This is a genomic window from Bradyrhizobium retamae (assembly GCF_001440415.1).
Classification (GTDB): domain Bacteria; phylum Pseudomonadota; class Alphaproteobacteria; order Rhizobiales; family Xanthobacteraceae; genus Bradyrhizobium; species Bradyrhizobium retamae.
The window spans coordinates 1-54,745 of sequence record NZ_LLYA01000090.1; the positions used below are offsets into that span (position 1 = coordinate 1).

A 54,745-nucleotide genomic window follows, 5' to 3' on the forward strand; every position below is an offset into this window, starting at 1 on the left:
CCGTCAATCTCGACCCCCGCATGGCCAAGCTCGCCGGCGGCGTGCACCGCCTCGACGGCCAGCTCATGGTCGTCCTCGACGTCGATCGCGTCCTCGAAATCATACCCGACCTGATGGCGGCATGAAAATCCAACCCGGTACGGAAACATCCCTCTTGGGAATTGATGTAGGTGGAGCCCTAAAATGAAAACATGTCTGGTCGTTGATGACTCGAGCGTCATCCGAAAGGTCGCACGACGTATCCTCGAAGGTCTCGACTTTCAGATCGTCGAAGCCGAGGACGGCGAGAAGGCGCTTGAAGTCTGCAAGCGCGCGATGCCCGAGGCAGTCCTGCTCGACTGGAACATGCCGGTCATGGACGGCTACGAATTCCTCGGCAATCTGCGCCGCATGCCCGGTGGCGACGCGCCCAAGGTGGTGTTCTGCACCACCGAAAACGACGTCGCGCACATCGCGCGTGCGTTGCATGCGGGTGCCAACGAATACATCATGAAGCCGTTCGACAAGGACATCGTCACGGCGAAGTTCCAGGAAGTCGGCCTGATCTGATCTCTATGTGATCCCGGCGGCTCAACGGCCGTCGGCGTCGGTTTTGCAAGTGTGCCGCTTGAGTTGGGTCGGGTGAAGTAATGAGTGTTGCGTTAACGAAGTCTCCACCGCCAATCTCGACAAGGCAAGACAAGCTGCGCGTGATGGTGGTCGACGACTCCGTCGTGATACGCGGGATGATCTCGCGCTGGATCGGCGCCGAGCCGGACATGGAGGTCTCCGCCTCCTTGCGCACCGGCCTCGACGCCGTCAACCAGATCGATCGCATCAAGCCCGATGTCGCCGTGCTCGATATCGAAATGCCGGAGCTCGACGGCATTTCGGCGCTGCCCCAGTTGCTTGCGAAGAAGCGCGACCTCGTCATCATCATGGCGTCGACGCTGACCCGCCGCAATGCGGAGATCAGCTTCAAGGCGCTCTCGCTCGGCGCCGCCGACTACATTCCAAAGCCGGAGAGCACGCGCGAGGCCACCGCTGCCGAGACCTTCCACCACGATCTGATCCAGAAGATTCGCCATCTGGGCGCCAGGGCCCGCCGCCGTGCGTCGCCGGGCGCGAGCCCGGCTCCGGCACCAGCCGAGCGGGCGCGCGAGGTATCCATTCATCCGGTCGCCGCACCGGTTGCGCAACTGCCACTGGCGCGCCGGCCCTTCAGCATGCTGGCGCCGCGTGTGCTTCTGATCGGCTCGTCGACCGGCGGCCCGCAGGCGCTGATGGCGCTGGTCGCCGACATCGGTCCGGTGATCGATCGTTTTCCGGTGCTGATCACCCAGCACATGCCGCCAACCTTCACCACGATTCTCGCCGAGCATCTGGCACGTGCGAGCCGTCGATCGGCGCATGAGGCCGTTGACGGCGAGATCGTCAAGCCCGGCCGGATCTATCTTGCGCCGGGCGGCCGCCACATGCGCGTCGTGCGCCATGGCGCGGACGCCACGATCGCGCTCGACGACGGGCCGCCGGTGAATTTCTGCAAGCCTGCGGTGGACCCGCTGTTCAACTCCGCCATCGACGTCTGGCAGGGCGGCATCATGTCGGTGATTCTGACCGGCATGGGCTCCGACGGCATGCGCGGCGGCAAGGAGATCGTTGCCGCCGGCGGCAGCGTGATTGCCCAGGACGAAGCGACCAGCGTGGTGTGGGGCATGCCGGGCGCGGCCGCCAATGCAGGTATTTGCGCGGCGGTTCTGCCGCTCAATCACATCGCGCCAAAACTGGTTCGGTTGTTTTCGGGAGATCGTTCGTGACGCCTTCAGACTATGAGTATCTGCGTAAGCTTCTGAAAGAGCGCTCCGGGCTCGATCTTTCGGCCGACAAGCAATATCTGGTCGAAAGCCGGCTGCTGCCGTTGGCCCGCAAGTCCAGCCTGCCCGGCATTTCCCAACTCGTCGAGAAGATGAAGGGCGGGGCCAACGCGCTGACGGCGGAGGTGGTCGAGGCGATGACCACCAACGAGACGTTTTTCTTCCGCGACAAGATTCCGTTCGATCATTTGCGGGAAGCGGTCATTCCGGCGCTGGTGCAGGCGCGTGCGGCCCGCCGCGCTTTACGCATCTGGTGCGCAGCTTCCTCCAGCGGGCAGGAACCATATTCGATCGCGATGTGCCTGAAGGAGGCGGGATCCCTGCTGTCCGGTTGGCGCACCGAGATCGTCGCGACCGACCTGTCGCAGGCGGTGCTGGAAAAATCGAAGGCCGGTATCTTCAGCCAGTTCGAGGTGCAGCGCGGATTGCCGATCCAGTTGCTGGTGAAATATTTCACCCAGAACGGCGAGCTCTGGCAGATCAACGCCGAGATCCGCAGCATGGTGCAACATCGTCAGCTCAACCTGCTGCAGGACTTCTCCCATCTCGGCGTGTTCGACATCATCTTCTGCCGCAACGTGCTGATCTATTTCGATCAGAATACCAAGGCTAACATCTTCGAGCGGCTCTCGCGGATGCTGGAGTCCGATGGCGTGCTGGCGCTGGGCGCTGCCGAATCGGTGGTCGGCATCACCAACAGCTTCAAGCCCTATCCGGAGCGACGCGGACTTTATCGTCCGAACATCGCACCGGTGATGCGGGTGGGGGCGTCGACCCTGGTGCCGCAAACCCTGCGGGCGGTTGCCGCGGCGGGCTGACCCTGTTCTTCAGCCTGCACCTCGGCATGTTGCCGCGCTACAAGATCGCGTGCGGCAGGAAACGCGACGTGTTGCCGGTGATCGGGTTCTGGTCCTCGCGGATCGACAGGCCGCATGGCGTGTGATCGACCAGCCAGCTCCCGAGCACCGGGTATAGGTCGGTGAAGCTCGGCAGCGGCGCGAAAGCCTGCCGGATGAATCCTTCCGCCCCATAGGGGCCCTGCTGCTCCGCCAGCGTGGTGCCGGCGCTGACGAGCGCAACATTGGCGCCTTCGCGCGAATAGAGCGGCTTGCGCACGAACGAGGAGCCGAGCAGTGCCGCCTTCGGATCATCCTCGAAATAGGCCGGCAGCAAATTGGGATGCTTCGGAAACATCTCCCACAGCAGAGGAAGGATGCCCTTGTTGGAGAGGATCGCCTTCCATGGCGATTCGATCCAGCGGGTCGGCGCGGTTGCGAGTTTTTCGCCGAACGTGTCGTGGAACATCCATTCCCAGGGATAGAGCTTGAAGGCGAGCTCGATGGCGCGGTCGCGGAGATCGACGAAGCGGCCATTGCCATCCAACCCGACTTCCTTGATGTCCATCAATGTCGTCTTCAATCCGGCTTGGCTCGCAGTGTCCTGCAGATAGGCCAGCGTACCGTTATCCTCGGCATTGTCGGTCATTCCTGTGAGATGAAGATGCTTGGCGCTGCCATATTTCTTCCAGGCGTCGATCAGGCGCTCGTGGATTGAATTGAACTGGTCGGCGCGCTTCGGGATGATGTTGCGCTCCATCGCCTGTTCGAGCCAGGCCCACTGAAAAACCGCCGCTTCGAAAATCGAGGTCGGCGCATCGGCGTTGTACTCCAGCAGTTTCGCCGGGCTCCAGCCGTCATAGCTAAGGTCCAACCGGCCGTGGAGGCTGGCATCATCGCGGCGCCAGCTTTCGGAAATCAGCGGCCAGAACGCTTCGGGTATTTTCAATCGGCGCAAATATTTTTCGTCGTTGATCACGCGGCCGACCAGCTCAAGGCGCATCGTATCGATCTCGGCGGTGGGCGCCTCGATCCGCCGTTCGATTTCCTGCAGCGTGAACGCGTAATAGGCCCGTTCATCCCAATAGCGTTCGCCATTGACGGTGTGAAAAGTAAACCCGACGCTTTCGGCGGTGGCGGGCCAGTCGTCACGTTCGAAGCAGACGATCCGCTGCATGAAACTCAACCGCCTGAGAAGCCGATGGCATGCCCGAAGGAGCCGAAGCCGCCGCGCTGCACCGCGTGTGAGCCGGAATCGGAGGAGGAATGGCTCGAGGAGGAGGAGTCGCTGCCATAGTAACCGCTGCGCGACGAGCCGCCGCTGGAGCTGCCGCCATGGCCCGAGGAAGAGCTGCGGGAGGAGCACTCGGCGGTGTTTTGCGTCGGCGATGCCAAGTTCGGGTTTGGTTGCTCGCAAGTGCGGCTCGGCATCAGCGTGTAGGCGGTGGCGCCGACCGCGAACGTGCCCATGAGCAGGAGTGCGACATGGCCCGAACGCTTGGCCGGCGGCGGCGGAACGGGACGCGGCGCCGCCGGCACCGAGACCGGTTTGCGCTTGCCGAATTCAGGCTCTGAATTGTTCGCCATGGTCAGTAGGTCATGCAAGCGGCGTTGATCGCGCCTGCGGCCAGCGAGGACAGCCCGAGCCAGATCGCGGCGGCGAGTTCGCCCGATGCGATCCGCTTCGACAGGTTCGGCACCGGAACCCTGACGAGGTAATAGACGATGATCTGCACGATCAGCGCGATCGCGGCCCAGATCAGGCAATCCCAGACATTGGCCGAATGGGTGATAGCGCTGACCAGCGGCAGCCGAGCAGGCTCAAGCCCAGCGCAATCGCGGCGGCCGGCTCATTGGCGCGGATCAGATCGAACTCGTTGTGCGCCGTGACGCGGGTGTAGACGAACAGGTAAGCCACCACGGCGACAATCGCCGTGCAGAAGTAAACCAGGAACGCTGGCAGCCCGGCGAGGAATTGCAGGATCAATGAATTTCGCCCCGACTCGTGCGTTCCGGTAGGTTCACACGATCTGTCAGTCGACGCATCCGAGTGGCGGGTTCAATCCCAAACAGAAACACTGCCCAAACAAAAACCCCGCCATTTCGGGCGGGGTCCAGCCGGGAGGAGTGAGCCTTGCGGCTCGCCGTAAGCCCTGATCAGGCGGGGATGCGCTCGTCCACCTCGTGCGGCTCGCGCAGCACATAGCCGCGGCCCCACACGGTCTCGATGAAGTTGCGGCCTTCGGAGGCGTTCGCGAGCTTCTTGCGCAGCTTGCAGATGAAGACGTCGATGATCTTCAGCTCGGGCTCGTCCATGCCGCCATAGAGGTGGTTGAGGAACATTTCCTTGGTCAGCGTGGTCCCCTTGCGGAGCGAGAGCAGCTCCAGCATCTGGTATTCCTTGCCGGTCAGGTGAACCCGCTGGCCGCCGACCTCGACCGTCTTGGTGTCGAGATTGACCACGAGATCGCCGGTCTGGATGACCGACTGGGCGTGACCCTTGGAACGGCGCACGATCGCGTGGATGCGGGCAACCAGCTCGTCCTTGTGGAACGGTTTGGTCATGTAGTCGTCGGCGCCGACGCCGAGACCTTTGACCTTGTCCTCGATGCCGGCGAGGCCGGAGAGGATCAGAATGGGAGTCTTGATTTTCGATACCCGGAGCTGCTTGAGCACGTCGTAGCCGGACATGTCGGGCAGGTTGAGGTCGAGAAGGATAATATCGTAATCGTAAAGCTTACCCAGATCGACGCCTTCTTCTCCGAGATCCGTCGTGTAGACGTTGAAACTCTCGGATTTCAGCATCAATTCGATCGACTGCGCGACGGCGCTGTCATCTTCTATCAGCAAAACGCGCATGCCAGTCCCCTTTAGTCCGCCGCTCCGGGCGTCAGGTCGGCCGCACTTGCGGCACTCAAAACGCCTTTAACAACTGATTCGGATCCTGACAGACACATGGTTAACAAAATCTGATTCCGGTTCGCAAGCTCTTTAAGTGCAATTTCTAGCGAATCGCCCTAAGATGTTGCTCGGAAGCAGCTTTTCTCCACAGTGCCCACTCAGGTTCCAGATTAAGAGACGGGCCTAACCGACTCCCGCGTTTAGCCCTTCTTCTGACGGGCAAGCGCTCTCAGTCACCAAAGACAGTGACGCAATGATTAATGATGCGGGTAAACACGAGGTTAAGCGCCCTCCGTTAAAGCGCGGAAACTTAAGGTTTTCGCAATGAAGGCGCTCGCGGAGCAGATCGGCGATATCGACGGCGTCAATATATATGGCCGCGTTGTGGGCGTGCGCGGGCTGATGGTCGAGATCGCGGGGCCTATCCATGCGATGTCGGTCGGCGCCCGCATCGTCATCGAGACCGGCGGAAGCCGCTTGATCTCGGCCGAAGTAATCGGCTTTTCCGGCAGCAATGCTGTCGTGATGCCGTTCGGTGGACTCGACGGCGTCCGGCGTGGTTGCCGCGCGGTCATTGCGACCGCGGCAAGCCAGGTGCGGCCGTCGCCGGCCTGGCTCGGCCGCGTCATCAACGCCATGGGGGAGCCGATCGACGGCAAGGGGCCGCTGGTGCAAGGCCCGTCGCCGATGCCCTATCGCAATGCGCCGCCGCCCGCGCATTCGCGCAAGCGCGTCGGGGCGCCGCTCGATCTCGGCGTGCGGGCGCTCAACACGTTCCTGACCTGCTGCCGCGGCCAGCGGCTCGGCATCTTCGCCGGTTCCGGTGTCGGCAAATCGGTGCTGCTGTCGATGCTGGCGCGCAATGTCGATGCCGATATCACCGTCATCGGCCTGATCGGCGAACGCGGCCGCGAGGTGCAGGAATTTCTGCAGGAGGATCTTGGCGACGAAGGCCTGGCGCGCTCGGTCGTGGTGGTGGCGACATCCGATGAGCCCGCCTTAATGCGGCGGCAGGCCGCCTACCTGACGCTGGCGATATCAGAATATTTCCGCGACGAGGACAAGGACGTGCTGTGCCTGATGGATTCGGTCACGCGCTTTGCGATGGCGCAGCGCGAGATCGGGCTGTCGGCCGGCGAGCCGCCGACCGCGAAAGGCTATACGCCGACGGTGTTCACGGAACTGCCAAAACTCCTGGAACGGGCAGGGCCGGGCACCGGCGTCGGCACCATCACCGGCATTTTCACGGTGCTGGTCGACGGCGACGACCATAACGAACCGATCGCGGATGCGGTGCGCGGCATTCTGGACGGCCACGTCGTGATGCAGCGCTCGATTGCAGAGCGCGGACGGTTTCCCGCGATCAATATTCTTAAATCGGTCTCGCGCACCATGCCGCGATCGGCCAATCCCGACTATCTTCCCATCATCATGCGGGGCCGCCAGGTGATGGCGGCCTACGCCGACATGGAGGAACTGATCCGGCTTGGCGCCTATCGGGCAGGCTCGAGCCCGGAGGTCGACGAGGCGATCCGGTTGCACGAGCCGCTGGAAGCCTTTCTGCGCCAGGCCAAGGACGAAAACTCGAGCCTTGATGACGGCTACCGCCAGTTGGCGCAGATCCTCGCCAATTTGGAAACGGAACGCTAACTTTGTCAGGCCATCATCCCCGGCACATGATTAACGACGCCGGTGGGGTCCCCCGAGGGAGCCGGCTCCGTCCCGCGTTCAGATTGGGACTTCTGGGGAGTATGAGTCGATGAAGTCACGAGAAACGCTGATCCGCCTGAAGAAATTTCAGGTCGACGAGAAGCGCCGAAGGGTTACCCAGATCGAAGGCATGATCGCCGACTTCCAGCGCATGTCGGTTGATCTCGAGCGCGAAATCCAGACCGAGCAGGAGCGGGCCGGAATCAACGACCCCTCGCACTTCGCCTATCCGACCTACGCCAAGGCCGCGATCCAGCGCCGGGAAAACCTGACCCGCTCCGCCGACGAACTGCGCATCCAGCTCGAGGATGCCAAGAGCCTGCTCAGCGAAGCCTTCGAGGAATTGAAAAAGGTCGAACTGCTCGACGAGCGCGACCAGGCGCGCGAGCGCGCCGAGGAAAGCGCCCGCGAACAGGCCGACATGGACAGTATCGGCCTGATGCGCGCCCGGCTTGGCGTCGCCTGACGCTTCTCACACCATCGGTTGAAGGAATCGAAAACCCGGGCCTCGCGGCCTGGGTTTTTCTTGGCCAATCTTTCTTGGCCAACCTTCCGGAATCGGCGACTTGGTGGCCCCTGTGACGCAAGGTATGCTACGAAACTTCTCGTCGGCTCCGGCGCAGGACGCATTGGAGGAGCGGGATTGTGGGGGTCGCTGAATGCTGACGCCAGCGGAGCTGGTCTGGCTGATTGCCGCGGTGGCGAAGGGGGATGAGGCCGCTTTTGAGCGCCTTTACGCCGCCACGCGCGCGAAACTCTTCGGCGTCGTGCTCCGTATCTTGCGGCGTCAGGACCTCGCGGAGGAGGTCATTCAGGAGGCTTACGTCAAGATCTGGAACAGCGCGGGACAGTTCAACCCGGCGCTCGCTTCGCCGATCACGTGGATGGCGTCGATCGCGCGCAACCGGGCGATCGACGTGGTGCGCAAGAAGGGCGAAAGCTCGATCGAGGAGGAGCCGACCGCGATGGAAGTGGCGGCCGAGTCGCCCGATCCGCTGGCGCGGCGCGAGATGACGGAAGAGTTGAAGCGGTTGCTCGAATGCGTCGGTCGCCTGGAGCCGGATCGGCAGAAGCTCGTGCTGCTCGCCTATTACAACGGCTGGAGCCGCGAACAGCTCGCCGCCAAGTTCGAGACGCCGGTGAATACGGTGAAGACGTGGCTGCGCCGCAGCATGATGGAGATAAGGGAGTGTCTCGGACTGGGGTCCGGGTCTTGAACGATGGCCTATAGCGAAGACCATATCGCGCTCGCCGCGGAATATGCGCTCGGCACCCTCGACGCCGGCGAGCGCGCGCAGGTCGAGACCATGATGGCCGTCGATGCCGAATACAGCGCGCTCGTTCACGCCTGGGAATACCGGCTCGGCGTGCTCAACCAGATGGTCGGTTCCGTCGAGCCGCGTCCGATCGTGTGGGAAAACATCAAGGCCGCGATTGGACGTTCCACGGAAGCGCAGGCGCCGCTGACGCTGCCTGAGGCGCCGCAGACTGCGCCGCCGCCCGAACCCACCGCTGAGCCGGTGGCTCCCGCGGTAGCCGAGGCGCAGCCCGCCGTCACGGACGGTCCGGTTGCAGACAATATCATTCAGTTGTCCAGTCGCGCGAAGCGCTGGCGCAACGTGGCTTCCTTCGCCACCGCAATTGCCGCAGCGCTGATCGCGATGCTGGCGGTGCAGGTCTATCGGCCGGAACTATTACCGGAGGCGCTGCGGCCGCAGCCGCGCATCCAGACCGTCGAAGTGAAGACGCCGGCGCCACCGCCGACACCCTCGGCCCAATATGTCGCGCTGCTGCAGCGTGACGGCGGCGCGCCCGCGTTTATTTTAACGGTCGACGCCGCGACAAAAAACTTCACGGTCCGCAAGGTCGGCGCCGATGCCGAGCCCGGCAAGAGCTTTGAGCTCTGGCTGATTTCCGACCGCCTGCCGCGGCCGCGCTCGCTCGGCGTGATCGGTGGCAGCGATTTCACCGCGCGCCCGGTGCTCGCCGACTACGACGCCAGTACGATCAACACCGCGCTTTATGCGGTAACGGTCGAGCAGGCCGGCGGCTCGCCAAGCGGCCAGCCGACCTCGGCGCCGATCTTTACCGGCAGGCTGATCGAGACGGTGCCGGCTGCTCGCTAGCGCCTGCTGGGGGCGGACGAGGGTGGCAACAGCAGCACGCCACAAAAAGAAAACGCCCGTGGGGAGCGGGCGTTTTCGCAGTCAACTTGGGGGTAGTTGGGGTCTTATATATCCACGTGGCGACTTTGGGGGGCTGTAAAGAGCCGCGTGAATTCCGTGAATTCCTGTGTTTTCGGATTCCTCCGTTAACGTACGACTGAGTTACCGGAACTGGTGATCGCCACCGGCTTGCCGGCCTTCATCACGCTCGTGCTCGCGGTCTGGGTGAGACCTTCATCCGAGCTGTTGCGCGCGGAGATGCTGAACCCGGCGACCACGATACCTGCCACGAGTGCCACGACCACGATCTTGAGATGGGTCGTGCGATCTGCGCTATAGATCGAATGGTTCATGGAAGTCTCCTGCCGCCTCCGGCCTACGGATTTGTTGGATGCGTCCGCAGGCTGGTTCAACGTCTCGCGTCGGGAAACGTAGGAATCCGCGATCCCGTTCCAAAGAGGCAATCACAAGGCGGTGAAAAGACTTGAAGGGCCGCGATCGGAACAGCCGCGGCGATCGCCGAACATGAACAAAAATTCAGTCTCTATAGTAGTTTATGCGGAGGTCACCGCTTCTCAACGCCGAATGGTGCCGTATCGGTCATTTTCGACAAACCATTTGCCTGTGGCGAAAAGGCTGCGCCGTTTTCGCCGGTGATTTGCGCCGCGCCCATAGCGGAGCTAGACGCTGCCAACCGTCTTCAGCCGCGCGCGCGGGTGAATTTCCGCCTGCGACAACACGGTGGTTTGCGAGCGGAACCGCTCGACCAGCGAGCGCACGAACGGGCGGATTGCAGCGGAGGTGACCAGCACCGGCGCCTCGCCCTCGCGCGCTGCCTGCTCGAAGGCGTTGCGAACGCTGGTCATGAACTCCGACAGTTTTGAGGGCTGCATGGCAAGGGTGCGCTCTTCGCCCTGGCCCACGATCGATTCCGCAAACGCCTGCTCCCACCGCGCCGACAGCGCGATCAGCGGCAGATACCCGTTGTATGTGGTATTCTGCGCGCAGATCTGGCGGGCGAGGCGGGCGCGGACGTGCTCGACCATGGTGGCCGGGTTGCGCGAGAAGGCGAGCGCGTCGGCGATGCCTTCGAGGATGGTGGAGAGGTCGCGGATCGAGATCCGCTCGGCCAGCAGGAGTTGCAGCACGCGCTGGATGCCCGAGACCGTGACCTGGCTCGGCACGATGTCCTTGACCAGTTCGCCCTGTTCCTTCGGCAGTTCCTTCAAGAGCTTCTGCACCTCGCCATAGGACAGCAAGTCGCTCATGTTGTTCTTGAGCAGCTCGGTGAGGTGTGTCGACAGCACGGTAGCGGCGTCGACCACCGTGTAGCCCTTCAGCGAGGCCTCTTCCTTCAGCGCGGCATCGACCCAGGTGGCCGGCAGGCCGAACGTCGGCTCGACGGTGTGGATGCCGGGCACGCCGACCTGATTGCCGGCGGGGTCCATCACCATGAACTGGTTCGGCCAGATCTTGCCGGTGCCGGCGTCCACTTCCTTGATCTTGATGACGTAGGTGTTGGCCTCGAGCTGGACGTTGTCGAGGATGCGCACGGCGGGCATCACAAAGCCCATTTCGATCGCGAGCGAGCGGCGCAACGCCTTGATCTGCTCGGTCAGGCGGTCGGTGCCGTCAGGGCCGTTGACCAGCGGCAGCAGCGCATAGCCGAGCTCGATCTTGAGGTCGTCGATCTTGAGCGCGGTGGCGATCGGCTCTTCGGCCGCGGCGTTGGCGGCAGCCGCCGCAAGCTCGGGCGCAGCGGCCGCGGCGGCTTCGGCAGCCCTGGTGACGTTGTTGTGGTTTCGCGCTTTCCAGGCCAGCGCCGCGGCGCCGCCGCCGAGCGCCAGGAACGGCAGCATCGGGATGCCCGGCAACAGCGCCAGCACCAGCATCACGCCGGCCGACATGCCGAGCGCCTGCGGGTAACCCGAGAGCTGCTTCATCAGGGCCTTGTCAGCCGCACCCGTGATGCCGGCCTTCGACACCAAGAGGCCCGCGGCGGTGGAGACGATCAGCGCCGGCACCTGCGTCACCAGGCCGTCGCCGACCGTCAGAATGGTGTAGGTGCGGGCGGCATCGCCAAAGCTCATGCCCTGCTGGGCGACGCCGATGATGATGCCGCCGATCACGTTGATGAACACGATCAGGAGGCCGGCGATGGCGTCGCCGCGGACGAATTTCGAGGCGCCGTCCATGGCGCCGAAGAAGCCGCTTTCGTCTTCCAGCGTCTTGCGGCGAGCCTTGGCGGTCTGCTCGTCGATCAGACCGGCAGAGAGATCGGCGTCGATCGCCATCTGCTTGCCCGGCATCGAATCCAATTGGAAGCGGGCGGCGACTTCGGCGATGCGGCCCGAACCCTTGGTGATGACGACGAAGTTCACGATCACGAGGATAGCGAACACGATGATTCCGATCACGAAATTGCCGCCCATCACGAAATTGCCGAACGCTTCGATGACGTGGCCGGCGGCGGCCGTGCCCTCGTGGCCGTGCGACAGGATCAGCCGGGTCGAGGCCATGTTCAGCGACAGCCGCAGCATGGTCGAGATCAGAAGCACGGTCGGAAATGACGAGAATTCCAGCGGCGTCTGGATGAACAGCGACGTCATCAGGATCAGGATCGATACCGTGATCGAGATCGCCAGGAACAGGTCGAGCACGATCGCCGGCAGCGGCAGGATCAGCACCACCAGGATGACGAGGACGCCGAGCGCCAGCGCCAGATCGCCGCGCTTCAGGATATCGCCGATTTCGTTCAAGGATGGAAACTTGCCGCCTGTGCCTGCGCCGCCCTGACCCGCCGTGACATCGACCATGGTAGCCGCTTCCCCCCGCGCCTGCCGCCATCGGGCGCCAGACGTCTTGGCGGCGGCCGAAGGGCCGCCGTTCCGAAAGTGAGGCACCGCACTGGCGTCCACGGGGTTCCTCCCGTTCTACGCGGCCGACGACACTCGACTTCACCCGGCAATTCTTGCCGGGTGTATGGTTAGCAAAGGGTTAACGGGGCGGGGTTGGCCTTAGCAAAGACCGTCATCCCGGGATGGTCCGCAGGACCAGACCCGGAATCTCGAGATTCTCAGGTGCGCAATTGCGCACCATAGTTCGATGCTTCGCATCGGCCTGGAATGACGAGCACACACACCTCCACATTCCCGCGGCGCATTCCGCCCGGGCTTTGCCAAAACTTTTCGCCCAAAAAGTGGGCGCAGGGAATGCCGGGTGCCGGCTAGCACCCGCGGTCTCGTGTGCGATGGATGGCGTCGCATACTGACAGACTTGTTCAGCGCCGGCGGAGAAACGGTGTGGATGCAGCCGCCGTTCTTCTGCGACTACGGCTCAAACATCGAACTCGGCGAGCGCGTCTTCTTCAACTTCAATTGTGTGGTGCTGGACGTATGCCCGGTAAAGATCGGTGACTTCACGCTGTTCGGTCCGGCCGTGCAAATTCCGACGCCGATGCACCCCTGGAACGCCGAACAGCGCCGAAAGGAAGAATTCGGCAAGCCTATCGAAATTGGATCGGACGTATGGGTCGGCGGCGCAGCGATCATTCTGCCCGTCGTCCGGATCGGATCGCGGGCACTGATCGGCGAGGAAAGCATTGTGGCGCGGGACATTCCTCAGGGCGTGTTTGCTGCAGGCAATCCTTGCCGTGTCGTCCGTGAAATCGCCGAATAGCGATCTTGCTCCTCCATTCACGTTCGCACGTCGGGAACATCCACGCCGGTGGGTTAACCTTGTTGGCAAACAGACTGTACATGGGTCGAGTTATTACGCGGGCCGCCGCCAAGTTGCCTCATTAGACCGGAGAATTTTCACTGCCACTAAACAAAGTGGAGGAAGCATCATGCTGAGAATGATGTTGTTGGGCCTCCTCATCCCATTGGGTGTTGGCGTGCTCGCGGCAATGGAACTCAGAACTCCTGCGCGTAATGAGGTGGTGGTGGTCCAGCCGCTTGCCGAGACAACCGTAGGCGTTTCCGATTCACATATTTCCGATTCACATGCTGCGTTGGCGAAAGCTGACCGACTTGAATTTGCCGCGGCGAACAGCGAGACGCCAGCGCAGCGTGCTCTAGAGCATGATCCGGACCCAGAGGGCCGCGTTAGCGAAAAGTCAGTACCGGTTTTCCCTCGCGACAAAGGCGGAACGGGTTCGCGCGAAGATCATGCTCAAATCAAAGAGATAGGGCGGGATGACGATTCGAAGAAAAGTCATCGCGCTCTCGTCGACGAACGCAGTTCTCCGCCGCAGGGCATCAGTGTCGGTTCTTCGGAGCCCTCGAGGGTGATCAACCGTCATCGACACGATCCCAAATCAAAGAAGGCCACCACCGACGCCCGTCCAAAGAAGGTTGCCACCGCCGCCCGTCCTAAGTCGAAGCCAAAGACCACCGCTATCAAGCAAGCTACCATTTCCGAGCGGCGAAAGACCGTCAGCGACACCGAGCCCTGTCGGCTAAGCGCGTTTGGCGGCTTGCGTAAGGCTTTGAATTCAGTCGACTGCGAGATCTGATTCATTGGAACGGCTTGAAGCTGGCTTCTAACAAGCCACTTCTCGCCGGCGGCCTTCATGGATTCCATCCGCCGCTGCCATAGGGGCGGGTGATGATTTCGAGGAGGTGACCGTTGAGATCTTCGAAGTAGACCCCGCGTCCGCCGTCGTGACGATTGATCTCGCCGGGATGCTTGCGCGCCGGATCGGCCCAGTAAGCAAGCTTGCGTTCCCGAACCCGACCGAAAATCTCGTCGAACTCAGCTTCGCTGACCAGAAAGGCGTAGTGCTGCGGCGCGATTTCGTCGGTGTCCATGTAATCGAGAAAGGCTCCGTTTTCGGCAGCGACCATCTCAAACGGCCCCCAGTGCTTCGGGGCTGGAAGGTTCAATATCTCGGTCAGGAACTTCGCGGAAGCCTTGCTGTCGCGCGCCGACAGGATCGTGTGGTTGAAATGGACCGCCATGGCGTTTCTCCCTAAAGATTTTGCGCTGCGTGCCGCTGGTTTGTTCGATCCATAAAGAGGCCTTCTCGACAGCGCGAGTAACGAGCCTTTGCTACCGGCTGTCTTCAGGCGCCCGAATGAGTCGGACGAGGCGGCTGACCTCGTTGGAGCAGCCGCAGCTCCGCACGCCAGGCCTTGCTGACAAACGGCTCCACCGCCTAACCAGCACACCTTCGGTTGAGTTCCATGCCCTAGTCGTCAAGCCCAAGTGAAGGCGGTGAACTAACCTTCAATCATTCCGGAATGGGACCAAGACCGGACATTGTCACCGCCCATTGCTCCGACTTCGCGGCAGCCCCTTTCATGCGGCGAGATAGGTGCGATAGCGAACTGCATACCAATCAGTGGTTCGCGCGTATTGCCGAACGGCCTTGCGCTCGCCCACGGCCTGGCGCCACTCGGAGAGCCCGCGGCAGCCAGGGGCAGGCGAAATTCGCTGAGTTGTTCGAGGACGTCCGACTGCTCGAACCATGGGTACAACGCAATGTCCGCGAGGGTGAACCGATCGCCGAATAGATAGGGTCCGCTGCGGGGGCGTCGTGCCATCATCTCGTTCTCGAGGAACTGAACATGGTCTCAAGCAACTGCGCGGCCAGCTCACGTCTGGCCTCCGCCTCGCGCGTAAAGATGAATCTATGCGTAGTCGAGTAGAGCTGTTCATCCGCGAGCTTGATCCAATTGCGCGCGCGATCCGCCGGCGCCGCGGGCATCAATGGCGGATCGGGCAGATTTTCGCACCCCCGTGCAACCAGTGGGATCCTGCCGTCCGGCGATATATGCACGAAATCAGAAGGCTTGTTCCTGAGATCGATCTCGATCGGCTCGGCGTCAATTCCCTTCTCGGCGAGCGTCAGGCGGACGCGGTGCGCATAGGACAGAGCTGGTTCGTATAGAGTTTCACGTGGCTCATGATCTGGTACTCCTGGATCGCGCCGGCCGATTGAAGTTATTCCTTACGAGTACCGGTTCGCGCTCAAGGCAAGAACGGAGGCGTCGCAAGTCCTAGTGACGGGCGGCCTCAATCGCGCGGCTCAAATGATCACGTGCAACGCCGACAGCGCTCAACGCTTGCGCGCAGATTCACCTGAAAAAATAGATGCTTAAAGGTGAACGAGCTCACACCAGAGCTCGAGCGGCAGGTCCATTTTGCTGGTTTCGGGACGACCCAGATGCACGACCGAATTACCATCCCCAAGTTCGTGGTCGGCGAGCTGCCGGAGCTGAAAGGCGAAGGCCGCGACCTGCGAATAGATGCCTGCCGAGGCATCGCGCTGTGGTTCATCTTTCTTGACCATGTTCCCGACAACGTCGGAGCTTGGCTGACGTTGCGGAACTACGGCTTCAGCGATGCCGCGGAAATGTTCATGTTCGTCTCGGGCGTAACCTGCGCGCTGGCTTACGGCAGGGCATGGCGCTGCGAGGGCTGGACCGGCGTGATCAGCCGAACGCTGCGGCGAAGCTGGGACATTTACGTTGCATTTCTGCTGCTCACGCTCGCTTGCGTCATCCTGGTTCACCTCGCGGGCACTGGCCGTCTTGCTGACGAGAGCAATACGCGTATCTTGCTGGACCATCCCGGAGCGACGCTCGCGCGCGCGGCGATCCTGCAATACCGTCCGGTCAATACCGACGTGTTGGCAGTCTTCGTGCTTCTTCATCTCTTGTTCGCGCCGCTGCTGTGGCTGCTGCTGCGAGCGCCGAACGCGACGCTTGCTGCCTCGCTGGCGCTTTATCTGTTGGTGCATGCCTTTGGCTGGACCTTCCCGGCGTGGCCGAACGGCCACTGGGCTTTCAATCCGCTGGCCTGGCAATTGCTGTTCGTGCTTGGCGCGTGGTGGATGATCGAGGGCAAGAGTCCTCGGTCGTGGGTGACGTCACGCACGACGCTTATGCTTGCCGTTCTGTATCTGCTCTTAACCCTGGTCATCGCATTGAGCTGGCGCATCAGACCGCTGGAGGCACTGATCCCGGAGGCGTTGGCGAAACTGATTTACCCATTGGACAAATCGAATCTCGATCCATTGCGACTGCTGCATTTTTTGGCCCTTGCGGTTTTGGCGTCATGGCTCGTGCCCCGCAAGTGGCGAGGGCTGGCGACGCCGGTGATGCGCGACGCGATCCTCTGTGGCCAGAACTCGCTGCCAATCTATTGCCTCGGCGTTCTCTTGACGTTCGCCAGCTACGCGGCGCTGCTCAGCATTTCAGACGGACTTGCGATGCAGGTAGCATTGAGTCTCACTGGCATCGCAGCGATGATCGGGACCGCAACACTGCTAAGCTCGATCAGCATCAAACCCAGGCAGCGATCGCAACAGTAACGCGCGTCGTTGCGCATGCGATCCATGTGGCGCTATACATTCCCCATGTCCCGCGATTTTCGCCTTGATCGCACTGCCGTCGACGTTCTCAACTATGAGATCGCCCAGGACCAGGCCGTTGCGCTCGGACGGATGGGGCGAGCGCTGGAAGCGGCCCTCGCCAGGCTGCGGGAGTTCGATGCCACCCATCCACGCTCGGGAGCGCCGGCGTCAGCGCAGCAGGCACGGCGCCTCCTGGTGACGGAGGCCGGCCACGCGCTCTGGATGTTCGTGGTGCAGCGAGAGGCGTGTGGCTTGCGCGACAGCCACCCTGTCATGCGCGACTATAACGTGCCGGACGAGGTACAGCATTGCATGGGGGCTGTCCCTGCCACATCGATGCTGTCAGCAACATGACTTCCTGGGTTTCAACCGACCCATCGAGGTTCGAGACGAGTAGGAAGTCACCGTGGACGCCTTTCGTGCGGCTGCCCGGCACTCGCGCCCCGGTCTCGTTTCCCAGGCCAGAATGAATCCATCGCCTTGCCGGATTTGAGCCCTATTGTGACCCAGGTCGCGGCCAAAGGTCGGTGCGGGGAGGGCGCAACACTGGGGTTCTCATGTCCGGTCATTTGCGAACTTGCATCGCCGCTTTTGTCCTTCTCGCAAGTCTCCCGACTTCGCCTGCATCTTCGAATCCGCTTGCAGACTTGTTCAATGTCTCTCCCCCGAAGCCCCCTGAGCCTGCTCCCGCGGAAAAGGAACGGGAGTGCTTGCCACGACCCGGTACGTCGACGGCGGAAGGTCAGCGCTGGGTGTATCGTTCAGAGGGGGGGCGCAAATGCTGGTTCCAGGCTGCCGAGGGAACCGCGACGGTGAAGCAGGTTCGTCGTCGCGCCGCGAAGCCTCGTGCCGCCGCTGTCGAGGAGAATGAGGCCGCGCGGGCCAAGCAGAAGGCGGTCATGGATGCGCGTGCGGAGCTGCTCCGCTCCGCACCGGCGGAAACGTCTCAGCCGACGCAACCTGCGCCCGAGCTCAAGGTTGTCGAGGCCGCTTCCGTCCCGGCTACTACGGGGCCCGCAGCCTTCGTGCCGCCGGCAACTGTCGCCAGCCGCGCGACCGATCAGCTCACGCCTGACCACCCCACGCCGCGCCGGCTCGACGCGGAGACACTTCTGGCAGCCGCACCGGCGCCAAGCGCCACGGTTGCGGTCTTCGTGCCTCCGGCCCCGCCGGTCGCCTCTCCAATCGCCGCGGTGGCCGATGACGGCTGGGGCTGGATGACAACCTGGCTTGGCGCGCTGCTGATGGCGTTGGGGCTCGCCTTCGTCTTAGCCTCGAGCCGGACCCTTCGGGAGGCCGCGCTGTTGCGCGATTGATGCGGGAGCAGTGGCTGTCCTAGGCGGGCAGTGGCCAAGTAATCTGCCTGACTTTCAGCTCCCTATGGCGTCGCGCATGGGCTGGATGCTTCTAGTCGATGTCCGACTATTGTTAGCCACGACCGTGCTCTCGATTGCAACGGCTACCGCTCTTCAGCCCAGTCCGTTTTCTCGCAGCTAAGGCAGCGGAGGAGGCGAAAGCTCTTGCCCTGGCGACTGTCGAGGATCACCACGGGCCGCGCGATGCCGCCGCAATGATTGCAAGTCGGATGATGAGGCGGCTGGCACCGCCCGGCGTCATTCGCACCTCGTACGTCACTCACTGCACCCTCCTCTAAGGGCGACTCACGTAAGAGCCGAAGCCAAGAACCAGGCGCACCGTCAATTTTCTAATCTAAAAGCCAGATCCTTCCGCTCCATAACTCATCAAAAGTGTCAGGGACGTAATTCGGCGCCCGCGCTTGCACGGCTTCCTCCGGTGCCCACGCTTGCACGGCTTCTTTCGGTACCCACGCCTGCGCGTCTAGTGGATTGAAACGCTTTTCAGGGACTATGGTCACAACGTCCTTGAGCGACGGTTGCGCGGCCACGCCCTTGGGCCACTCCAGCAAGGCTTTCGAAAGCCCCGGCTTGCCCTCGTACCAGCATTTTCGTCCGTCGATGAGACGATACGACCACCATTTTCCATTCGGATTTGACGGCGCCGCGGCGCTGCATTCCTGTTTCGCTTCCGCATCTGGAATCCCCAACAACAGCAGCGCAGCAACGAAAGCCGTCAGAGCCATTGATGAGGGCTGCTTGCTCATTTGCGTGGCTCGAAGCAACTACGTTGCTGCAAGCGGCTCACAGCAGCCATCACATCGGGACGTTCGAGAACTTCTACCAACTTGTCGAGGATACGCTCACTATTCTGCGGCCGTGGTTGCAGGTATTCTTCCAGTATGAGTTGCGCCTCGCCAATCGCGCGAATAGCCAATTGTTGATCAGTCATACGCGTTACTCACAGCGCCCCCGCTAAACAAAGAAGGCAAATCAAGACCTCATTTGGGTTTTTCCCCGTTTTTCTTCAGGGTTCCATCAATTTTTGTTTCAATGTTTGGCAGGAGCCCTGCCGGATTATGTGGAGGGACTTGGTCTTACTGGGCGCAGACGGATTGCGGCCGTGATGGTTGCGGTTGCGATCTTTCAAGCCGCCATCTTGCGGCGAGATAGAACGATCGGGCCGCGTGGGGAAAACTCCGCTTAGGTCAACCGAACTGCATTGTGCGACTCGGCAGTCCGTGCTGGCTTCCTCAAAATTCGAGTCTGGTTTTGCGGGGCAAGGAAGTTGAGCCAGTTTTCCTTTATGCTTCTGCTCGTGATGTCCCTGATGCTCACCGTGTGCGTCGGAGTGGCCGCTTGGCGCGTGTCCGACGACTGGCCGGAAGTTACCGGAAGCACTTCGCCGGCATTTGTCTACATGCGTTGAAAATAAGGGCCTCAACTCCTGACGGAGCCAAGGCCCTTGCTGCAGCAGATACAGCCTGACGCTCACACCGGGCAGACGCGGGTGCTCCGCGCATCTCACGCTGTCATAGCAAATGTTAGCCGTGCGTCAGCCGATACGTCGCGCGCAACAGGAATGTAGGCGCACCACCGCACTACGAACCCGCGCGAGCTTCGCGGCTCAATCGCAGTAGCTCCACCTGCCATAGCCGTCGTCGCATTGCGCCCGCGCACGATACGGCACGGGCAGCGGCGGCCGCGGCGCGTACTCGCCCGCATAGTCGTACTCCTGCGCGTAGTAGCGGTCGGGATAGGCGGGCGCGCGTTCGACGTAGACGGGCTGCGCGGGGTAGGGCGTTCCGTACTCGCCATAGACCGCTGCCGGTGCACGGTAGGCGGGGTCCGGCACACCGTAAGAGCGATATCGGTAATCAGGTTCCGCGTACGGCCGATAAGCCGGTCGCGGGCGCACATTGATGTTTGCGGAAGGCGCGTAGATTCCGCCTGGCGCGACGTAGACGGATGACAGGTCGCTGGCCGCGGCCGCCGTGGAACACAGCACAACGAAAGCCAGCGTGAGCGATGATCGGTACATGTGTGAAGCCTCCAACTACTCAAGCCGCGCCAGCCAGCGTGGTTAATTTTCGCTAAACAAATCGAGCTGCGCAATGTTATTTTGCGCGAAGAAGTGTGCCATTTCTGGACTGCGCACACATTCGCGTGTCGGCGATAGTCGTAATTGTGAATGCCTCAGCCTGGCGCGTCATTGCAATGACGGCTGGTGTGACACATCCAAAGGATCGTCATCATGAGCGACTTCACCATCCGCACGATGCGGCCGGATGAAATCTCACTCGCCATCGACTGGGCCGCCGCCGAAGGCTGGAATCCGGGGCTTGCGGATGCGACCTGTTTTTCGTCCGTTGATCCGCACGGCTTTTTCATCGGCGAGATCGATGGCGCACCTGTCGCGACCGTCTCTTGCGTCAATTACGGCGCGCGCTTTTCCTTTCTCGGCTTTTACATCGTGCGGGCGGATTTGCGCGGCAAACGATTTGGTCTGCGGATATGGAACGCGGCCATTGCGCATGCCGGCGCGCGCGTGATCGGGCTCGATGGCGTGACGGCGCAGCAGGACAATTACAGGAAGTCCGGATTCGAACTCGCTTACGCCAACGTACGCTATGGCGGCATGGTCGCGGCACCGAGTTCGCCGCAGACCAAGGTGATTGACCTGAGCGAAGTCCCGCTGGCTGACGTGGAAGCAGAAGACGCAACGGTGTTTCCGGCGCGGCGGTCGGCGTTCCTGCGGGCCTGGATCGGCTCGCCCGGACATGTCGGGTACGCGGTCGTGCGCGATGGCCGGCTGGCGGGCTGGGGTGTGATCCGGCCGTGCCGGAAGGGTTTTAAGATCGGGCCGCTGGTGGCCGACGACCGCGCTACCGCGGAAGCGGTATTGTCCGCCTTGCTTGCCAAGGTGGGTGGCGGCGAGATTTTTCTGGACGTGCCCAGCATCAACCGCGACGCGGTCGCGCTGGCGGAAGGTTTTGGGCTCGCGCCGGTGTTCGAGACGGCGCGCATGTATACCGGCGCAATCCCGCCGCTGCGGCTGGAGCGGGTGTTCGGGGTGACAAGCTTTGAGTTGGGGTAGGCGACACGACCGCCATTGCGACCGAAGCGACGAAGCAATCCATCTATCCCCGTGCGGACAAGTGGATTGCTTCGCTTCGCTCGCAATGACGGCGGTTGCTGAACGCTACCGATCGCTACCGATCGCCCACACGCTCATCCCGTGACGTGCGCCTGGACGTCGAAAAAATCTCCCAGCTCACCATGAAGATCGCGGCGATCAGCGGGCCGATGACGAAACCGTTGAGGCCGAAGACTTCGATGCCGCCGAGCGTGGAAATCAGCACAACGTAATCCGGCAGCTTGGTATCCTTGCCGACCAGGAATGGACGCAGCACATTGTCCACTAGGCCGATGATCAGCACGCCATAGGCGATCAGCGCGATGCCCTGCCAAACGGCGCCGGTTGCCAGAAAGTAGATCGCGACGGGGAGCCAGACTAACGCGGCTCCGATGGCCGGCAACAGCGACAGGAATGCCATCAGCACGGCCCACAAAATCGGCGCGTGAACCCCGAGGAACCAGAACGCCAAACCGCCGAGCGCGCCCTGGACAATGGCCACCAGAACCCCACCCTTGACGGTGGCGCGAACGACATCGGCGAACCTGGTGAAGAGCGCTGATTTCTGATCGCCGCGGAGTGGAACAGCCTGCTTGATCAGGTCCGCCACTGCCCTGCCATCGCGCGTCAGGAAAAACAGCAGGTACAACATGATGCCGAGGCTGATCACGAACTCGAAAGTGTTCATCCCGATAGTAAGCGCCTGGGGAGCCAGGACCTGACCGCCCTTCATCAGGTTGGACGACAATGTTTCGCGAAGCCCTGAAAGATTGGTCAGGTTGAACCGCTCCAGCCAACCGGTTGCCCAGGCCGGCAGCGCATCGAAGACACGCTGGATGTAGCCGGCGAAATCATATTCTCCGGACCTGATCTTCTCAAAAAGGCTCGTCGCTTCCTGCACCAGGGAGGCCGCAACCATCGCCAGCGGTATGAGTACGATCGCGACGATGAGCAGGACGGTTACCAGGGCCGCGAGGTTCGGCCTGCCGGGCATCGATCGCAGCAGCGCCCGATTCACTGGCGCAAAGATGACGGCTACGATGATCGCCCACAGAACGGCGCCGTAGAACGGTTGCAAAACCCAGGCGAATGCCAGCGTAACGGCAAACAGCAAGAGCAGAAAAGTCTGATCATCGATCCTTCGCACTGGCGTCTCGTTTCCTTGCCTTCACCTCGGCCGCGCCAATGTTCAGCGACGAACCGGCGCGCGCTCTCCATCGCCTTGTACAGCATTTTTCGGACTCGTACCGCGCCAGTGTAGGATGGGTGGAGGCAACGGATCCGGCCTTTGGTCGGCCCGATGATAAACTTCGCGATACCCATCACCCTTCTTGAATGGAGTGTAGACGATGGGTAGCGCTTCGCTCCACCGCATTCTGCGGACTAAGTGTCAATCCGCTGCGTTCCGATGAAGCGCATGTAAGGCGTTTGCCCAGCCGGCCCGAACAGTACGACGGTGTAGGGATGGGGAGGCCCACCTTCCATTCCGGGCGACCCAACGGGCATGCCGGGAACGGCAAGACCCTTGGCGTTCGGACGTTCCGCCAGCAAGTGCTGGATCGCGAGCGCCGGCACGTGTCCTTCGATTGCGTAGCCGCTCACGACGGCGGTGTGACAGGCGGCGAGCTCAGGCGGAATGCCATGCTGCTGCTTGCTCGGCGCAAGATCGGCAGCGTCATGCACCTCGACCGGAAAGCCGGCCGCGCGCAGATGGTCGGCCCAGCCGGAACAACAGCTGCAATTCGGGTCCTTGTGGACAATCACGACAGGGTTAGCGGCAGCGGCGGACGCGATCGTCCGGCCTGCCAGCACGGCGGCGATCACGCCGAGGAAGGACCGCCGGGCGATGCAATGCAGTGTTTCGCTCATCGACTTCACCTTTTCCGTTGGCGGGATTTCACAGCATAACCTGGCGTGGATCTGCGGATCGTTCAAAGCGGAAAGCTCGCCCGTTCCGCTTGGATCCGCTATTGTTGAGCCGGGCCAGTATTTGCTTCATCTGGTCGATCTCCTGCTGCGGTCCCTTGGTTGTCCCCTTAAGCCTGAGTTCTGGCTTCACCTCGCCGTCACTCATTTCACCAGGATTTGGCCGATCATACCGCCGTCGCGATGGCCGGGGATCAGGCACGAAAATTCGAACGTGCCTGCCCTGGTGAATTTCCAGACGATCTCGGCCGATTTTTTTGGCGCCAGCCGCACGCCGTTAGGTTCGTCGTGCTCCATGTGCGGGTGTTGCTTCATATCCTCGGCGTGCTTCAGGTTCTCTTCGGTCGTGGCGAGCAGGAATTCGTGGTCTTCCTGGCCGACATTGCGGATCACGAAACGGATCTGCTCGCCGCGCTTCACCTCGATGCGTGAGGGCGTGTAGGCCATTTCGCTCATTTCAACTTGAATCGTCCGCGAAGGTTTCTTTGGATTACCGGGCTCGCCGGCCGAATAGGTTTCATGGGCATGCTTGTCGTGGCTATGCGCAGGCGCTGGCAACGCGCACAAGGCGGCCACTGCAAGGCCAGCCGTTATGATGTTTTTCATCCGATGTTCTCTCTCGTCGTCAACGATCAGCCGCGGCGACGCGCGGCACGTTGGGCTAGATTCGTGGAAAGGTGCGGGCATGCGTGCGCTGTCGAAGCACAGCCGCCCATCGTGATGTCGGATCAGGCGATCGGAGGACGATAGAGCAGAGGGGGAGCCTCACCCGGCAGAAGCTGGAAGTTCTCGGCAGCGCAGAGCGAGATCGGCGGCGAGGGCTTTGCGACGGCAGGCGGATCGGCCGCGATCGCCGAAACGCACAGCACCGCGCAGCACGGCCCCGGCGAGGCATCGCCGTCGTGCTGATGCCCGGCGTGCCCGGTCATGACATGGCCGGCACTGGCGTGATGCTGGTGCGCGGCCCCATGTTCCGGTTGCGCGCCGTCATGAACATGCGCTGCGGCAGCCGTCCCGGGCTGGTGCGCGAGGCACGACGCGGCTTCGCCGAGCGCCAGCGCGGCGCCGGGTGCCAACACGCAAAACAGATAGAGCAGGGCAGCAAACCACCCCGCTTTGATGCGCACCGGCCTCGTCAAGCGAACGAACATGGCGGCAAATTAGTATCAGCCGACGTTTCAGCCAAGATGCTGCAGCCGGTTGGTTCTCTCTCCGTCATTCCGGGGCGATGCGACAGCATCGAACCCGGAACCTCGAGATTTCCGCGTTATCTCGGGATTCCTCAGGCGCGCTACTGCGCACCGTCGTTCACGCTGCGCGTGCCCCGGAATGACGACGACCCCCCACCACAACTGCATGCCTAACATCGCGGCATTGTGGCTTGACGTTAGGCGATTTGACCCCGAAGTTCCGCATGCCGTGGTGATTTCTTCTGAGCTTTCCCGAGATTCCGACCTGTTCGTTCCCGATTCGCGCCGGGCGTGGATCCGGCTTGCCGTGGCCGTGCTGATCGGCTCGCTAGGCAGCGTCGGCATGTGGTCCGTGGTGGTCGCGCTGCCCGTGGTGCAGACGGAGTTTGCCGCGAGCCGCGGCACCGCGTCGCTGGCCTTTACCATGGTGATGCTCGGGTTCGGTTCCGGCGGGGTGCTGACCGGCAAGATCACCGACCGCTACGGCATCGTCACCGCGATCGGGCTCGGCATCGGCATTTTGGGTCTCGGCTATGTCGTCGCGGGAATGTCGACATCGATCTGGCACTTTATCCTGGTGCATTTCGCTATCGGGCTGTCGTCGTCCGCCACGTTCGGGCCGCTGATGGCGGAAGCCTCGCACTGGTTCGACCGTTATAGGGGGCTCGCGGTCGCGATTGCCGCTAGTGGCAATTACATCGGCGGCACGATCTGGCCGCCGCTGGTGAATTTCGGCATCGAGCAGCTCGGCTGGCGCACCAGTCATGTCGCGATCGGCATCTTCACGGCGGTAGCGATGACGCTGGCGCTGATCGGCTTGCGGATGCTGATGGGCGCGGGAGGACAGCGCGACCACGACAACGCGGCGCCGCCGCGCGTCGATCTAAAACTCTCCACCAACGCGCTGACCGCGATCCTGTCGCTGGCCGGCATCGCCTGCTGCGTGGCGATGTCGATGCCGCAGGTGCACATCGTCGCCTATTGCGGCGACCTCGGCTATGGCGTGGCGCGCGGCGCCGAAATGCTGTCGCTGATGCTGGGCTTTGGCATCATCAGCCGGATCGGAAGCGGCTTTCTCGCCGACAAGATCGGCGGCATCCGCACGCTTTTGATCGGGTCGTTCGCGCAGGGCACCGCGCTTCTGTTCTATCTGTTCTTCGACAGCCTGACTTCGCTCTACGTCATCTCGGCGATGTTCGGCCTGTTCCAGGGCGGCATCGTGCCGAGCTACGCCATCATCGTGCGCGAGGCGATGCCGGCCTCCGAAGCGGCGACCCGCGTCGGCATCGTGATCTTTGCTTCCGTGTTCGGCATGTCGTTCGGCGGCTGGATCTCGGGCGCGATCTTCGACGCCACCGGCTCCTACGGCGCCGCGTTCGCCAATGGGCTGGCGTGGAACGCGCTCAACATCACGATCATGGTGCTGCTGTTGATGCGTGCGCGGCAACGACTGGCGATGGCTTGAATTTGATCAGGGGTGGCGGTTTGATGCGCATGCTAGACCGCCTGTCCCGTCTCCTTCAGGAGAGATGAGGAACAAGCCAAGGCAATTATCGTTTCTCAAGTATCCTTTCTCTCCGGGAGGAACACCCGATGGCACTCGCACGCGGAAACATTCGCGGTTACGAGTTCGACCGCATGGTGCTGCTGTTTTCCATGATGGACGGCCCGAGGGAAATACCCTGCGCGGTCAGCGCCTCCGCGATGGATGCTCTGGAGCATGCCTCGCGCACGGCGACCAGCCAGCGTGAAGAACAATTCCTTCGGTTGCGCGACCGCATCGAACAATGCGCGTCGCGCAAGTTCGATGCGGGGGAGTTCGAGGGGACTCCGCCCGGCATCATCCTGCGCAGCATCGATTTTCGCGGTTAGCTCTGTTGCTGACCCTGCTCTAGGCGATGTCTGTCGCGATGGTAGGCCGCCTAATGCGAATGCAAGTCCAGGAACGGCGTGTCATTCGCGCTGACGTAAAAGATGACCACCTTGGTCGGCTCGGTGGCGCTGCGGTTATAGCCGGTCATAGGCACGTTCGGCGGTTCGACCATCGCTTCGCCGGCCTTGACGTTAAGCGGTGGGCGGCCATTGAGTTCAAGCGTGAAGGTGCCTTCGAGGACGTAGACCGTCACCGGAAAGCGATGGGTGTGATACACGGTCTTGTCGCCCGGCTTGAACGTTGCGGTCATCACCCGCACGGTTTGCTTGTCGTCCTTTGGCAATCCCTCGACGACCTGCTGCAGCACCATGTTCGGTTTGGCGATATTCGGCGCGGGCGCCCCGTGCTGCTGCGCCGATGCGGGATTTCCGAAGCCGGCGCCGAGGCCGGCGAGCAGGAAAATGGCCGGGACGAGATGACTGCGCATGTTTTGCTCCTTGTCGGTCAGGCACCGCGTAGTGCTTTCAGAGCAAAGAAGCCTACGGGCCGCTGGTCCGCCGCGGGAGCCGCAAGATTGCTAAACCCCGCCGCAGAAGTGCATAATGGGCGGATGTTCGACTGGAACGATCTGAAATACTTTCTCGCCGTGGCGCGCCATGGCAGCACGATCGCGGCCGGCAAGGCGCTCGGCACCAGCCAGTCGACGGTGCACCGCCGCCTCGAAGAACTCGAACGCAGGCTCGGGCGGGCCCTGGTGACGCGGCAGAACACCGGCTATCGCCTGACCGAATACGGCAACACGCTCTTGAAGTATGCTGAGCGCATCGAGGCGGCGGTCGATGATTTCCAAAGGCGGGCCACCGACGTCGAGCAGGAACTAAAGGGCGTGATCCGCGTCACCTGTCCCGAACCGATCGTTTTCCGTATGACGCAGTCAGCGCTGATCGATCGCTTCCATGCCCGCTATCCAAAACTTCGCGTCGAGTTCATCACCAGCGACCGCTATCTTGATTTGTCAAAGGGCGAGGTGGACGTCGCCTTCCGCTCAGGTGATACCGATGATGAGCTGGTGGGCCGCAAGATCGCCGACTCGATCTGGGCGGTGTATGCTAGCCATGGCTATGTCGAGCGTCACGGCGGACCCGAACGCATCGAGGATCTGTCGCGCCATCCGCTCATCGGCTTCGATGAGACGCTCGCCAACCACCGCGCCGCCAAGTGGCTGAAGGAAGTCGCGCCCGGCGCCAATATGCCGGTGCGCAACAACAGTGTGCTCGGGCTGGTCTCGGCCGTGAAATCCGGCGTCGGCCTCGGCCCGCTGCCGACGGCGCTCGGCGATGCGGAGCCGGATCTGGTCCGCGTTCTCGGGCCGATCCCCGAACTGACCCGAAGCTGGCGGCTCCTGGCCCACCCGGATATCCGGCGCGTCCCGCGGATCGCGGCGTTCTTCGACTTCATCGTGGAAGAACGCGACTCGTTGAAATCGATCCTGACAGGACGAGGGCCGGGCAGCCCCCCGCCTACCTGCCCTGAAACACTGCTGCGCGGCGCTCGATGAAGGATTGAATGCCCTCGCGCGCATCGGCGCTGTTGAGCAAGCGCTCGCGGACTTTCGGGATGTAGGCGATGGCGGCCGCCTCGCCGTGCTCGACATATTTAAGGGCCGCTTCCTTGGTGGCCTGAATGCCGAGCGGCGCATTGCTGGCAATGATCTTGGCGAGCGCCATCGCCCGCTCGATTTGCTGGCCGGCCGGCACGACTTCCTGGACCAGCTCGATCTCGCGAGCGCGCGCTGCGGTGAATTCATCGCACAGGAACAAATGATACATCGCGTTGCCCCAGCCGGTGCGCGACAGGAACCGGAAATGCGCACCTCCAAGCGGTGCGATGCCGCGCCTGGATTCCATCTGGCAGAATCGGGCGTCGTCGGCGGCTACGACGATGTCGCCCGCCAGCATCAGCTCGATGCCGATGGTGAACACGATGCCTTGCACCGCTGACACGATCGGCTTCTTGCAGCGCTTCTGCAGGCCGAAGACGTCGACATTGCCCTCCCTAAAATTCCGCTTCTCGGCGTTGGGGCCGAAGAATTTCGGCATGTCGAGGCCGGCGGTGAAATCCTTGCCTTCGGCGCAGATGACACCGACCCAATAGCCGTCGTTGTTGTGGAGCTCCGTCAGCGCGTCCGACAGCTGCTCCATCATGGCGGGCGAGAACGCGTTCTTCTTGGCGGGGTTGTCGATGATGATCTTGAAGATGCGGTCGTGGATCTCGGTGCGGATTGTTCCTTCGGCGATCATGGTCTTCTCCGTCCTCATTGTTCTAAAAATGCAGTGCGGGGCGCGCGCGTCTATCGCTCGTATTTGACGGCGAGCGCGGTGCGGATTGCCGCGGCGCGTTCCTGCGAAAAGTGCGATGCGCCATGTTCGAGCAGGTCGAGGAACGACAGCACGCCGCCGCGCGACCCCCAGCTTCCTTCCTCGATGATACGGAAATTGATCCACCAGGCCGGCGAGGGCGTCTTCATCCCGCAGGCCTCTGCCAGCGCGGCGTGGATGCTGCGGATGACGGTAGCGCGATCCTCGCGCGTCCAGCAGCAGTCCATCACCACGACGTCGAGCACCATCACGTCGCTGGGCTTGTCCGAGAGCAATTCCCCGCCGTGCGCGATCATGTCGAGCGGGCGCTCGACGAAATGCACCTGATAGCCGCGGCGCGCTTCAGGCGTCAGCTTGCCGACCTCCGGCACGAGCACGGCGTCCGTCAGCGTTTTTGCCAGCACCCGCCGCTGATCGGCGTTCAGCCTTCCCTGCGGCGTCATCACATGGATAAACGTCATCGCGCGTCTCCTCTTGTCGGCAGTTTCCTGACTATGACGAACGTCATAACTTCACATGAGGCTGGCTATGTCAACCGTCATACTCTAGCATTCGACTAAGCAGACAAGGAAGATTCGCGATGACGTCAGATACCCGCGCAAAGATGGTGGCAGGCGCCGCCGACCTGATGAGCCGCCGCGGCGTCACCGCCACCAGCATGCGCGAGGTGGTCCGCCACACCGGCACGCCGCGCGGTTCGATCGGTCATCACTTTCCGCGGGGCAAGCAGCAGTTGATCGAGGACGCGCTGGTATTTGCGGGCAAGCAGGTCAGCGGGCCGCTGGAGCATCTGGTCCAATCGCGCGGCGCCATCGCCGGGCTTCGTGCCTTCATCGCGCTGTGGCGTCAGACGCTGGAGAAGTCGAAATTCCAGGCCGGCTGCCCGGTGCTCGCGGTCGCGGTCGAGCAATATGTCAACGATGCGACGGAGAAGGACGGCGCGCCGGACGAAGCCGCGCAACGGCATCTGCTCGATCTTGCCGATGGCGTGTTTGCCGACTGGCAGCGCATCATGTTCACGGCGCTGCGCCGCGAGGGCGTGGCGCCCGCGCGCGCGCGGCGGCTGGCGGCACTCGTCATCGCCTCGACGGAGGGAACGGTCGCGATGTGCCGCGCCGCGCGCAGCGCCCAGCCGCTCGATGACGTCAGGCAGGAGCTTGAATTGGTATTGTCGAGCGCGCTGGCGAAACAGGCCGAGGTGCCGCGCGCGTGACATCGTTCAGCCGCTCCCTTGGCCTTTCCTTTGCTGCCGCTCGACCATGCGGCGCACAGACGGGCATTATTTCGATCACTAATTGCGGCGGCGGACTGCACTAGCAAAAAAGTCGCGGGCTATCGCATCCAGGACTGCGGAGATTTGTTCGCCGGACTCCTTCGTTGTGACACGTCCCATTTCGAGCCTTTCGGCCTCCGAATGTAATCCATGGATAATTCGCGCAAACGCTTGGCTTCAGAGTCATCGGGTAAAGGAGCAATTTGTGCCAAAGATATCGTGCACGCGCGCGTGCGCGTTCGCTTCGAGAGCCATCCATGAGCGCCTCCGACGAACTTACGGTTTTGAGTTTTGATCAGTCCCTCTCTGCATTCGGCACGAAGGGAGGCCTTTGAGATCGGCTCGCTAGATCAAGAAACGGCCCCGTTATGTCGCGTTCCCGACATTGTGCCGGTTCTAACGCCGTGCCGTCTGGTTTTTGCCGCTGACGGGAAATCCAATGACTCAAACGCTGTGCCGCGATCCGCGGCCGTTCAGGCTGCGCCGTCCCGGAGTTCCGCCGCTCCATACCAATCGTATTGATCGGAACGGTTCGCGAAATCGTCCGGCCGCGCTTTGTTCAGGATCGCCGGAAGAGCCGCTGATCAGGCGGACTTGGCTAACGCCTGCCGCATCTGGTCGACCGGCTCCTCAGTGACTCAGCACGCACAGACAACTGAGATCGTCAGATGCTGCCTGGCGTTATAGACCGCCTCGCCCTTCCCAGTACGTAGGTATCCCGTAGTGCCGGTGGGTGCGCGTTTCCCAGTCTCGATCTTGCCAGGAGTCATCACTGAACTCCGGCGCATCCTTTAGCTGTTGCTCGGTGATATTGGTTCGAAAACCACCAAGCGACGTATCGTATGTCAGGGCGCTCCACGGGATGGGATAATGGCTGTGGCCCAACCCGACAAATCCACCAAAGCTCATGACGGCATAAGCTACGCGACCTGAGACCTTGTCGATGATGAGGTGATCAATCTCGCCGATATTCTTCCCATCTGCTCCATAAACCTCGGTTCCATGAATGTCTTCGCTTGAGATGCATTGATGATCCGGATGGGCTGTTGCGCGGGCCATGGCTCGGCTCCCTTCACAAGAGTGAATTTCGCCGACTTAACTCGGCCGCTACGGCGGTCGTTCCTGGCAGCGCAGAACATTTCACAGCGTGGCCAAGGGCCTTTGTTGCGGCGCAGGGAGCCTGAGCGTCCGCCCCCAATCATAGTGTCCGTTGTTGGCGGACATGCCGATGGGCGATTACGATGTGTGCTGCCGCAAAGGCGGAGAAGGCGACCATTCAGCGCTGCAGCGGATCTATAAGCACGCGCCTTGGCTTCTCAGAACGTCGGCGGCGTGCAGGCTGAGATCACTTCGCACGGCTTTCCGCCGACGCAGCGAAAGCGGTGCGGGCGGCGGCTTTCGAAATAGTCGTGCCGATCGAGAATGCGGCGCTCGTCGTCGGGCCGAGCAGATCCAAGTTTGGGATCTAGTAGATGCTCAAACAAATGCCCCGGTCGGAAACGACGCTATTGCGGCTTCAACTGACTGATGACGGCAGCCCCTTCTGCTGCATCGATTTGATAGAGAGCCGCACCAGAAAAGCCGGCCATAAGCGGGGACGTAGCCCGCATTTGTTGTCCGCTGCTGCCAGCAAGAGCCTGGTTGAGAAGGTTTTGGCCGGGCGCAGCCACCTGCGGTGTACCGACGCCGAAATAGTAAGTTCGTCCACCCTCAATTTCTGTTTCGGTTTCATAATCCATGGAGATCGGATTCACGCAGGCTATCCGGTACCGTCCTGGCGGTCTGTCCAAAAAGAAATACAATCCTTTGGCTACCGAACCAACCGGCTTGCCGTCAATCTTGATTCCCACTTCGGTGCCGACAAGTCCCTTCTCGCGCAGAAAATACAATCTCGCAAGTCGCGCATCACGCGGCTTGGATTGAGGCTGATTGGATTGAGGCTGAGGTTCAAGCGCCGCTTCGGAAACCGTCGAGGATTTGCATCCACCGAACTGAGCAACAAGGCAGAGTACCAACGCCCACGATACAAAACGCCGCATAACAATCCAATCTACAACGAGCACCGACAAAAACCACAAGTTGTAAATTAACGCAATGGTAATTTAGCGCGACCATTACAGCGTTGCAGCGGGCTTATGTTATCGCTCAAAACGTAGGCGGTGTGCAGGCGCTTATCACCTCGCACGGCTTTCCGCCGACGCAGCGAAAGCGGTGCGGGCGGCGGCTTTCGAAATAATAGGCGTCGCCGGGATCAAGGATGCGACGCTCGTCGTCGACCGTTACCTCCAGCCGGCCGCTCACCACGATGCCACCTTCCTCGCCGTCATGGGTCAGCGGTACCCGGCCGGTGTCGCTGCCCGGCTCATAGCGTTCTTTGAGAATCTGCAACGCGCGGCCGAACAGATTGTCGCCGACCTGGCGGTAGGAGATCGGCTGCTTGCCGATTTCGGTCAGTTCGTCGGAGCGGTAGAACGCCTTGCGCGGCCGCTCCGGCTCGATCGCGAAGAACTCGGCGAGCCCCATCGGCAGCCCGTCGAGGATGCGCTTGAGCGCGCCGACACTCGGGTTCATCTGGTTCGATTCGATCAGCGAGATCGTCGAATTGGTCACGCCGGAGCGTTTTGCCAGCTCGCGCTGCGACAGCTTGTGGCGGGCCCGGACGAAGCGGAGTCGCCCACCGATATCGACGCTCATCGAAAATCCCTGTTGCAGCTGTTTCTGATCGAACAAATATGCCCTCACCGGGCTAGCAAAATCAATAGGTTGCAGGAGTGCAGAAAAGGACTTGTTGTGGCTTCCCGAGCGTGGCCCGGTGCTCCCTTGAGCTGCCAGCAAAGGAGCTAGACCGTGACCCTTCATCAGAAGCCGAACACCCTGCAGACCGACTCGTTCTGGATGCCCTTCACGGCCAACCGGCAGTTCAAGAAAACGCCCCGCCTGTTCGCCTCCGCCGAGGGCATGCACTACACCACCGTCGACGGCCGCAAGGTGATCGACGGCTCCGCCGGCCTCTGGTGCGTCAATGCCGGCCACGGCCGCCGCCAGATCGCCGCCGCCGTCGAACGGCAGTTGATGAACCTCGACTTCGCGCCCTCGTTCAACATGGGCCATCCGCTGGCGTTCGATTTTGCCGAGCGGCTCACCGAGATCGCGCCGAAGGGGCTGGATCGCGTCTTCTTCACCAATTCGGGCTCAGAGTCGGTCGATACCGCGCTGAAGATCGCGCTGGCCTATCAGCGCGCCATCGGGCAGGGGACGCGGACGCGCCTGATCGGACGCGAGCGCGGCTATCACGGCGTCGGCTTCGGCGGCATGTCGGTCGGCGGCATGGTGGCCAACCGCCGCGCGTTCGCCACCCATCTGCCCGGAGTCGATCACATCCGCCACACCCATGATCTCGCCCGCAACGCCTTTGCGAAGGATCAGCCGGAGCATGGTGCCGAGCTCGCCGACGATCTCGAGCGGATGGTGGCGCTGCATGGCGCCGACACCATCGCCGCCGTCATCGTCGAGCCGGTGCCGGGCTCGACCGCCGTGCTGCCGCCGCCGAAGGGCTATCTGAAGCGCCTGCGCGAGATCGCCGACAAGCATGGCATCCTGCTGATCTTCGATGAGGTCATCACCGGGTTCGGCCGTCTCGGCACGCCGTTTGCGGCTGATTATTTCGGCGTTACGCCCGACATGATGACGACTGCCAAGGGCATCACCAACGGCACCGTCCCCTGCGGCGCGGTGTTTGCCAGCCGCAAGATCCATGACGGGCTGATGACCGGGCCCGAGGGCACCATCGAGCTGTTCCACGGCTACACCTATTCGGCGCATCCGACCGCCTGCGCCGCGGGCTTGGCGACGCTCGACATCTACAAGGACGAGGGGCTTTTGACGCGCGGGGCGTCGGTTGCCGAATACTGGCGCGATGCGTTGCATTCGCTGAAAGGTCTGCCGAACGTGATCGACATCCGCAATTGCGGCCTGATGGGCGCGGTCGAAGTAGCGCCGCGCAAGGACGGGGTTGGCGCGCGGGGCTATGACGTGATGGTGGATTGCTTCAATCGCGGGCTTTACCTGCGCATGAGCGGCGATTCCTTTGCGCTGTCGCCTCCCTTGATCGTCGAGAAGAGCCATATCGACGACATCGTCTCGATCCTCGGCGACGCGATCAAGCGTGTGGCCTGATCCTTGCTCGCAAGGCATAGCGTTTTTAAGCGAAGTGTACCCCGGTTCGCTTGAAGAAAACGCGTCAAGACAAAACCTGGAGCCCTGTTCCGATTTCAATCGGAGCAGCGCGCCAGAAGCCGCGGCAATTGTGCCGCGGCGGATGCGTGAGGAATCGTGAAAGTCATCGTTCTCGGCAGTGGCGTGATCGGCGTCACCACAGCCTATTATCTGGCGCGTTCCGGCCACGAAGTTGTCGTCGTCGATCGTCAGGCTGAGCCTGCACAGGAAACCAGTTTTGCCAATGCCGGCGAGGTATCGCCCGGCTATTCGTCGCCCTGGGCCGGCCCCGGCGTGCCGGTCAAAGCGATCAAGTGGCTATTGATGCGGCACGGACCGCTGGTGATCTGGCCCAAGCTGGATCCTGTCATGTGGATCTGGGGGCTGAAGATGCTGCGCAACTGCACGGCAGAGCGCTACGCGGTCAACAAGAGCCGGATGATCCCGATAGCCGAGTACAGCCGCGATTCCTTGCGCGCGCTGCGCGCCGAGATCGGTATCATGTATGACGAGCGCAGCCGCGGCACGCTGCAGCTCTTTCGCAAGCAGAAGCAGCTCGACTCGACCGGCGACGATATCGCGGTGCTCAAGCAATACGGCGTGCCGTACGAGCTTTTGGATCGCACCGGCTGCATCGGTGCGGAGCCGGCGCTCGCGGCCGTGAAGGACAAATTCGTCGGCGGGCTACGATTGCCGCAGGACGAGACCGGCGATTGCCACATGTTCACGCAGGCGCTCGCCAGGGAAGCAGCGAAGCTCGGCGTCGAGTTCAAGTTCAATACCACGATCGAGCGGCTGGTCGCGGAAGGCGGCAGGATTACCGGCGTCGTCACCAGCGCGGGCTTGTTGCAGGCCGATGCCTATGTCGCAGCACTCGGAAGCTGGTCACCGCGGTTGCTCAAGCCTCTGGGTGTTTTTGTTCCGGTCTATCCGGTGAAGGGCTATTCGATCACGGTCCCCGTCATCGATCCCGATGGCGCGCCGGTATCGACCGTGATGGACGAGAGTTACAAGGTCGCGATCACGCGGCTGGGGGACCGCATCCGCGTCGGCGGCACCGCGGAAATTTCCGGCTATTCGAATACGCTCGATGCGGCGCGAAGGCCGACGCTCGACCATTCGCTGATCGACATGTTTCCGCGCGGCGGCGATTTGAGCAAAGCGAGCTTCTGGTGCGGCTTGCGCCCGATGACGCCGGACGGACCGCCAGTGATCGGCGCGACGCGCTACAGCAATTTGCACCTCAACACCGGACACGGCACGCTCGGCTGGACCATGGCCTGTGGCTCGGGAAGGGTGCTGGCAGATCTGATCTCGGGGCGGAGGCCGGATATCGATGTGAGCGAGCTCAGCGTGGGTCGGTACGATCACAGGTTCGGGTGAGGGCGCATAACGCTCGCCACCGTCATTGCGAGCCACCGGGTCGCGCGAATGCGCGCCCGATGACAGGCTCCGCGAAGCAATCCATCTCACGGCGCGGGGATAGATGGATTGCTTCGTCGCTGTCGCTCCTTGCGCAAACGCTTCGCGTTTGTCGCAGGCAATGACGACGGTGTCGTGTCGTTCCCTCCGCATCAACCCTGCTCGGGAGGATCGAAGGCCCTAATCGGTGGTACCGATCCCCTGTACTTCTCGCAGTCGACCACCGTCACCTGACCGCAGCAACCTTGCGCGAGCCGCGAGGTGCCGATGTCGCGGGTGAGCACGTTCGGGTTGCCATGAACGCAGAGCGGATGTCCTGCGGTGCCGGCTTGCGGATCGTACCAGGCTCCGGTGGACAATTGCACCACGCCGGCCATGACGTCCTCTGTAACCGCGGCTGCGGCCAGACATGCGCCCCGGTCATTGAACAGCCGGACGATGTCGCCGTCGCTGATGCCGCGGCCCGCGGCATCAGCAGGATTGAGGCGGACAACTTCCCGGCCGGCAATTTTCTTGGACTGGCTGTAGGCACCGAAGTCGAGCTGGCTGTGCAGCCGGGTCGCCGGCTGGTTGGCAATCAGCGTCAACGGGTGGCGCGAATCCGGCAGTTCGGTTGACGGCAGCCATGCCGGGTGGGGCGGGCAATCGTCGTAATCGAAACCTGCGATGGTTTTCGAATAGATCTCGATCTTGCCGCTTGGTGTGGGCAGCTTGTTCTTGACAGGATCGTTGCGGAAGGCGCGCAGAAAGCCGCCGTCATCGGGGGCCGATGGCAGCGCGAGTTCGCCGCGCCGCCAGAACTCGTCGAAGTCAGGCGCATCCCAACCGGCGTCGGCAAGCGCCCGCCGCGTCGGCTCGTAAAGATGGGCCAGCCATTGCCTGGTATCGCGTCCTTCCGTGAAGGCCTGTTCGACGCCCAATCGCCGCGACAGCGCGGCAAAAATATCGAAATCGTCGCGCGCTTCGCCAATCGGGTCCACGGCCTTGCGCATCGCGACCAACCTTGGATCGGTGCCGGCGGCGCCGATATCGTCGCGCTCCAGCGTCATGGTCGCCGGCAGCACGATGTCGGCAAACTTCGCCATCGGCGTCCAGGCGCTCTCGTGCACGACAATGGTTTGCGGGACATTGAAGGCCCGCCGTAGCCGATTGATATCCTGGTGATGATGGAAGGGGTTGCCGCCCGCCCAGTAGACCAGCTTGATGTCGGGATACCGCATCGTGCGGCCGTTGTATTCGAACGTTTGTCCCGGACTGAGGAGCATGTCGGCGACACGCGCGACCGGGATGAACTCGGCGGTGCCATTCTTGCCTTGCGACAGCGTCGGGATCGGAACCGCGTTGAGACGGCGGCCGGTATGACCGAGCGCACCGAGTGCGTAATTATATCCGCCGCCGGGCAGGCCGATCTGGCCCAGCATGGCCGCGAGCACCGCGCCCATCCATACCGGTTGCTCGCCATATTGCGCCCGCTGCAGGGAATGCGAGACCGTGATCAAGGTGCGTCCGCGCGGCAGCCGGCGGGCGATGTCGACGATTGTGTCGGCCGGAATGCCGGTAATGTCGGCGGCCCATGCCGCGTCCTTTGGCGTATGGTCGTCGCGGCCGAGCAGATAGCGTTCAAAGATGTCGAAGCCGGTGCAATAGCGCGCGACAAAGCCGCTGTCCCACAGGTTCTCGACGAGGAGCTTGTGGGCGAGCGCCAGCATCAGTGCGACGTCGGTGCCGACCTTGATCGGCATCCACCGGGCGCCGGCCGCTTCCGGCATGTCGTCGCGCAAGGGCGCGATGCCGTAGAACACGGCGCCGCGGCGCGCGGCCCTTTGCATCGCGTCGCGCTCGATGTGCCGGCTGATGCCGCCACTTGCGACGTCCGAGTTTTTCAGCGCCATGCCGCCGAAGGCCAGCACCGTATCGGTGTGCTCGGCGATCTGATCCCATGTCACGTTGTGGCGCGAGATGCCTTCGAAGCCGCCGAGGATATGCGGCAGGATCACGGCCGAGGCGCCGGCGCTATAGCTGTTCACCGAACGCACATAGCCGCCGAACGCTATGTTCAGGAAGCGATGAACCTGGCTCTGCGCGTGGTGGAAACGTCCGGCGCTGGCCCAGCCATAGGAGCCGCCATAGACCGCGGCGGCGCCATATTCGGTTCGGATCCGCGCCAATTCGCCTGCGAGCAGGTCGAGCACTTCGTCCCAGGGGCACGCGACAAATTTCTGTTCGAAGGTGCGCGGAGCGGGTGCGCTTCGCTCCAGCCATGCCTTGCGCACCATCGGCCGCAGGATGCGGGCCTTGTGGCGCATCGCCGTGGTGAAATTCTGCAACATTGGGGAGGGCGCCGGATCGTGCTCGTACGGCTTGATATCCAGCGTCGCGCCATTCCAACGTGCCGCGAAGGCGCCCCAATGCGCGCTGTGCGGGCTCCAATCCTCTCGGGCTTGATCCATCCGTTGTTCCAGACTGTTCATGACGCCTGCGTCACGCAATTCACCCACAGCACGACCGCTTTCGCATCTTTCGCGGGATTTGAGAAGCGGTGCGGGCGACGGCTGGCAAAGCGAAAACTGTCTCCTCGCTTGAGCGACCAGGTCTCGGCGTCGACCGTCAGCGTCATCTCGCCTTCCAGCACCAGCCCCGCCTCCTCACCATCATGCGTGTAAAGCTCATCGCCGGTGTTGCCGCCGGGCTCCATGTGCACCAGAAACAGATTGAGGCGGTTCTCAGTACCCGCCGGACTCAGCAATTGCTTGGAAATGCCGGTCCGCCACAGTTTCAGTTCGGCGCGCTGCATTTCGCGCGTCACCACGCCGCCGGATGCCGCCCCGTCTTTCGGCTGCGATCCGAACAGCGCGGCGATGCCGACGCCAAGCACGTCGGCCAGCGTCGCCAGCACGCGGAGCGAAGGCGACGACAGCCCGCGCTCGATCTGGCTGAGAAAGCCGATCGACAGATCGGTTTTCGCCGCAATCGTCTCCAGCGAGAATCTGTGCTCGCGGCGCAGGTCGCGGATGCGGCGGCCGACCGCAAGGTCCATCGCCGGCTCGGCCGGCCTGACGGCGGTCTTCGCCTTCGGCCGGGCCGTTGCCTTTCCGGCGGCCTTTTTCTTGGCCCTTGCCTTGGCCTTGAACGCCGGTTTCTTTATTCGCTTGCCGCCGCTCACGTCACAACGCTTCCTTCATGTGCATGAAAATCACTTGCAAACCCCGGAGAAATGTGACCACCATTTCATATTGGTGAAAATAGGCCCGAACGGCGTTGCCCGCAACTCTTTGGTCTAAGGCGGGCGGGCCCGGGCGGCGTGCAGTTTCAGGAGGTGGTGCGATGGCTCTGAAGCGTCTCGTTCAGGCCGCGGTGGCGGCCTTGGTTCTCGCCGCCGCAATGCCGGCATCCGCGCAAAAGGTGCTGAAGGTGGGCTCGACGCCGACCGGCGTACCCTTCACATTCCTCGACACCAAGACCAACAGCATTCAGGGCATCATGGTCGATCTCATTACCGAGATCGGCAAGGACGCCGGCTTCCAGGTTCAGATCGAGCCGATGCAGTTCTCGACCCTGATTGCCTCGCTTACCTCGAACAAGATCGACATTATCTCGGCGGCGATGTTCGTTACGCCCGCGCGCAAGGAAGTGATCGATTTCTCCGAGCCGTTTTACAGCTATGGCGAAGGCCTCCTGGTGCCGAAGAGCGATACGAAGACCTACACCAAGCAGGACGATCTGAAAGGCGAAGTGGTCGGCGCGCAGGTCGGCACGGCGTTCGTCGATGCGCTGAAGAAGTCGGGACTGTTCAGCGAGGTGAAGGCCTACGACACTATTCCCGATATTCTGCGCGACGTGAACGCCGGCCGGCTGAAGGCCGGCTTCGCCGATTATCCGATCCTCGCCTATAACCTGAAGCAAGGTGGCTTCCCCGAGGCGCGCATCGTCGAGAGCTACAAGCCCGCGACCGTCGGTTCTGTCGGCATCGGCGTGCGCAAGGGCGATACCGAGCTGCTCGCCAAGATCAATGCCTCGCTGGCGAAGCTGAAGGCGAACGGCACGGTCGAAAAGATCCTCGATAAATGGGGCCTCAAGGCGCAGGGTGCCTGATGCAGGCGTTCTGGCGCGACGCGACCGAGTTCCTGCCGATCCTGATGAGCGGCGTGGCGTTGACGGTCATCGTCACCATCGGCTCGCTCTTGCTGTCGACCGCGCTCGGCCTGGTCTGGGCCTTGATGCGGGTATCCGGCATCGGCGTTTTCTCAGGTTTCAGCGCCGGGCTGATCAACGTGATCCGCGGCATTCCGATCATCGTGCTCCTGTTCTATCTCTATTTCGTGATGCCCGAACTCGGCCTCACGCTGACGGCGCTGCAGGCGGCGATCTTAGGCCTCGGCATCGCCTATTCGGCCTACCAGGCGGAGAATTTCCGCGCCGGCATCGAGGCGATCGACAAGGGGCAGATCGAGGCGGCGCAGGCGATCGGCATGGGCTGGTGGCAGACCATGCGCCGCGTGGTGCTGCCGCAGGCGGTGAAGATCGTGTTGCCACCCTACGGCAACATCATGATCATGATGCTGAAGGATTCGTCGCAAGCCTCGACCATCACGGTCGCCGAGCTCGCGCTGCAGGGCAAGCTGATCGCATCCTCCACCTTCAAGAACACCAGCGTGTTCACGCTTGTGGCGCTGATGTATCTCACCATGAGCATCCCGCTCATCCTTCTGGTCCGTCACTTCGAGAAGCGCGGGGACCAGAAATGATCGAACTCACCAACGTTCACAAGAGTTTTGGCAAGGTCGAGGTGCTCAAGGGCATCACGGCTTCCGTCGAGAAGGGCGAGGTGGTCTGTGTCATCGGCCCGTCAGGATCCGGCAAATCCACCATCCTGCGCTGCATCAACGGGCTGGAGAGCTATGACCGCGGCGACATCCTCGTCGAAGGTGCGCGGGTCGATCGCAGCGCGCCCTCGATCGTTGCGATCCGGACGCAAGTCTCGATGGTGTTCCAGCGCTTCAACCTGTTTCCGCACCGTACCGCGCTCGAAAATGTCGTCGAGGGACCGCTCTATGTGAAGAAGGAGCCGCGCGCCGAGGCGCTGGAGCGTGGCCGCGCGCTGCTGGCGCAGGTGGGGCTTGCCGAAAAGTCCGACAGCTATCCGCCGCAACTCTCCGGCGGTCAGCAGCAGCGCGTCGCGATTGCCCGCGCACTTGCGATGCAGCCGAAGGCGATCCTGTTCGACGAGCCGACTTCGGCGCTCGATCCCGAGCTGGTCGGCGACGTGCTCTCGGTGATGCGCAAGCTCGCCGACGACGGCATGACCATGGTCGTCGTCACCCACGAGATGGGATTTGCAGGAGATGTCGCCGACCGCGTGCTGTTCATCGATGGCGGCGTGATCGTCGAGCAGGGGCCAGCGAAGTCCGTGCTCAATCAACCGCAGCATGCGCGCACGCAGGATTTTTTGCGGCGCGTGCTGCATCCGCTCTGAGTTCGCAGCATGAATGCACCCATCCGACTGCCGCTGCCGCCAAGTCTCTACGCCGATACGGCGGTCGCGCCGGCACCGACGCCGCCGCTCGATGGAGACAAGAACGTTGCGGTCGCAATCATCGGCGGCGGTTTCACCGGGCTGTCCACCGCATTGCATCTGGCCGAGCAGGGCGTGAATGCGATCGTGCTGGAAGCGCAACAGCCGGGCTGGGGCGCCTCGGGTAACAATGGCGGCCAGGTCAATCCGGGGCTGAAGCACGACCCCGACCAGATCGAGGTCGATTTCGGCGCAGAGCTCGGCGGCCGCATGATCGCGTTTTCCTACGGCACCACCAACTATACGTTCGACCTGATCCGCTGCTACCAGATTCCCTGCGAAGCAAGGCAGAACGGCACGCTGCGCGCGGCGTATAACGAGGCGAGCGCCAGGGCAATCGAAAACACGGCAAGGCAGTGCATCCGGCGCGGCATGCCGGTGACACTGCTGAACCGCGAGCAGATGCGGGAGATCACCGGCACTGACCGCTATCTCTGCGCCATGCTGGACGATCGTGGCGGCGATTTGCATCCGCTGAGCTATGCGCGCGGGTTGGCGCGCGCCGCGATCGCGGCCGGCGCAGCCGTCCATGGCGAGACGCCGGCGCTCTCCTTGTCGCGTGAAGGCGCGCATTGGCGCGTTGAGACGCCGCGCGGGATCGTGCGCGCCGAAAAAGTGCTGCTGGCCACCAACGGATTCACGGACGATCTGTGGCCGGGCCTGCGCCGCACCATCGTGCCGGTGTTTTCATCGATTGCGGCCACGGCGCCTCTATCCGAGGAGGTCGCACGCGAGATCATGCCGACGCGCTCGGTGCTGTACGAGAGCGGTCACATCACGGTGTATTACCGGATCGATGCGCATAATCGATTGCTGATGGGCGGACGCGGGCCGATGCGCTGGATCAGCAAGCCTGGCGATGTCGCCTATCTTATCCGCTATGCCGAACGGCTGTGGCCGCGGCTGAAAGGCGTGACCTGGACGCACGGCTGGAATAGTCGGCTCGCGATCACGCCCGATCATTATCCCCATTTGCATGAGCCGGCGGAGAATCTTCTGATCTCGCTCGGCTGCAACGGCCGCGGCGTCGCGCTCTCGACCGCGATGGGCGCACAGCTCGCGCGCCGTCTCGCCGGCGGCAGAGATGCCGTGATCGATATGCCGATCTCAGGCATCAAGCCGATGGCGATGCACGCGTTCTGGCCGCTCGGCGTCACCGCTGCGGTGCTGGCGGGCAGGGTGCGAGACCGGCTGGGAATGTGACTCGTCGCATCAGCAGCTAGAGCAGCCGACTAAGCTTGTAGGCAAAGCAATTGACAACCCAAATCGTCATAGATATGATCATCAAATATTTGAGGATATCGGACCTGCATGCATTCTGCAGCCAAAAACCCCCGCTACGAGCCTGCACCGCTGATCCTCGGGCGTGGCGGCGTTCCACTCCGCCGCATTTTGGCGCCGCTGGTGCGACGGCTCCAGCAAATCTGCCAGAGCATGATCGCCGAGGCGCTGGAGGACGCAGGCTTGGTGCAGCTTGAGTTTGCCTTGCTGGCATTTGTCGATGACGTGCCCGGCATCAGCCAGCAAACGCTGTCAGAAGCGCTGGGAATCGATCGAAACAACGTCAGCCTCATCGCCGACAAGCTTGAAGCGCGCGGCCTTCTGATGCGGACGGTTAACAGCGCCGATCGCCGGGCTCGCGAACTCCAACTGACGCCCGAGGGCCGGAAACTGCGGCGCATGTGTATTCCGCGGGTTCGCCAGGCCAACGATCGAATTTTGACGTCGCTGAAGGCCGGCGAGAGGGAACTCTTTCTCGACATGCTGGTGCGCGTGGTGGAAGCCAATCGAGTGCACGCACGCCCCGGGGGCGGACGGCGCAAGCGCGGATCGGTCAAATCTCCACAGAAAAAAGGGAGGCCAAGCCATGCTACGTAGAGTACTCTTCAATCTGATCTTCCTGTTTGCGACGGCAATCGTCTGCACCTCGGAGCCGGTTCGCGCCGAACCCTGGCCGCAACGCGCCGTCAAAATCATTCTGCCGCTTCCTGCCGGCGGCGGCACTGATGTGGCGGCGCGGCTCTTCGCCGAGGAGCTTTCTCGACGGTGGGGACAGCCCGTGGTCGTCGACAACCGTCCCGGTGCTGATGGCATTGTGGGCGTCACAAGTTTCGTCAATGCCAATGATGACCATACGTTGCTGTTTTCATTCGCAGGGCCGATCTCGATCAATCCGTTGATCCACGACAAACTGCCTTACGACCCGGTTCGCGATCTGGTGCCGATCGCGGCCGCGGTCGACAATTTCTTCGGAATTGCGGTGTCGACGTCGAGCGGGGTGCAGATGATGGATTCGTTCATCACGGCGGCGCGGGCTTCTCCCGAGCGATTTAACTGGGCCGCAACCGCGGGTCTGCCGCAATATATCTTTCTAGCGCTCCAGAAGAAGAACGGACTGACGCTAACGCAAGTGCCTTATCGTGATTTTGCGCCGGCCGTGCAGGATCTCGCCGAAAATCGGATTCAGGTGTTGGTGACGACGCCGTCCTTCATGCTGCCGGCGGTCGCAAGCGGCAAAGCAAGATTGCTTATGGTCACTAATCGGCAACGCTCGCCGCTCGCCTTGGATGTGCCGACTGCGGAAGAAGCTGGATTTCCGGAGCTGACCTTCGAGGGCATCGTGGGCTTCTTCGGTGGGCGCAATTTGAAGGCTGCGGTTCGCGATAAGATTGCCGACGAAGTCGCTGCCGTGGGCAGAAATTCGGAAATCAGTTCGCGTCTGCGGGCGGCTGGCGTTGAGGTCCGCATCTTGATGCCCGCGGACTTCGCCAGTGCCATTGAAGAGCAGCGCACGAAGGTGCGCAAGATCGTGTCGAGCGACAAGCCAGCCCGCTGATCGTGTGGCGATTGCCGGAAGCGAATCGAGGAGGTCGAGCGATGTCCGTACCAGAAAGCAGTTCAGGTGCCACGCCGTCGACAACTTTGTGGCCGCTGATCACCGGCTACATGCCGGCGCGCGTGGTTCATGTGGCGGCTGAGCTTGGCATCGCCGACCTGATTGCGACTGAGGCGAAGACCGCCGACGCTCTGGCGCGAGAAACCAATACGGCACCGGCCCCGCTTCGCCGGCTGCTGCGCGCCTTGGCCAGCATCGGTCTGGTCGAGGAACTGGAATCCGGACACTTCGCGTTGGCGGCTGCGGGAAGCCAGCTTCGGTCGGATGTGCCCGGCTCGATGCGAAACGTCGCCTTGATGTTCGGCGGCGAGCGTGCCTGGAAATCCTGGGGCGAGCTCCTTCACAGCGTGAGAACCGGCGAATCCGGCACGCGTCGCGTCTACGGCGTAGGCACTTTCGAATATCTGGCCGCCAATCCGGACGAGGCCGTCATCTTCAATACGGCGATGGCCGAAAATACCAGGCGGGTTACTGAGCTACTGGTTTCGACGTACGATTTTTCTCAGTTCCAGAACATCGTCGATATCGGTGGCGGCAACGGCACCTTGATGGCTGCGATCCTCGCTGCCAACCCGGCCGCCCGCGGCGCAGTGTTCGATTTGCCCAGCGGAATTGCGCAAGCGCCGCAGTACCTTGCCGATGCCGGCGTTGCCGCGCGATGTGAAACTATCGCCGGTGATTTTTTCCGCTCGGTGCCCGAGGCCTCCGACGCTTATATTTTGAAGTACGTCGTCCACGATTGGGACGATGCGCAAAGTGTGGCGATTCTGAGCAACTGCCGCAAGGCCATGCATCAGACGAGCAAGGTGCTGCTGATCGAGCGCGTCATGCCGGAGAGGGTGGTGGCAACGCCGATACATCAGCGAATAGCGATGGCCGACATGAACATGCTAGCGATGCCCGGCGGGCAGGAGCGCACTGAACAGGAATATCGGACATTGCTTGAAACTGCCGGCCTCTCGCTGGAGCGGACCACTCCGATGCCCGGCTCGGAAATCTGCGTGATCGAGGCGAAGCGCGGGTAAGAGACGGACCCGATGGGGCTGTAGTGGTGGACGGCCGCGCCAGTCCGCGATCAGCCAACGGAGGCATTACTCACCCTGGATGGAACCTTCCATGCCCGGGGAACGTTCGCTTGCGCAGGGTCCGATTGCAGGAGGTCAAGATGCGCAAGCAGCTATTGTTATCGACTGGAGTTATCTGCCTGATGCTGGCACCGGGGCTGTCGCATGGTCAGGCCCCGGGCGGAAGAAGTGAGGAACCGAAGCAGATGCAGCCGAGCGATCGTGGCAAGGGTGCTGCATCGCAAGAGCGCGGCGCCGAGCGGGCGCAGGAACGCGCCAAGGGTGCTGAGCAGAAGGCTCAAGGTCCGGCGGGTCGTGAGGAAAGAGGAGCCGGCCCTCGGCAGACGGAGGAAAGGAGCAAGGCGGCACCCGCGTCCGAGCGTCCCGCGGCTGCTAGCGATGAGAGCAAACGTGGCCGCGGAGATGACGCGAAGAGAGCCACGGAGCAAACCAAGGGCGCCCGCCCGGGTGATCGGGAGGCCGACCGCGGTCGGGATGCCAGGGAGAGCGCTAAGGACAGTGCCAAAGACAGAACCAAGGGCACTGCCGAGTCCGAGAGGACTAAGAGCGGAACAACGACGTCCCAAAAGGAGCGCGAGGGCACAACCACCACGCAGAAGGAGCCGAGCCGCGATCAACGGGACAGAACCTCGAAGGATGCGGCTGAGCAGGGCAAGGAGACCGACCGGCCGGGCACCGCGACTGACACCACGCGGACACAGACCCAGACCACCCAGACGCAAGACCGCCAGCAGATCTCGACCGAGAAGCAGGTACGCATCTCCGAGACGCTAACCCGCGAGCGTCTTGCGCCGCCCCAGCGCAATCTCAACATCTCGATCCGGGTAGGCGAGCGGATCCCGCGGCACGTGCGCGTGCAGCGGCTGCCGGCGGCGATCGTCTCGATCGAGCCGCGGTACCGCGGTTATGACTACTTCACGACCGAGGAGGAAATCGTGATCGTTGAACCCGGCACGCAACGGATCGTAAGCCAGATCCCGCGCGACGCGTCGCGCATTCGCGCAGCGGGCGGCGAGACAGCCGGTGGTGGACGTGGGGCTGACGCGATGGCCCAGGCCGGCGGAGCGCCTTGCCGTATCATGCGCCGGGATACCGCGGGCAATGTTACCGAAGTCTCGCCCACAACAGTTGGTTCGACCGCGCCGCAAGATTCGATCAGCGTAACCGTTCGTGCGCCGGGCGGTGCAGGGTCGACGAACCCGATTGCATTGGGTGCGTCCGATGGACAGATCGTTGTCGCCATGCAAGGCGGCGATTGCACCGTGACGATCGAGCCGCTGACGCGGTAGGCGCGTGGGTCCGGCCTCGCAAGAGGCCGCCACATCAGGATGTCGATAAGGGTAATGGAAAGTGCGGCATCTGATTGCCGCACTGTTCTCGTTCAGCGGCATCTCACCTTTTGCAGCGTCGCTCCCTGATGACGTGCGGCTTCACCCCTCCGCCACTGCCTCGCTCCAGGCGTGGAACGGCTCGGTCGCGCCGCTGTTGGTTTCGCCGTCGCGCAGCACCACGCTGGGGCACGCGAACTTCATCGGCAGGTTCTGGATGCACGCCTCCTCGTAATCGAAACGCGAGCCCAGCGCTTCGCTCGCGGCCTGCGGCAGGCGGACGTCGCCGATCACGATCGCGCCTTCGCTGGCGTCGATGCGCGGCTGATGGATTGCGGCATCGAGATCCATGCCGTAATCCATCACGAAGGACAGAAGCTGGCTTACCGCCGGCAGAATCCGCCGGCCGCCCGAAGCGCCGACCGCGACGCGCCTTCCGTCCGCCGCCTGCGCCAGCACGGGCGTGTAGTTGGTAAGGCACCGCTTGCCCGGCGCCAGCGAATTCGGCGTGCCCGGGGTCGGGTCGAACCACATGATGCCGTTGTTCATGGTGATGCCGGTCTGGTTCGTCACGAATTTGGAGCCGAAGGTGGACAGCAAGGTTTGCGTTACCGCGGCCATGTTGCCGTCTCGGTCGACGGCGGAAAAATGCGTGGTGCAGGCCGGCGCCAGCGCTTCGGCGCCGAGCGCGCGCCTGCCGTCTTCATCGCCCATGTCCTTGAGGCGTTCGCGATACGCTTTTTGCAGCGCCGATGCATAGGCGATGTAGGCCGCAGCGTCCGGTCCGCTGCGCGCAGGCTCGAGATTTTCCTGCAGCAGACGAAGCGTGCGCGCCAGCGTCGGCCCGGCCGTGAGTTCGGGCGTCGCGAACACCTCGCCGCCGCGATAGGGGATTGCCAGCGGCTCGCGCACAACGCTGCGAAATGGCTTGAGATCCTCGGCCGACAGCGCGCCGCCGGCGGCCTGAATGTCGGCGGCGAGGCTCTGTGCCAGATCGCCCTCGTAGAAGTCGCGCGGGCCGGCGCTGGCAAGCTGCGCCATCGTGGCCTTGAGGCGGTCCTGCGGCATGCGGACCTTGGACCTGATGCCCCATTGCGGGTTGGGCGGCAGGCCGTCCTGGAGATAGGCGGCGGCGCTCGCGGGGTAACGCCGCAAGTCTGCTGCCGCGCTCGAAATCATCACCGTGGTCCACCAGTCGACCGCAAGCCCTTCGCCGGCGAGCGAGATGCTCGGCGCCAGCAACTCCTTCCACGGCAGTTTGGCGTAGCGGCGGTGTGCCTCTTCCATGCCGGCGACGACGCCGGGCACGGCGATCGAGCCGGGGCCGTGAATGTTGCGGTCGTCCTTTACCCGCGGCCAGGGGAAGATGTCAGAAGCCGCTCCACCGCCGGTCAGCGGATAATCTTCCACCCGCAGGCTGAGCGGCGCCCGCATGCCGTAGTCGATCACCTCATAACGGTGTTCGCGCGCCCGGTAGAGCACCATCGCGCCGCCGCCGCCGACCCCGCTCATCCAGGGCTCCAGAACGCCAAGCGCAAACGTTGTCGCGATCACGGCATCGATGCAGTCGCCGCCCGCGGCCAGCACCTCGACCCCCACTTGCGCCGCCCTGCTTGATTGCGCAGCGACGATGCCGCCTCTGGAGGTGACGGCTGGCTTGCGTATCGCTTGGGTATTGGAGAACTGGTCGCGCATCGGATTGCCTTTGATTCCCTGTAACGTGTGTGGTTGCCGGTCGGGCAGAAGATCTCGTTGTCGTCATTACACCCTAAAAATCTCAGGCCAGCTATGACAGAATAACATGCTGGGAATTCGCATCGCCCGTCTTCGTGTTGGCGTCTTGCCTCCGACAATGGCACATTGCGAACGATGGCCGTATCCACAAAGGAGCATACTGGCTTGACCGCCGACGCATTTATTCATCTGCCGGAGCTGCGGGCCCGGGTAACGCACCCGGAAAAATCACTGCTGCGCCTGACGCCAAAGATGTTCTCGATGTGGGAGCAGCGGGCGCGGGCCGCGGGATGGCCGGCAGGCTGGCGGCTGTCGGACGAAGCGATCGAGGCGTCGCGGTTGCGGTGCTCGGCGATCACCCTGATGGCGATGACCTCTGGATCTACTCCTACGGTTCGCTGATGTGGGACCCCGGCTTTCACTTTGCCGAAGTCCGGCTCGCCGACGTCGAAAACTATCAGCGCCGCTTCACGCTGAAGATCAATCTCGGCCGGGGATCGCACGACCATCCGGCGCTGATGCTCTCACTGGAGCCGCAGTTCGGATGTTGCCGCGGGCTGGCGTTCCGCATTGCGGCCGATTCCGTCCATGCCGAGACCGCGATCCTGTGGCGCCGCGAAATGCTGCGCGGCGGCTATGCGCCGGCGATGGTGCCGATGACGACGCCGCAGGGACCAATCACCGCACTCGCCTTCACCTCCAACCGCTCGCACCCGAGTTATGTCGGCGAACTGCCGCTCGCCGAGACCGCCGCGATGATCGCGAGCGGGAAGGGCGTTCTCGGTACCAACCGCGAATACCTCGTGCAACTGGCGACGCAGTTGCAGGCGTTGGAGATCGAGGATCCGTATGTCGCGCAGTTGCATGCGCAGATACACGGCGCTCCCGGTGCTTGAGGCGGTCACCTCACGGCGGCCTGCCGCGTCTATTTAGGCTGATTTTGCCGCGCAATTTGGCATCCTGACGCAAGTGCAGGACGCGGATAGTTGGCATCATCAGAGCCGCCGCGCGGAGACGATCGACGCAGGAATAATTCGCAGAAACAACTAATGGAGAGGGCGCGCATGACTGGGGAGATCAAGTCGCACTACGAGGTCGTTGTCGTCGGCGCGGGCGTGTCGGGCATTTACCAGATCAAGCGGCTGGCCGATCTCGACGTGGATGCCCTCGTGCTCGATGCCGCCCCCGATCTCGGGGGAACCTGGTACTGGAACCGCTATCCCGGCGCGCGCTTCGATTCCGAGAGCTACACCTACGGCTATTCCTTCTCGAAAGAGCTGCTCAACGAGTGGCACTGGCAGGAGCGGTTCTCGAGCCAGCCGGAGAATCTTCGCTATCTCAACTACGTCGCCGACAAGTTCGATTTGCGCAAATACATGCGGTTCAACCGCAAGGTGGAAGCGGCGGCCTTCGACGAGGGCAGTCATCTGTGGCGGGTCCGGCTCGACGACGGGCGTGAATTGAGCTGCCGATTCCTCATTCTTGCGGTCGGGTTGCTCTCGATACCGACGCTGCCGCGACTTGAGGGCATGGAGACATTCAAGGGGCGTTCGTTCCATACCTTCTATTGGCCGCACGAGCCGGTTGAACTCTCCGGCAAGAAAATCGGCATCATCGGCACCGGCGCCACAGCGATCCAGGTGATCGGCGAGATCGCCGACAAGGTCGGCGAACTCACGGTGTTTCAGCGGCGTCCGAACTGGAGCGCGCCGCTGAATAACAGCCCGATCTCGGACGAGGAAATGGCCGACATCCGTTCGCGCTACGATGAAATCTTTGCCGCCTGCAAGCGCACGCCCGGCGGCTTCGAGCACGAGCCGGACCGGCGCGGCTTCTATGAAGCCACCCGCGAGGAGCGGATCGCGCTGTGGGACAAGCTCTATGACGAGCCCGGCTTCGGGATCTGGCTCAGCAATTTTCGCGAGATTTTTACCGACGAGGCCGCCAATGCCGAGTTTTCCGCTTACGTCGCCGATCGCATCCGAAGGCGCGTGAAGGACCCGGTGACCGCGGAAAAGCTGACCCCGAAAGATCACGGTTTTGGCGTGCAGCGGGTGCCGCTGGAGACCAACTATCTAGAGGCCTACAACCGCAACAATGTGCATCTCGTCGACATCAGCGAGACGCCGATTCTGCGGGTCACCGAAACGGGCCTGCGCACCAACGCGCGCGATTACGAGCTCGATATCATCGTCTACTCCACCGGGTTCGATGCCATCACCGGCGCATTCGATGCGATCGACATCACGGGTGCCGCCGGAGTGAAGCTCGCCGACGAATGGCGCGACGGACCCTCGACCTTTCTCGGCATGATGGTCCACGGCTTTCCGAACTTGCTGATGCCGACCGGCCCGCAAAGCGGCTCAGCCTCGACGAATTTTCCGCGCGGCATCGAGAACGGCGTCGGCTGGTGCATGGGCCTGCTCGGCTACATCTGGGACCGCGGCTACACGCGGGCCGAACCGACGGCGGAAGCGCAGGCGCGCTGGACCGCGCACGTGACCAAGATGTACGCCATCATGCTGATGCGCAAAGCCAAGTCGTGGTTCACCGGCTACAATTCCAATATCCCCGGCCACGAGCACGGCAAGACGCGGTATCTCGTCTATAATGGCGGCACGCCGAATATGTCGCGGCGATCACCGACGTTGCCGAGAAGGGATATGACGGAATCGTATTCGATGCGAAGGGGCAGGCTGCGACGAGGGCATCGGCCGCCGCGGAGTAAGATGCGCGTCGCTCGCGCCTTCGCAAGCATCACGTCACTGTGTCCGCAGCAGGCGCCTGGGATGAACGCCGTCGACATAGCCCATGAACGGCGGATGGATCGAATAGCCGATCAGCTCGCGTGCGCGCTCGGGCAGTTTGCTCGCCATCTCGGCCGGGACGGCGAGTGCCATGTTTTCGAGTTGCCGCACCCAGCCCACGCAATATTGCGGCGTGATGATTAGGCGCGGCCGGTTCGACCGGTTAGCGCCGCCACGGTGCCATAGCGTTCCCTTGGTGATGGCCAGCGATCCGGATGGCATGATCAGCTTCACGGCGTCAGGCCTGTCGCCTTCCTCCTGACCGGCTTCGTTGGTGAAATGAGCTGGCTTCACCGCGCCCTCGATATATTGCCCGTCCCACAGATGGCTTCCGGGAATGATTTCGGTGGCGCCATTTTGCTCGGTCGTATCGTCGATCGCCCAGAACGTGCTGATGCCAAGGGCAGGGCGGGGGCGCGGAATCTTCACGCCGCTGTCGTCGAAATGCCAGGGCTGGACGGTCTCGCCGGGATGGAGATTGATCGCGAGCAGAGCAGACAGCAGGCAGCTCTCGCCGAGTTCGGCTTCCACAAAGGCCATAGCGAGCGGATGGATCGCCAGCTCGGCGAAGACAGGCGCTTTCGCCAGCAGTGCATACACCCGGTTGGTTTTGGTGCCTTCGAAATCGTTGCGGCCGAACAGATCGCGCGCCAGATGCGGCGCCAGCGCCGCGCGGATTTCGGCGACGCGGTCGGGTGCAAGAACGCGTTCGAAGATCAGGTAACCGCTGCGGTCGAACTCTTGCTTTAAGAAGGCGAATGAGCGTTCTCCGAGCCAGGGCAAAACCTGCTCCGCTGTCGCTGCCATCGGCGCTCTCCCTCGTGTGCCCGGCCAAGCCAAGATTTTTGCGATATATCATACGCAACTACGGGCGTTTTTCACGAGATTTCTGCGGCGTGAACGGTGGCACCAAATCAAGGCCGCGGTGCGAATGCGTAGCGGAACGTGCAGCTCGGCGCGCCCTGCATCAGGGTCTGGTCGCGCCTCAGGCTGACCTCGCTACCGCCGGCGGCAACGATATCGAAATCGGTGGCGCAGACCAGCAGCGCACCAAGTTCCGGCTCGCCGAGCGCGCGGAAGAATTCCGCGAATCGGCAATGCGTGACGTCGAATTCCAGCGCCGCCTCGTCGTGGCGGCGCATCTCGACCGTTACTTCCCGCTCGGTGACTTCGGCAAGCGCGCTATGCATGGTCGCCCATTTGCGCCGCGCGCTGCCCTCGACGCTCTCGCCGATGGCCGCGAATAGCGACTTCGACCAGTTGCGCAAGGCTTGTCTCGCAATCGCGTCAGCCTTTTCCTGGCCCAGTTCCGCGCGTAGCGCCCGCAGCATCGGCACCAGCACCTGCGCCTGGATCCGCGTTTTGTCCAACAGCGATAGGCGAGGATCGACCATATAATCGTCGAGTACGTTCATCGCAGGGTCCTTTCGAATCCGATCTCCAGGGAGATATTGCGAGCGTCAAGGCGAGCGCAACCGAGATAAACTGAACGATTGACTTAGAAAATCTGATGCATGACCCTTGCGGGGAACGTCGGGGCGATTGCAGGAAGTGGCCGCGGAGTGACTGTCAGCGAAAGCTATGCCGAGTTTCTGCGCGAGCAGTTCGCGCCGCTTGGCCATCTCACCATGCGGCCTATGTTCGGCGCGACCGGTGTGTTCTGCGACGGGCTGATGTTCGCCGTGGTGACGGAGAACACGCTTTACTTCCGGATCGATGATCAGAACCGGGAGATGTTCAGAGAGGCCGAGGCGTTTCCACCGCTCAGTTATGTGAAGAAGGGCCAGACCATCGACCTCGCGTTCTGGCGCGCGCCGGAACGGCTGTTCGACGAACCCGATGAGCTTGCCGCCTGGGCGCGCGCTGCGCTGGCGGCGGCACACCGGGTTGCGGCGAAGAGGCCCGCGCCAAAGCAACGCAAAGCGCCAAGGCCGCGCAAACGCCCGTCGTAAGCGGCTCAAATCTTTTGGCCGCTCGGATGAAGCCGAGCGGCCGTTGCCTCGCGCTTATCCCGCAGCCGCGTTGACCGCGATCGCCGAAGCGCTTTCGCCGCTCTCTTCCAACTTTCGCGGCAACCCCGCAAAGCTGCGCAACGCTTCCGCCATCCTGGCACGTCCGCTGACGCCGGTGATCACCACGTCCACCATCATCAGGGACGAGTGGATGTTGCCACGCGCCTGCAGTTGCTCGACCGGCACACCTGCGGCCGCCATCGCCTCGGCATATTCGATCCCCTCGTCACGCAGCGGATCGAACTCGCAGGTCGCCACGAACGCCGGCGGCAGGTTCGCCAGATTGCCGCGCAGCGGCGAGGCGCGCGGGTCGGTGCGGTCAGCGGGCGAACAATAGATATCCCAGAACCAGAACATCAGCGCGCGCGTCAGGAAATAGCCGACCGCGTTGTCGGTGTAGGACGGACGGTCGAACCTGCAATCGGTGGCCGGGCACACCAGGAGCTGGCCTGCAATCTCTGGTCCGCCGCGGTCGCGTGCGAGCTGGCAGGTGACGGCGGCGATATTGGCGCCGGCGCTCCAGCCCGCGACCAGCACCGGTCCCGCTCTGCCGCCGAGTTCGGTGGCATGCTCGGCGATCCAGCGCGTTGCCGCATAGCCATCCTCGGCCGCGGCGGGGAAGCGATGCTCGGGCGCATGGCGATAGCCGACGCTGACGACGATCATCCCGCTGCGGCGGCAGATGTCGCGGCAGAACGGATCGTCGGATTGCTCATCGCCCAACACCCAGCCGCCGCCGTGAAAATAGACCACGATCGGATGCGGCCCGGGCGTGGCCGGCCGATAGAGACGGTAGGGCAGCAGACCATCGGCGCCGTGCAGCACGCCGTCGCCGACCTCGCCGACCGGCCGCCCGGCAGGCCGTCCCTTGTTGAACTCGGTGAGGAAGTCGCGCGCGCCCTGGGCGCCGAGCGACTCGATCGCCGGCAGGTTCATCTCCGCCAGCATGCCCAGCACCAGCCGCACGTCCGGCTGCAGCCGTACGACCTGGCCGTCATTGCATTGCTCCGAAACGTTCGGGCCGGTCAGCTTGAAGCCGAGCATGCCGCGGGCGACAACCTCGTTGCAGATGCTGCGATAGGGGCCGACGCCGCCGGTATAGGGCATCACGCCCTGCGCCTTGCCGGGAACGTTGGCGCCCGTGTACCAGGTGTTGGCGAGCCGATGCAGCGTCAGTGTCGAGCAGTCGGCCATGTGCTGCGCCCAGCCGGCCTGCGCCGTCTCGGTCGCGTCGATGGTCGTGAAGCCGGCCTCGCGCAGCGACGCCAGCCGGTCGACCACCCAGTCGACATGCTGCTCGATCGAGACCGCCATGTTCGACAGCACCGACGGGCTGCCCGGGCCCGTGACCAGGAACAGATTGGGGAAGCCTGAGACCGTGAGCCCGAGATAGGTCTGCGGACCGTTGGCCCAAACATCGGACAGCGATTTGCCATCGCGGCCTGTGATCGGATGAACCGCCTTGATGGCGCCGGTCATGGCGTCAAAACCCGTGGCGAACACGATCATATCGACATCGAACGTGCGCTTGTCGGTCGTGATGCCCGAGGCCGTAATCGATGTGATCGGCTCCTGCCGCAGGTTGACCAGCGTGACGTTGGGGCGGTTGAACGTAGCGTAGTAGTTGGTATCGAGGCAGGGACGCTTGGCACCGAACGGATGGTCGCGCGGGGTCAATGCCTCGGCCGTCTCGGGGTCCTTGACGATCTCGCGGATTT

56 protein-coding genes and 5 pseudogenes (1 of these 61 cut by a window edge) are annotated in these 54,745 nt (G+C 62.7%); 32 read left to right on the forward strand and 29 right to left on the reverse strand.

Annotated elements, in window-relative coordinates:
• The 4 genes and pseudogenes from CQ13_RS45550 to CQ13_RS10910 form a co-directional block, all read left to right on the forward strand.
• A pseudogene (locus tag CQ13_RS45550) lies at positions 1–125 on the forward strand (chemotaxis protein CheW); the annotation flags it as partial.
• A gap of 58 nt (positions 126–183) precedes the next feature.
• A complete protein-coding gene (locus CQ13_RS10900) occupies positions 184–549 on the forward strand; it encodes a response regulator (protein WP_028347253.1) in 366 nt (121 codons plus the stop codon).
• Positions 550–629: 80 nt separating this feature from the next.
• Complete coding sequence (locus CQ13_RS10905; RefSeq protein ID WP_057842906.1) at positions 630–1,796, forward strand: protein-glutamate methylesterase/protein-glutamine glutaminase; 1,167 nt, start codon at positions 630–632, stop codon at positions 1,794–1,796.
• Positions 1,793–2,671, forward strand: a complete 879-nt coding sequence (locus CQ13_RS10910) for a CheR family methyltransferase (protein ID WP_057842907.1) — start codon at positions 1,793–1,795, stop codon at positions 2,669–2,671. Before CQ13_RS10905 ends, CQ13_RS10910 begins: the two co-directional genes overlap by 4 nt.
• A gap of 37 nt (positions 2,672–2,708) precedes the next feature.
• Here the strand turns inward: CQ13_RS10910 and CQ13_RS10915 are convergent, their stop codons facing one another.
• The 4 genes and pseudogenes from CQ13_RS10915 to ctrA form a co-directional block, all read right to left on the reverse strand.
• Positions 2,709–3,866, reverse strand: a complete 1,158-nt coding sequence (locus tag CQ13_RS10915) for a glutathionylspermidine synthase family protein (protein WP_057842908.1) — start codon at positions 3,864–3,866, stop codon at positions 2,709–2,711.
• Positions 3,867–3,871: 5 nt separating this feature from the next.
• Positions 3,872–4,276 (reverse strand): hypothetical protein, encoded by a 405-nt coding sequence (locus tag CQ13_RS10920; protein WP_057842909.1) that lies wholly within the window; start codon positions 4,274–4,276, stop codon positions 3,872–3,874.
• Between the two features lie 2 nt (positions 4,277–4,278).
• Positions 4,279–4,676: pseudogene (locus CQ13_RS10925) on the reverse strand (DUF350 domain-containing protein).
• 170 nt (positions 4,677–4,846) lie between these two features.
• On the reverse strand, positions 4,847–5,548 hold the full coding sequence (gene ctrA / locus CQ13_RS10930; protein WP_057842910.1) for a response regulator transcription factor CtrA: 702 nt from the start codon (positions 5,546–5,548) through the stop codon (positions 4,847–4,849).
• Between the two features lie 366 nt (positions 5,549–5,914).
• Here ctrA and fliI point away from each other — a divergent pair, with 366 nt between their 5' ends.
• The 4 genes from fliI (at position 5,915) to CQ13_RS10950 (ending at position 9,426) form a co-directional block, all read left to right on the forward strand.
• A complete protein-coding gene (gene fliI, locus CQ13_RS10935) occupies positions 5,915–7,240 on the forward strand; it encodes a flagellar protein export ATPase FliI (RefSeq protein ID WP_057842911.1) in 1,326 nt (441 codons plus the stop codon).
• A gap of 109 nt (positions 7,241–7,349) precedes the next feature.
• The gene (gene fliJ / locus CQ13_RS10940) at positions 7,350–7,766 is read left to right on the forward strand and encodes a flagellar export protein FliJ (protein ID WP_057842912.1); all 417 of its coding nucleotides are present in this window, start codon (positions 7,350–7,352) and stop codon (positions 7,764–7,766) included.
• Positions 7,767–7,959: 193 nt separating this feature from the next.
• Positions 7,960–8,517, forward strand: coding sequence for a sigma-70 family RNA polymerase sigma factor (locus tag CQ13_RS10945; protein ID WP_057842913.1), 558 nt, complete (start codon positions 7,960–7,962; stop codon positions 8,515–8,517).
• Positions 8,518–8,520: 3 nt separating this feature from the next.
• Positions 8,521–9,426: an anti-sigma factor gene (locus CQ13_RS10950; protein WP_057842914.1), complete on the forward strand. Its 906-nt coding sequence runs from the start codon at positions 8,521–8,523 to the stop codon at positions 9,424–9,426.
• Between the two features lie 185 nt (positions 9,427–9,611).
• On the opposite strand, the gene CQ13_RS10955 is transcribed toward CQ13_RS10950, so the two are convergent.
• Together CQ13_RS10955 and flhA are read right to left on the reverse strand one after the other, a co-directional pair.
• Positions 9,612–9,818: a hypothetical protein gene (locus CQ13_RS10955; protein ID WP_057842915.1), complete on the reverse strand. Its 207-nt coding sequence runs from the start codon at positions 9,816–9,818 to the stop codon at positions 9,612–9,614.
• A gap of 327 nt (positions 9,819–10,145) precedes the next feature.
• Positions 10,146–12,281, reverse strand: coding sequence for a flagellar biosynthesis protein FlhA (flhA, locus tag CQ13_RS10960; protein ID WP_057842916.1), 2,136 nt, complete (start codon positions 12,279–12,281; stop codon positions 10,146–10,148).
• Positions 12,282–12,771: 490 nt separating this feature from the next.
• Between flhA and CQ13_RS10965 the strand changes: the two genes are divergently transcribed.
• Both CQ13_RS10965 and CQ13_RS10970 read left to right on the forward strand, forming a co-directional pair.
• Complete coding sequence (locus tag CQ13_RS10965; protein WP_197427302.1) at positions 12,772–13,143, forward strand: sugar O-acetyltransferase; 372 nt, start codon at positions 12,772–12,774, stop codon at positions 13,141–13,143.
• 169 nt (positions 13,144–13,312) lie between these two features.
• A complete protein-coding gene (locus tag CQ13_RS10970; protein WP_057842917.1) occupies positions 13,313–13,981 on the forward strand; it encodes a hypothetical protein in 669 nt (222 codons plus the stop codon).
• Positions 13,982–14,036: 55 nt separating this feature from the next.
• Here the strand turns inward: CQ13_RS10970 and CQ13_RS10975 are convergent, their stop codons facing one another.
• From CQ13_RS10975 to CQ13_RS47080, 3 genes and pseudogenes are all read right to left on the reverse strand, one after another.
• The gene (locus CQ13_RS10975; protein WP_057842918.1) at positions 14,037–14,426 is read right to left on the reverse strand and encodes a VOC family protein; all 390 of its coding nucleotides are present in this window, start codon (positions 14,424–14,426) and stop codon (positions 14,037–14,039) included.
• 261 nt (positions 14,427–14,687) lie between these two features.
• Positions 14,688–15,017: pseudogene (locus CQ13_RS47075) on the reverse strand (glutathione S-transferase C-terminal domain-containing protein); the annotation flags it as partial.
• Entirely contained in the window at positions 15,011–15,415 is a 405-nt protein-coding gene (locus CQ13_RS47080; protein ID WP_082637411.1) for a glutathione S-transferase family protein, read from the reverse strand. The pseudogene CQ13_RS47075 and the gene CQ13_RS47080, both read right to left, overlap by 7 nt.
• Before the next feature lie 219 nt (positions 15,416–15,634).
• On the opposite strand from CQ13_RS47080, the gene CQ13_RS10985 reads away from it, so the two are divergent.
• The 3 genes from CQ13_RS10985 to CQ13_RS10995 all read left to right on the forward strand — a co-directional run bounded on the left by CQ13_RS10985 (position 15,635) and on the right by CQ13_RS10995 (position 18,141).
• Positions 15,635–16,783: an OpgC domain-containing protein gene (locus tag CQ13_RS10985; RefSeq protein ID WP_057843010.1), complete on the forward strand. Its 1,149-nt coding sequence runs from the start codon at positions 15,635–15,637 to the stop codon at positions 16,781–16,783.
• Between the two features lie 45 nt (positions 16,784–16,828).
• Positions 16,829–17,179: a DUF6665 family protein gene (locus CQ13_RS10990; protein WP_057842920.1), complete on the forward strand. Its 351-nt coding sequence runs from the start codon at positions 16,829–16,831 to the stop codon at positions 17,177–17,179.
• A 458-nt stretch (positions 17,180–17,637) separates the two neighbouring features.
• On the forward strand, positions 17,638–18,141 hold the full coding sequence (locus tag CQ13_RS10995; RefSeq protein WP_057842921.1) for a hypothetical protein: 504 nt from the start codon (positions 17,638–17,640) through the stop codon (positions 18,139–18,141).
• A 389-nt stretch (positions 18,142–18,530) separates the two neighbouring features.
• Here CQ13_RS10995 and CQ13_RS44345 read toward each other — a convergent pair whose 3' ends face one another.
• The 3 genes from CQ13_RS44345 to CQ13_RS11015 form a co-directional block, all read right to left on the reverse strand.
• The gene (locus tag CQ13_RS44345; protein WP_197427310.1) at positions 18,531–18,947 is read right to left on the reverse strand and encodes a hypothetical protein; all 417 of its coding nucleotides are present in this window, start codon (positions 18,945–18,947) and stop codon (positions 18,531–18,533) included.
• Positions 18,944–19,132 (reverse strand): hypothetical protein, encoded by a 189-nt coding sequence (locus tag CQ13_RS40870; protein WP_082637412.1) that lies wholly within the window; start codon positions 19,130–19,132, stop codon positions 18,944–18,946. Before CQ13_RS40870 ends, CQ13_RS44345 begins: the two co-directional genes overlap by 4 nt.
• 675 nt (positions 19,133–19,807) lie before the next feature.
• On the reverse strand, positions 19,808–20,221 hold the full coding sequence (locus CQ13_RS11015) for a hypothetical protein (protein WP_057842925.1): 414 nt from the start codon (positions 20,219–20,221) through the stop codon (positions 19,808–19,810).
• A 213-nt stretch (positions 20,222–20,434) separates the two neighbouring features.
• Between CQ13_RS11015 and CQ13_RS11020 the strand changes: the two genes are divergently transcribed.
• Positions 20,435–21,277, forward strand: a complete 843-nt coding sequence (locus tag CQ13_RS11020) for a GNAT family N-acetyltransferase (protein ID WP_057842926.1) — start codon at positions 20,435–20,437, stop codon at positions 21,275–21,277.
• A 115-nt stretch (positions 21,278–21,392) separates the two neighbouring features.
• Here CQ13_RS11020 and CQ13_RS11025 read toward each other — a convergent pair whose 3' ends face one another.
• The 4 genes from CQ13_RS11025 to CQ13_RS11040 all read right to left on the reverse strand — a co-directional run bounded on the left by CQ13_RS11025 (position 21,393) and on the right by CQ13_RS11040 (position 24,369).
• Positions 21,393–22,463: an AI-2E family transporter gene (locus CQ13_RS11025; RefSeq protein WP_057842927.1), complete on the reverse strand. Its 1,071-nt coding sequence runs from the start codon at positions 22,461–22,463 to the stop codon at positions 21,393–21,395.
• A gap of 236 nt (positions 22,464–22,699) precedes the next feature.
• Positions 22,700–23,185 (reverse strand): DUF411 domain-containing protein, encoded by a 486-nt coding sequence (locus CQ13_RS11030; protein ID WP_057842928.1) that lies wholly within the window; start codon positions 23,183–23,185, stop codon positions 22,700–22,702.
• Between the two features lie 201 nt (positions 23,186–23,386).
• A complete protein-coding gene (locus CQ13_RS11035; protein WP_057842929.1) occupies positions 23,387–23,848 on the reverse strand; it encodes a cupredoxin domain-containing protein in 462 nt (153 codons plus the stop codon).
• Positions 23,849–23,970: 122 nt separating this feature from the next.
• Positions 23,971–24,369, reverse strand: a complete 399-nt coding sequence (locus CQ13_RS11040) for a hypothetical protein (RefSeq protein ID WP_245309132.1) — start codon at positions 24,367–24,369, stop codon at positions 23,971–23,973.
• Between the two features lie 328 nt (positions 24,370–24,697).
• Here CQ13_RS11040 and CQ13_RS11045 point away from each other — a divergent pair, with 328 nt between their 5' ends.
• Together CQ13_RS11045 and CQ13_RS11050 are read left to right on the forward strand one after the other, a co-directional pair.
• Positions 24,698–25,897 carry an MFS transporter gene (locus tag CQ13_RS11045; RefSeq protein WP_245309140.1) on the forward strand — a complete coding sequence of 400 codons (1,200 nt, stop codon included), beginning with the start codon at positions 24,698–24,700 and terminating at the stop codon, positions 25,895–25,897.
• Positions 25,898–26,025: 128 nt separating this feature from the next.
• Positions 26,026–26,304: a DUF1488 family protein gene (locus CQ13_RS11050; RefSeq protein ID WP_057842932.1), complete on the forward strand. Its 279-nt coding sequence runs from the start codon at positions 26,026–26,028 to the stop codon at positions 26,302–26,304.
• Between the two features lie 50 nt (positions 26,305–26,354).
• On the opposite strand, the gene CQ13_RS11055 is transcribed toward CQ13_RS11050, so the two are convergent.
• Entirely contained in the window at positions 26,355–26,792 is a 438-nt protein-coding gene (locus CQ13_RS11055; protein WP_057842933.1) for a cupin domain-containing protein, read from the reverse strand.
• Between the two features lie 87 nt (positions 26,793–26,879).
• Here CQ13_RS11055 and CQ13_RS11060 point away from each other — a divergent pair, with 87 nt between their 5' ends.
• On the forward strand, positions 26,880–27,863 hold the full coding sequence (locus CQ13_RS11060) for a LysR family transcriptional regulator (RefSeq protein ID WP_197427303.1): 984 nt from the start codon (positions 26,880–26,882) through the stop codon (positions 27,861–27,863).
• Here the strand turns inward: CQ13_RS11060 and CQ13_RS11065 are convergent.
• The gene (locus tag CQ13_RS11065; protein WP_057843011.1) at positions 27,826–28,605 is read right to left on the reverse strand and encodes a crotonase/enoyl-CoA hydratase family protein; all 780 of its coding nucleotides are present in this window, start codon (positions 28,603–28,605) and stop codon (positions 27,826–27,828) included. The two genes, CQ13_RS11060 and CQ13_RS11065, sit on opposite strands and share 38 nt — an antisense overlap.
• 50 nt (positions 28,606–28,655) lie before the next feature.
• Positions 28,656–29,144: a tautomerase family protein gene (locus CQ13_RS11070; RefSeq protein ID WP_057842935.1), complete on the reverse strand. Its 489-nt coding sequence runs from the start codon at positions 29,142–29,144 to the stop codon at positions 28,656–28,658.
• 119 nt (positions 29,145–29,263) lie between these two features.
• Here CQ13_RS11070 and CQ13_RS11075 point away from each other — a divergent pair, with 119 nt between their 5' ends.
• Positions 29,264–29,896, forward strand: coding sequence for a TetR/AcrR family transcriptional regulator (locus tag CQ13_RS11075; RefSeq protein ID WP_057842936.1), 633 nt, complete (start codon positions 29,264–29,266; stop codon positions 29,894–29,896).
• A gap of 741 nt (positions 29,897–30,637) precedes the next feature.
• Here the strand turns inward: CQ13_RS11075 and CQ13_RS11080 are convergent.
• The 4 genes and pseudogenes from CQ13_RS11080 to CQ13_RS11090 all read right to left on the reverse strand — a co-directional run bounded on the left by CQ13_RS11080 (position 30,638) and on the right by CQ13_RS11090 (position 32,650).
• The gene (locus CQ13_RS11080) at positions 30,638–31,015 is read right to left on the reverse strand and encodes a PRC-barrel domain-containing protein (protein WP_057842937.1); all 378 of its coding nucleotides are present in this window, start codon (positions 31,013–31,015) and stop codon (positions 30,638–30,640) included.
• 257 nt (positions 31,016–31,272) lie between these two features.
• Positions 31,273–31,395, reverse strand: a pseudogene (locus CQ13_RS40875) (cupin domain-containing protein); the annotation flags it as partial.
• Positions 31,396–31,461: 66 nt separating this feature from the next.
• Positions 31,462–32,019: a DUF2846 domain-containing protein gene (locus tag CQ13_RS11085; RefSeq protein WP_197427304.1), complete on the reverse strand. Its 558-nt coding sequence runs from the start codon at positions 32,017–32,019 to the stop codon at positions 31,462–31,464.
• A gap of 82 nt (positions 32,020–32,101) precedes the next feature.
• Complete coding sequence (locus CQ13_RS11090; RefSeq protein ID WP_028347208.1) at positions 32,102–32,650, reverse strand: cupin domain-containing protein; 549 nt, start codon at positions 32,648–32,650, stop codon at positions 32,102–32,104.
• A 153-nt stretch (positions 32,651–32,803) separates the two neighbouring features.
• On the opposite strand from CQ13_RS11090, the gene aptA reads away from it, so the two are divergent.
• Together aptA and CQ13_RS11100 are read left to right on the forward strand one after the other, a co-directional pair.
• Positions 32,804–34,132 carry an omega-aminotransferase AptA gene (aptA, locus tag CQ13_RS11095; RefSeq protein WP_057842939.1) on the forward strand — a complete coding sequence of 443 codons (1,329 nt, stop codon included), beginning with the start codon at positions 32,804–32,806 and terminating at the stop codon, positions 34,130–34,132.
• A gap of 156 nt (positions 34,133–34,288) precedes the next feature.
• Positions 34,289–35,554 carry a D-amino acid dehydrogenase gene (locus CQ13_RS11100; protein WP_057842940.1) on the forward strand — a complete coding sequence of 422 codons (1,266 nt, stop codon included), beginning with the start codon at positions 34,289–34,291 and terminating at the stop codon, positions 35,552–35,554.
• Positions 35,555–35,745: 191 nt separating this feature from the next.
• Here the strand turns inward: CQ13_RS11100 and CQ13_RS11105 are convergent, their stop codons facing one another.
• Both CQ13_RS11105 and CQ13_RS11110 read right to left on the reverse strand, forming a co-directional pair.
• Positions 35,746–38,043 carry a molybdopterin-dependent oxidoreductase gene (locus CQ13_RS11105; protein ID WP_156433621.1) on the reverse strand — a complete coding sequence of 766 codons (2,298 nt, stop codon included), beginning with the start codon at positions 38,041–38,043 and terminating at the stop codon, positions 35,746–35,748.
• A 17-nt stretch (positions 38,044–38,060) separates the two neighbouring features.
• Entirely contained in the window at positions 38,061–38,756 is a 696-nt protein-coding gene (locus CQ13_RS11110; protein ID WP_057842942.1) for a cupin domain-containing protein, read from the reverse strand.
• Positions 38,757–38,917: 161 nt separating this feature from the next.
• Between CQ13_RS11110 and CQ13_RS11115 the strand changes: the two genes are divergently transcribed.
• The 8 genes from CQ13_RS11115 to CQ13_RS11150 all read left to right on the forward strand — a co-directional run bounded on the left by CQ13_RS11115 (position 38,918) and on the right by CQ13_RS11150 (position 46,435).
• On the forward strand, positions 38,918–39,685 hold the full coding sequence (locus CQ13_RS11115) for an ABC transporter substrate-binding protein (protein ID WP_082637415.1): 768 nt from the start codon (positions 38,918–38,920) through the stop codon (positions 39,683–39,685).
• Positions 39,685–40,338: an amino acid ABC transporter permease gene (locus tag CQ13_RS11120; RefSeq protein ID WP_057842943.1), complete on the forward strand. Its 654-nt coding sequence runs from the start codon at positions 39,685–39,687 to the stop codon at positions 40,336–40,338. Before CQ13_RS11115 ends, CQ13_RS11120 begins: the two co-directional genes overlap by 1 nt.
• Positions 40,335–41,066: an amino acid ABC transporter ATP-binding protein gene (locus tag CQ13_RS11125; protein ID WP_057842944.1), complete on the forward strand. Its 732-nt coding sequence runs from the start codon at positions 40,335–40,337 to the stop codon at positions 41,064–41,066. Before CQ13_RS11120 ends, CQ13_RS11125 begins: the two co-directional genes overlap by 4 nt.
• Before the next feature lie 9 nt (positions 41,067–41,075).
• Positions 41,076–42,368: an NAD(P)/FAD-dependent oxidoreductase gene (locus CQ13_RS11130; protein ID WP_057842945.1), complete on the forward strand. Its 1,293-nt coding sequence runs from the start codon at positions 41,076–41,078 to the stop codon at positions 42,366–42,368.
• 231 nt (positions 42,369–42,599) lie between these two features.
• Positions 42,600–43,043, forward strand: coding sequence for a MarR family winged helix-turn-helix transcriptional regulator (locus CQ13_RS11135; protein ID WP_197427305.1), 444 nt, complete (start codon positions 42,600–42,602; stop codon positions 43,041–43,043).
• Positions 43,033–44,001, forward strand: coding sequence for a Bug family tripartite tricarboxylate transporter substrate binding protein (locus tag CQ13_RS11140; RefSeq protein WP_057842947.1), 969 nt, complete (start codon positions 43,033–43,035; stop codon positions 43,999–44,001). The genes CQ13_RS11135 and CQ13_RS11140 overlap by 11 nt, the downstream gene beginning before the upstream one ends.
• Before the next feature lie 41 nt (positions 44,002–44,042).
• On the forward strand, positions 44,043–45,086 hold the full coding sequence (locus CQ13_RS11145) for a methyltransferase (protein ID WP_057842948.1): 1,044 nt from the start codon (positions 44,043–44,045) through the stop codon (positions 45,084–45,086).
• Between the two features lie 140 nt (positions 45,087–45,226).
• Positions 45,227–46,435 carry a DUF1236 domain-containing protein gene (locus CQ13_RS11150; protein ID WP_057842949.1) on the forward strand — a complete coding sequence of 403 codons (1,209 nt, stop codon included), beginning with the start codon at positions 45,227–45,229 and terminating at the stop codon, positions 46,433–46,435.
• Between the two features lie 141 nt (positions 46,436–46,576).
• On the opposite strand, the gene CQ13_RS11155 is transcribed toward CQ13_RS11150, so the two are convergent.
• Positions 46,577–48,169, reverse strand: a complete 1,593-nt coding sequence (locus CQ13_RS11155; protein ID WP_057842950.1) for a gamma-glutamyltransferase family protein — start codon at positions 48,167–48,169, stop codon at positions 46,577–46,579.
• Between the two features lie 204 nt (positions 48,170–48,373).
• On the opposite strand from CQ13_RS11155, the gene CQ13_RS44350 reads away from it, so the two are divergent.
• The 3 genes from CQ13_RS44350 to CQ13_RS11165 all read left to right on the forward strand — a co-directional run bounded on the left by CQ13_RS44350 (position 48,374) and on the right by CQ13_RS11165 (position 51,159).
• Complete coding sequence (locus tag CQ13_RS44350) at positions 48,374–48,610, forward strand: hypothetical protein (protein ID WP_197427306.1); 237 nt, start codon at positions 48,374–48,376, stop codon at positions 48,608–48,610.
• The gene (locus tag CQ13_RS11160) at positions 48,553–49,104 is read left to right on the forward strand and encodes a gamma-glutamylcyclotransferase (RefSeq protein WP_197427307.1); all 552 of its coding nucleotides are present in this window, start codon (positions 48,553–48,555) and stop codon (positions 49,102–49,104) included. The genes CQ13_RS44350 and CQ13_RS11160 overlap by 58 nt, the downstream gene beginning before the upstream one ends.
• A 168-nt stretch (positions 49,105–49,272) precedes the next feature.
• Entirely contained in the window at positions 49,273–51,159 is a 1,887-nt protein-coding gene (locus tag CQ13_RS11165) for a flavin-containing monooxygenase (protein ID WP_245309133.1), read from the forward strand.
• A gap of 12 nt (positions 51,160–51,171) precedes the next feature.
• On the opposite strand, the pseudogene CQ13_RS11170 reads toward CQ13_RS11165, so the two are convergent.
• Together CQ13_RS11170 and CQ13_RS11175 are read right to left on the reverse strand one after the other, a co-directional pair.
• A pseudogene (locus CQ13_RS11170) lies at positions 51,172–51,822 on the reverse strand (phytanoyl-CoA dioxygenase family protein); the annotation flags it as partial.
• 107 nt (positions 51,823–51,929) lie between these two features.
• Positions 51,930–52,430, reverse strand: a complete 501-nt coding sequence (locus CQ13_RS11175; protein WP_057842953.1) for an L-2-amino-thiazoline-4-carboxylic acid hydrolase — start codon at positions 52,428–52,430, stop codon at positions 51,930–51,932.
• A gap of 147 nt (positions 52,431–52,577) precedes the next feature.
• Here CQ13_RS11175 and CQ13_RS11180 point away from each other — a divergent pair, with 147 nt between their 5' ends.
• On the forward strand, positions 52,578–52,967 hold the full coding sequence (locus CQ13_RS11180; protein WP_057842954.1) for a TfoX/Sxy family protein: 390 nt from the start codon (positions 52,578–52,580) through the stop codon (positions 52,965–52,967).
• A gap of 54 nt (positions 52,968–53,021) precedes the next feature.
• On the opposite strand, the gene CQ13_RS11185 is transcribed toward CQ13_RS11180, so the two are convergent.
• A protein-coding gene (locus CQ13_RS11185) for a flavin-containing monooxygenase (protein WP_057842955.1) crosses the window boundary here: on the reverse strand, positions 53,022–54,745 show its 3' portion. 955 nt of this gene lie beyond the right edge of the window; only the last 1,724 of its 2,679 coding nucleotides appear in the window; the start codon falls outside the window, past its right edge — the gene reads right to left on this strand; the stop codon is at positions 53,022–53,024.

What these genes read in the sequence shown, in the direction of transcription:
- CQ13_RS10900 (WP_028347253.1), top strand. Translation starts at nt 184, where the DNA reads ATGAAAACATGTCTGGTCGTTGATGACTCGAGCGTCATCCGAAAGGTC.
- CQ13_RS10905 (WP_057842906.1), top strand. Translation starts at nt 630, where the DNA reads ATGAGTGTTGCGTTAACGAAGTCTCCACCGCCAATCTCGACAAGGCAA.
- CQ13_RS10915 (WP_057842908.1), bottom strand. Translation starts at nt 3,866, where the DNA reads ATGCAGCGGATCGTCTGCTTCGAACGTGACGACTGGCCCGCCACCGCC.
- CQ13_RS10920 (WP_057842909.1), bottom strand. Translation starts at nt 4,276, where the DNA reads ATGGCGAACAATTCAGAGCCTGAATTCGGCAAGCGCAAACCGGTCTCG.
- ctrA (WP_057842910.1), bottom strand. Translation starts at nt 5,548, where the DNA reads ATGCGCGTTTTGCTGATAGAAGATGACAGCGCCGTCGCGCAGTCGATC.
- fliI (WP_057842911.1), top strand. Translation starts at nt 5,915, where the DNA reads ATGAAGGCGCTCGCGGAGCAGATCGGCGATATCGACGGCGTCAATATA.
- fliJ (WP_057842912.1), top strand. Translation starts at nt 7,350, where the DNA reads ATGAAGTCACGAGAAACGCTGATCCGCCTGAAGAAATTTCAGGTCGAC.
- CQ13_RS10945 (WP_057842913.1), top strand. Translation starts at nt 7,960, where the DNA reads ATGCTGACGCCAGCGGAGCTGGTCTGGCTGATTGCCGCGGTGGCGAAG.
- CQ13_RS10950 (WP_057842914.1), top strand. Translation starts at nt 8,521, where the DNA reads ATGGCCTATAGCGAAGACCATATCGCGCTCGCCGCGGAATATGCGCTC.
- CQ13_RS10955 (WP_057842915.1), bottom strand. Translation starts at nt 9,818, where the DNA reads ATGAACCATTCGATCTATAGCGCAGATCGCACGACCCATCTCAAGATC.
- flhA (WP_057842916.1), bottom strand. Translation starts at nt 12,281, where the DNA reads ATGGTCGATGTCACGGCGGGTCAGGGCGGCGCAGGCACAGGCGGCAAG.
- CQ13_RS10965 (WP_197427302.1), top strand. Translation starts at nt 12,772, where the DNA reads ATGCAGCCGCCGTTCTTCTGCGACTACGGCTCAAACATCGAACTCGGC.
- CQ13_RS10970 (WP_057842917.1), top strand. Translation starts at nt 13,313, where the DNA reads ATGCTGAGAATGATGTTGTTGGGCCTCCTCATCCCATTGGGTGTTGGC.
- CQ13_RS10975 (WP_057842918.1), bottom strand. Translation starts at nt 14,426, where the DNA reads ATGGCGGTCCATTTCAACCACACGATCCTGTCGGCGCGCGACAGCAAG.
- CQ13_RS10985 (WP_057843010.1), top strand. Translation starts at nt 15,635, where the DNA reads ATGCACGACCGAATTACCATCCCCAAGTTCGTGGTCGGCGAGCTGCCG.
- CQ13_RS10990 (WP_057842920.1), top strand. Translation starts at nt 16,829, where the DNA reads ATGTCCCGCGATTTTCGCCTTGATCGCACTGCCGTCGACGTTCTCAAC.
- CQ13_RS44345 (WP_197427310.1), bottom strand. Translation starts at nt 18,947, where the DNA reads ATGAGCAAGCAGCCCTCATCAATGGCTCTGACGGCTTTCGTTGCTGCG.
- CQ13_RS40870 (WP_082637412.1), bottom strand. Translation starts at nt 19,132, where the DNA reads ATGACTGATCAACAATTGGCTATTCGCGCGATTGGCGAGGCGCAACTC.
- CQ13_RS11015 (WP_057842925.1), bottom strand. Translation starts at nt 20,221, where the DNA reads ATGTACCGATCATCGCTCACGCTGGCTTTCGTTGTGCTGTGTTCCACG.
- CQ13_RS11020 (WP_057842926.1), top strand. Translation starts at nt 20,435, where the DNA reads ATGAGCGACTTCACCATCCGCACGATGCGGCCGGATGAAATCTCACTC.
- CQ13_RS11030 (WP_057842928.1), bottom strand. Translation starts at nt 23,185, where the DNA reads ATGAGCGAAACACTGCATTGCATCGCCCGGCGGTCCTTCCTCGGCGTG.
- CQ13_RS11035 (WP_057842929.1), bottom strand. Translation starts at nt 23,848, where the DNA reads ATGAAAAACATCATAACGGCTGGCCTTGCAGTGGCCGCCTTGTGCGCG.
- CQ13_RS11050 (WP_057842932.1), top strand. Translation starts at nt 26,026, where the DNA reads ATGGCACTCGCACGCGGAAACATTCGCGGTTACGAGTTCGACCGCATG.
- CQ13_RS11055 (WP_057842933.1), bottom strand. Translation starts at nt 26,792, where the DNA reads ATGCGCAGTCATCTCGTCCCGGCCATTTTCCTGCTCGCCGGCCTCGGC.
- CQ13_RS11065 (WP_057843011.1), bottom strand. Translation starts at nt 28,605, where the DNA reads ATGATCGCCGAAGGAACAATCCGCACCGAGATCCACGACCGCATCTTC.
- CQ13_RS11070 (WP_057842935.1), bottom strand. Translation starts at nt 29,144, where the DNA reads ATGACGTTTATCCATGTGATGACGCCGCAGGGAAGGCTGAACGCCGAT.
- CQ13_RS11075 (WP_057842936.1), top strand. Translation starts at nt 29,264, where the DNA reads ATGACGTCAGATACCCGCGCAAAGATGGTGGCAGGCGCCGCCGACCTG.
- CQ13_RS11080 (WP_057842937.1), bottom strand. Translation starts at nt 31,015, where the DNA reads ATGGCCCGCGCAACAGCCCATCCGGATCATCAATGCATCTCAAGCGAA.
- CQ13_RS11090 (WP_028347208.1), bottom strand. Translation starts at nt 32,650, where the DNA reads ATGAGCGTCGATATCGGTGGGCGACTCCGCTTCGTCCGGGCCCGCCAC.
- CQ13_RS11105 (WP_156433621.1), bottom strand. Translation starts at nt 38,043, where the DNA reads ATGGATCAAGCCCGAGAGGATTGGAGCCCGCACAGCGCGCATTGGGGC.
- CQ13_RS11115 (WP_082637415.1), top strand. Translation starts at nt 38,918, where the DNA reads ATGGCTCTGAAGCGTCTCGTTCAGGCCGCGGTGGCGGCCTTGGTTCTC.
- CQ13_RS11120 (WP_057842943.1), top strand. Translation starts at nt 39,685, where the DNA reads ATGCAGGCGTTCTGGCGCGACGCGACCGAGTTCCTGCCGATCCTGATG.
- CQ13_RS11125 (WP_057842944.1), top strand. Translation starts at nt 40,335, where the DNA reads ATGATCGAACTCACCAACGTTCACAAGAGTTTTGGCAAGGTCGAGGTG.
- CQ13_RS11130 (WP_057842945.1), top strand. Translation starts at nt 41,076, where the DNA reads ATGAATGCACCCATCCGACTGCCGCTGCCGCCAAGTCTCTACGCCGAT.
- CQ13_RS11135 (WP_197427305.1), top strand. Translation starts at nt 42,600, where the DNA reads ATGATCGCCGAGGCGCTGGAGGACGCAGGCTTGGTGCAGCTTGAGTTT.
- CQ13_RS11140 (WP_057842947.1), top strand. Translation starts at nt 43,033, where the DNA reads ATGCTACGTAGAGTACTCTTCAATCTGATCTTCCTGTTTGCGACGGCA.
- CQ13_RS11145 (WP_057842948.1), top strand. Translation starts at nt 44,043, where the DNA reads ATGTCCGTACCAGAAAGCAGTTCAGGTGCCACGCCGTCGACAACTTTG.
- CQ13_RS11150 (WP_057842949.1), top strand. Translation starts at nt 45,227, where the DNA reads ATGCGCAAGCAGCTATTGTTATCGACTGGAGTTATCTGCCTGATGCTG.
- CQ13_RS11155 (WP_057842950.1), bottom strand. Translation starts at nt 48,169, where the DNA reads ATGCGCGACCAGTTCTCCAATACCCAAGCGATACGCAAGCCAGCCGTC.
- CQ13_RS11165 (WP_245309133.1), top strand. Translation starts at nt 49,273, where the DNA reads ATGACTGGGGAGATCAAGTCGCACTACGAGGTCGTTGTCGTCGGCGCG.
- CQ13_RS11175 (WP_057842953.1), bottom strand. Translation starts at nt 52,430, where the DNA reads ATGAACGTACTCGACGATTATATGGTCGATCCTCGCCTATCGCTGTTG.